This window comes from Bacillus sp. JJ675 (genome assembly GCF_036963165.1).
GTDB lineage: Bacteria > Bacillota > Bacilli > Bacillales > Bacillaceae > Bacillus > Bacillus glycinifermentans.
In genome coordinates, this window is record NZ_JBALMR010000064.1 from 1 (window position 1) to 56,446 (window position 56,446).

The window sequence follows — 56,446 nt, forward strand, 5'->3', positions numbered from 1 at the left end:
TTAGGGGAGCATATCATACCGCCTGTCCTTTTTATCCGTTTATGATCGTTCCCCCGTTGACATGGAGCACCTGCCCGGTCATGTAAGAGGAATCGTCGCTCGCCAGAAACAAATAGCTCGGCGCTACTTCGACAGGCTGTCCCGGACGCCCCATCGGCGTCGTCGAGCCGAACACCTCGACTTCCCTTTCGGTAAACGTCGACGGGATCAGCGGCGTCCAAATCGGTCCCGGCGCCACGCCGTTGACGCGGATACCCTGATCAACGAGCGATAAAGCAAGCGATCGCGTAAACGACGTAATCGCTCCCTTCGTCGATGAATAATCGATCAGCCTTTCATTGCCGGCATACGCCGTAATCGACGTCGTATTAATAATCGAGCTGCCTTTTTTCATATGGGGCAGAACTGCTTTTGTTAAGTAAAACATCGAAAAAATGTTGGTTTGAAACATCCTGAGCAGCTGATGGCTCGTGATCTTTTCGATTCCTTTCTGCGGATGCTGTTCAGCTGCATTATTGACAAGGATATCAATCGTCGGAAATGCTTCATTCGCCCGGCGGATCGCCTCATTGCAAAACGCTTCATCCCCGATGTCTCCGGCGATCAGCATGCAGCTTACGCCTTCTTTTTCGACATAAGCCTTCGTTTCTTCCGCATCGCGGTGCTCATTCAAATAAACGATGACGACGTTTGCCCCCTCCTTCGCAAACAAAACGGACACCGCCCGGCCGATCCCGCTGTCTCCCCCTGTAATAATCGCTGTTTTCCCGGCCAGTTTTTTCGCCTTTTTCGGCCTGTCAAAAACGGGACGGGGGTTCATCACATACTCCAATCCGGGCTGCTGGTTCTGGTGCTGGGGAGGCAGTATTTTTTTCGGCTGTTTACTCAAAGTGATTTCCTCCTTCACATCAATTAAACCTTACTATTTTATGGATAAATCAAATTTTTATGACAAGCCGTTTCCCGCGCATGAATATTTCTACATTGGAAAATGTAAGAACAAAACACATTTGGAGGGAACATTGTGACACACCATGAGCAAAAACTGCCTGACTCGCCTGAATCGTATTGGAGAGACAGCACTGACCTTCCTTCATTTCAGGAGCTTACGGAGGATGTGAAGACGGATGTCGCGATCATCGGAGGCGGCATGACCGGGATTACGACGGCATACATGTTGACGCAAAAAGGATATCGCGTCGTTTTGATTGAAGCAGGACGCATTCTGAACGGAACGACGGGGCATACGACCGCAAAAATTACCGCCCAGCATGACTTGATTTATGATGAACTGATCAACCATATCGGAATGTCTAAAGCGCGGGCTTATTATGAAGCGAATCTCCAGGCTCTTTCATTCATCAGAAATCTCGTTCATGAACAAAACATCTCCTGCGATTTTCAAGAACAGGACGCCTGTATTTATACAACGGAAGAAAAATCGGTCCAAAAGATCAGAAAAGAGCATGAAGCCTATCAGAAGCTCGGGATTGAAAGGGAGTTCATCAAGGACCTTCCCGTCCCGATCGATATTAAAGCCGGCCTCATAATGAAAAATCAGGCGCAGTTTCATCCGCTCCATTACTTGAAACATCTTGCCGGCGCCGTTCAAAAAGCGGGCGGAAAACTGTTCGAAAACACGGCCGCCAAGGAAATCAAAGAAGGAGATCATCCGAAGGTGCTGACGACAAACGGGCATATGATCATCAGCGATTATGTGGTGTGCTGTACGCACTTTCCGTTTCATGATAAAAAAGGCTTTTACTTTGCAAGGCTTGAACCGAGCCGGTCTTACGTACTTGCCGTCAAGCCAAAAAACCCTTACCCGGGCGGCATGTATTTAAGCATTGACCAGCCTTCCCGGTCGCTGCGTTCGGTCACGATCGGCGGCGAAAACATGGTGATTGTCGGCGGGGAAAGCCATAAAACCGGCCAGGGAAAAGATACGATAGAGTATTACAGAGCCCTTAAGTCGTTCGCAGAAAGTGTACTCGGCATCGAAGACATCCTCTATCGCTGGTCGACGCAGGATTTAATCACCCTTGATAAAATCCCTTATATCGGACCGATTTATCCGAAAGAAAAAAGGATCCTTGTCGCGACCGGATTCCGAAAATGGGGCATGACGTCGAGCACGCTCGCCGCTCAAATCATGACCGACCATATTACAAACGAAAGCAATCCGTATAAGGAAATCTTCGACCCTTCCCGCTTTCATCCTGATCCGAGCATCAAAAAAGCGATTTCCTTTAATACAGACGTCGCCCGACACCTTGTTGAAGGAAAGCTTGAACAGCCGCTCCGCACCCCTGATGAGCTTGCCCCAGGAGAGGGATCGGTCGTTTCAATCGGAGGAAAACGGGCCGGGGCATACCGCGATGAAAACGGGCGGCTCCATACCGTCGATACGACATGCACCCATATGGGCTGCGAGGTCGAATGGAATGACGGAGAAAAGACATGGGACTGCCCATGCCACGGTTCGAGATTTTCAATCGACGGCGAAGTGGTGGAAGGTCCTGCGGTCGCACCGTTAAATGATCCCAAAAGCTAGCATCCCCCGCTAAAAAAAAGAAAAGAACAGCCGATAAAAAAGATAAATGCTGGAAAATTTTAAAATCCGGCATTTTTATTATCGTTTACAGGGGGATACGGATTGTGTTATTCAAAAAGGATAGAAAGACAGAACGCTCGCTATTGGCTGAAAGGGGCAATGACAAAACAAACAGAATCAGGCTTTCGGATCATCCAGAATTTCAAAAGCAGCTCGCCATGGTCGGTTTGACGAATGAAGACCTCTGGGTGTTGAGCAAGCTGAAGCCTTTGGTTTCAGAGCATATCGAGACCATCGTCGCCCGGTTTTATCAAAACCTTGAGCATGAAAGCTCGCTGATGGACATCATCCATGACAACAGTACGGTCGACCGCTTGAAAAAGACGCTCTCCATCCATATAAGCGAAATGTTTTCCGGAATCATCGATGAAGCGTTTTTAGAAAAAAGAATCCGGATCGCCCACGTTCATTTGAAGATCGGGCTTCTGCCAAAGTGGTACTTGTGCGGCTTTCAAGACCTTCTTCTATCATTCCTGGCATTATTTGAAAGCGCCTTAACCGCCGGTGAATACATGCGGGCCGTCAAAGCGGTCACGAAAATCCTCAACATTGAACAGCAGATCGTTTTGGAAGCCTATGAAGAAGAGCATGCTAGAATCCGTACGCTTGAAGAAGAGCGGAAAGCCGAACTTCACAGGCAAATCAAGGATACGTCAGGCTCGCTTGCCGCATTGTTTGCAGAAACGACGGGCGCTGTTCAGGAGCTGGTCGACAAATCGGCAGACATCACCAAAAGATCGAGAGCTGGAACGAAGACGGCGAGTTCTGTCGAAGAAAAATCAATCGGCGGCAAAAAGGAACTCGAGGAACAGGAACAGCAGCTGAACAAGATGGGAAGCAGCATGACCGAGATCGAGCAGGAAATTAAAAAGCTGGAAGAAATCGCAGGCCAAATCGAAAAGATTTTCGGCATCGTAACGGGCATCGCCGAGCAGACGAACCTGCTGTCGCTCAACGCTTCGATTGAATCGGCGAGGGCCGGGGAACACGGAAAAGGCTTCGCCGTTGTCGCCAATGAAGTCAGAAAGCTTTCCGACGATACGAAAAAAACCGTCTCAACGGTCTCAGAGCTTGTCGATAACACAAACGCGCAGATCGGAATCGTGACCAGACACATTACAGGGGTAAATCAGCTTGTGGTCAAAAGCAAAGAAAAAATGGCAGAGATCAATCATTTATTCGATGACATCGTCGGCAGCATGAAGCTCAGCAAAAATCAAAGCGGCAAGATCGAAGAGGATCTGAAATCCTTTTTAAGCGGCCTTCAAGAGGTAAACGGAGCGGTATCACAAGTCGCTGCTTCTGTCGATTCGCTTGTCGAACTGACAGAAAAATAAGCTTGAAACAATCCACAGATCACCCTTATCTGTGGATTTATTTGACACTGAACCGTAATCCTGGCACGGGTCCGTTTGCTGGAAAAATTGCGGCGTTCGCCCAAGAACTTGGGTTTTTTTATCATAAACTGAATCTAAAGAGGAACTTTGGCGATCAGGGAACATCTTGAGACCGCGGCTTGGGAATGCCGGCCAAATTAGTGAGTACCCGTTTTGAATTTTAGTATAATGGTTGTATCATATAAAAAACGTGCACTCGTGTTTGAAAAGGAGATCTTTTTTAATGACTGCGATTTGCTTAATCCGGCACGGAGAAACCGACTGGAACGCTTTAGGAAAACTTCAGGGAAGAACCGATATCCCTTTGAATGAAACCGGAAGAAGACAGGCAAAAAAAACCGGAGAATATTTAAAAAACACATCCTGGGACGTCATCATTTCCAGCCCGTTAAAAAGAGCCAGGGAAACGGCAGACATCATCAACCAGTACCTCGGGCTTGATATTGTCGAAATGGATGATTTCATCGAACGAAATTACGGGGATGCAGAGGGTATGCCGTTTGAGGAAAGAATGAAGCTGTACCCAGATAAAAATTATCCGAACCAGGAATCAAAAGAGGCGTTGACAGAACGGATGATGGCCGGCATTCAAAAGGTCAGCGGGCAATACCGGAATCGAAAAGTGCTGATCGTCGCCCACGGAGCGGCGATTCACGCGCTCTTGTCCAGGATTTCAAACGGGGACGTCAACCTTGACAACACGAAACTCGTCAACGCCTGCCTGAGCAATATCCATTTCCAGGAAGATAAATGGCATGTCCAAGACTATAACCTTTCAGAGCATCTATCCGATTAACACATGCGGACGGCAGATTCGGCTGCCGTCCGCATGTTACGTTTTGCTGCGCTTCGCTTCACGCCGCAGCAAATAAATAAAATAAGGGCCTCCGATCACGGCTGCAATCAAACCGGCCGGGACTTCAACGGGCGGGATCAGCCCTCTCCCCGCCGCATCTGCCAGAAGCAGGATAATGGCGCCGACCATTCCTGAGACGGGGATCAGGATGCGGGATTCAACGCCTGCCAGCCTTTTCGCAATATGCGGCGCCATCAGCCCGATAAAACCGATCGTCCCTACAGCGGTTACGGAAGCAGCCGTCAAAATGACAGCCGCGGCAAGCAGCAAAAACCGCGTCCTTTCAAGCCGGACGCCAACGCTTGTGGCAATCGCGTCCCCGGATTTGATGATATCAAGCGGCTTTGCCGCAAGCCACACGGGCGGAATGAGCAGACAGCACCAGATGAACAGAGAAAGCACATCAGTCCAGCTTCTTCCCCATAAGCTTCCGTTCAGCCAGATTAAAGCGCTGTTAACATTCGGACTTCCCCCTGAAATCAAAAGCTGAATCCCTGAATGGCAGAAAGCGTTGACGGCAATCCCGACTAGTGCCAGCCGCAACGGTGAGATGCCGTTTCGATAAGCCAACACATAAACAAAAACGGCCGCAACGATGCTCCCGGAAAAAGCAGCTCCCGTAAATAAGATGGAACAATGCTCTGAAAACAGCACAGTGACAATGACCGCGCCGAGCCCCGCTCCCCCCGTTATCCCGAGCGTGTCAGGGGCGGCGAGCGGATTTCTCATCAGCGACTGGGCGACAACACCCGCAACAGCGAGGGCGCTGCCTGCAAGCACGGCCAGGATGACCCGCGGCATTCTGAACTCCATCACCATAAACCGAATTCCCGGATCGCCCTGCCCCGCCAAAGATTTGATCACATCTCCGAGCGGAAACTTCTCATCGCCGATCATTAAATTGGCCGCTACCAAAAGCAGCAGGAAAACCGGAAGAATGACAAGTACGGCTGCCGGCTTTCTGCGTTGCCTTTTTGTTATGTCTGTTTTGCTGTTCATGATGCCGATCCCTCTTTTCGTCTCCGCGCCAAATAAATAAAAAAGGGCGTTCCGATGAATGCCGTGACGACGCCGACCGGCGTCTGATACGGATAATAAACAAAGCGTGAAGCAAGATCCGCCGCAAGAAGCAGCAACGCGCCACAGATCGCCGAATATGGAATAACCGTCCGATAATCAGCCCCCATCATATAGCGGATCATATGAGGAACCATCAAACCGATGAACCCGATCGGGCCTGCTGCCGCTACGGAAACCCCGGCAAGCGCGATGACGGTGACGGCGATCAGCATCCTACTGATCCACACTTTTTGCCCCAGCCCTTGAGATATGTCATCGCCCAGGCTAAGAACGGAGGCCGTTCTTCCTAAGGCAATCGCAATCAGCAATCCAAGAAAGCTGACAGGAATCAAAAACCCAAGCTTTTCCCACGAACTCCCTGCTAATGACCCCGAAAGCCAAAACAAAATCGTCTCCGTCGACTCCTCATGAAAAATGAGGAGCATCTGCGTAACGGACGCAAGGATCGCCTGAATGACGACACCGACTAACGCAAAGCTGATATCCCGCTGATTTTCGCTGAAAACAGAAGCGATCGCATAAACGGTAACGGCGGCAACGGCTCCTCCTATAAACGCCGTCCCCATCGTCATCATCGGGACGGCGGCAGCCGGAAACACGACCGTCAAAAAAACGACAGCCGCCGAGGCCCCGGCATTAATGCCAAAAATGCTTGGTGACGCGAGGGAATTTCTCGTAACCGCCTGCATGAGCGCGCTCGCAGCTCCAAGGTTCGCGCCGATCAAAGCAGCTTCCAAAGCGCGCGGGATCCGAATGGATAAAATGATAGAATCCAATTTTGAATCGCCGTATGAAAAGATGGCCGACCATATATCAGAAAGCGCAATATTGGCAGAACCGACCGAAACGGAAAGCGTAAAACATACGAATAAAAGAATAATGAGAGCGATGCGGGTCAAAAGCACCTTTTTCATGAAAACAGATCACCTTCCTCGTAAAAAACAAGCGCATGCTTTGTTGAAAAAGCATGCACAGAAACCGCATTAAAAACAGCCGGTCATGTATCGATAGGCACCGGGGTCGGCGCCTAACATCCTAACATCAAAAATTCATTTCAGAATATCATTTTCGATTTGATCGATCACGGCATTTGCTCCGTCAATGCTGCGGCGAAGCGACCATGCGAACCTGTCGACTTTATACACTTTGTGATGCTTGACGGCGCTCAGCTTGTTCCAAAGCGGATCATTTTCAAGCGGCCGTTTTCCGTTTTGATCAACTTTATCCTTTTCTCCCGACATTAAAATGATGACGTCCGGGTCTTTCTCGAGAAGCTGTTCGACGGTCATTTTAATGTTGACGGACTCGCCGTTTTCAGCATTGCTTTTTTTGCTGTCGCCTACCGCGTATGTATAGCCGATATATGTCAACAGCTGGGAGGTGAAGAAGTTTTGGTCACGGACTGTGACAGCTTCATTCGTATTGCCGAGCAGAAGAACGCTTTGTTTTTTGTCAGAGAGCTTCTCTTTCAGCTGTCCCAGCTTTTTTTTATGTTCGGTGATTTTTTTCTCCATTTCGCTTTCCTTTCCCACCGCTTTTGCAATCGTAAGGGAAGCATCAATCGTATCCTGGTAGTCGGCATTTAAATTTTTCAGAGCAATCGTCGGCGCGATTTTCGACAGCTTGTCATATACACCGCTGTGTCTGCTTGAATCCGCGATAATCAGATCGGGCTTTAATGCCGCGATTTTTTCAAAGCTTGGCTGCGCCCGTGTCCCAACTGATGTATAGCCTTTGATTTCTTTTCTTACTTGTTCATTTATAAACTTCGGCTTTCCGTCATCTGCGACGCCGACCGGTTTCACGCCTGCATCCAACAGGGCGTCGATAAATCCGAGCTCAAGGACGACAACCTTTTTCGGATGTTTGGGCACTTTCGTTTCGCCCAGATCGTGTTTAACCGTTACGGTATCCCGGCCGGAATTTGAAGCGCTCCCTCCCGAACCTGAGCAGGCAGACAAAACAGTGATGAGAAAGACAAAAGATAGAATCGTAAAATATCTAAGCTTCATATGTATCTCCTTTTTTCTTTATGTAGACTGAAATTATTATAGCAACAGAACATCATAATGACAATGATAATCATTATCACTATGAAGAAAAAGAAAACAAACTCCTCTTTCCTAGCCGGGAGAAAGTCAAATGACCGTTATGATGATCATCGCCGTACCCGCCACATTGAAAGGAACATGCAGCCAGCTTAGGACAGCTTGTTTTTTCGGCGAGAGGAATGAAAGGCTTCCTATGTAAAAGCAAACGCGAGAGCCGTACCGAACAAAACGACAAACACAATGGCCGCCCAACCCCACGTTGCAGAGCTTCCCGAGATACCCCATAAAGGCGCACCGATCAGCACCATGAACATTCCTTTAGTAAGCCTGCATATTTGCATTTAATATTTTCACAAAATGAGAGGATGCATGACGCCTTGCAGCTATTGGGGATCACGACCTTTTTCACACGATCGGCCGGTATAAAAAATCGGCTAGTTTCATTCTTAAGACCTTTAGATTTTTTCTAAAATAGGAAAAGAAGCTCGAAAAATCAAATATATTTTTTCAAAAAAATAGGTCTACCATATATTTCATTTTTTCTATATAATAAATTAACAGAATAATTGGAATAGAAGATATTATCTACATATTTCAATTATTCTGAATAAAAATGGAGGAGAGTGATTAGTGGTGAAAAAGAGGAGTTTATGGCTTAGCGTGCTGACGGCCCTTTTGCTTGTTTTTACAATGGCTTTCAGCAATCCGGCTTCTGCTGAACAGCCGGCGAAAGATGTAGAAAAGGATTATATTGTCGGATTTAAGTCATCGGTAAAAACAGCAGCAGTCAAAAAAGATGTCATTAAAGAGAGCGGCGGAAAAGTGGACAAGCAATTCAAGATCATCAACGCCGCAAAAGCGACGCTTGATCAGGATGCGGTAAAAGAGCTGAAAAATGATCCAAGCGTTGCCTACGTGGAAGAGGATCACGTCGCTCATGCGCTGGCACAAACGGTTCCTTACGGCATTCCGCAAATCAAGGCTGACAAAGTACAGGCTCAAGGATATAAAGGAGCTAATGTGAAAGTCGGTGTCATCGATACGGGGATCGCTGCTTCTCATTCAGACTTAAATGTCGTCGGCGGAGCAAGCTTTGTCTCTGGTGAAAGCTACAATACTGACGGAAACGGGCACGGCACGCATGTTGCCGGAACAGTGGCGGCGCTTGACAATTCAATTGGCGTTTTGGGCGTTGCGCCAAATGTCTCCCTATACGCTATTAAAGTGTTGAATTCAAGCGGAAGCGGAACATACAGCGCGATCGTCAGCGGAATCGAGTGGGCCACGGCGAACAACTTGGATGTCATCAATATGAGCCTTGGCGGACCATCAGGCTCAACTGCGCTGAAACAGGCTGTTGACAAAGCATACGCAAGCGGCGTCGTCGTAGTGGCGGCAGCGGGAAACAGCGGAACATCAGGCAGCTCTAGTACGATCGGCTACCCTGCAAAATACGACTCTGTCATTGCTGTAGGTGCAGTTAACAGCAGCAACCAGAGAGCTTCGTTTTCAAGCGTCGGTCCAGAGCTTGATGTAGTGGCTCCGGGCGTCAGCATATACAGCACATACCCTTCCAACACTTACGCTACTTTGAACGGAACTTCAATGGCTTCGCCTCATGTAGCGGGAGCAGCAGCCTTGATCTTGTCTAAATACCCTACGCTTTCAGCTTCCCAAGTTCGCGACCGCCTCTCAAGCACCGCGACTAATTTGGGAGATTCTTTCTACTATGGCAAAGGGCTGATCAATGTGGAAGCTGCCGCTCAGTAACATATTTTAACAAATAACCCATGGAAAAAGCTAGTGTTTTCTAAACATTAGCTTTTTCTTCATTTGTCAGCCTTTTGTTCGACATTTTGAATCCGCTCCATGATGGTCGGATGCCCGTATTTAAAAATTTTGACGAGAAACGGCGGATTTGCCTCGCTTAAGCCCGCTTTTGACAACTCCTGAAAGGCGGTCACAGCGGCTTTTTTGTTTTTCGTCAATTCGACGGCATACTCGTCTGCGGCTTTTTCCTGATGCCTTGACACCGCGTTTGTAAACGGAGAGGCAGTAAAGGTGAGCACCCCTGTCAATAGCAGCAATAACGGCAGTGCGGCAAAGTCTGTGCTCCCTTTAATATGCAGACTGTTTCCATAGCGCCTGATGATCCATTTATAAAGCTTGGCAATGACATACAATCCGGCTAGTGATAAAAGCAGATATCCGGCAAGTCCTTTATATACGTGCTTCATGACATAGTGACCCATTTCGTGCGCCATGATGAATAAAATTTCCGGCTCATTGAGCTTGTTCAGCGTCGTGTCCCAAAGCACGATCCGTTTGTTAGCGCCAATCCCTGTCACATATGCGTTTAACGCATTCGTTTTTTTCGACATATCCACTTCATAGACGAGATTTGCGGGAATGTCAGCCTGATCGGCCAGCTTAAGGATGTCATGTTCAAGCTTTTTGTTTTTCAGCGGATAAAAATCGTTGTACAAAGGATCGATGACGACTGGCTGCAGAAAGAATAAAAACAGCGTAACCGGCACGGTCAAAAGCCACGCAAAGAGCCACCAGCGTTTTTCGCTCCTTTTCATCAGCCAATAGAACACCATCACAGCTGCTGCGGTTAATGGAAAGCTGATCCAAAAATCGATGACCTGGTCTTTGATCCAGCTTGCAGTCGACTGTGTTGAAATTCCGTAGTCGAGCGAATACTGATAACTGATCCAGTCGAGCGGCAAAGATGCGGCCGTCACGATCAGAAAGAGGACGAAAACGTATGCAGCGATTTGAACAGCCTTGAATCTTGACGTTTGCTCAGCCCAATGCGTCATCTTTCGCGATAAACCGGCGATCAAGAGAATAAAAAACAGAAACCACTCAAGCGGAATCCTGAGAAAAAAAATAAAATCTTTGATCTTCGAATAATCTTCTGTGAGAATCAGTTCTTTTTTGTTCATGAATGTCGCCGGATCTGCGCTTGTCCCCTTCAGCGCCTCGGGAACGGAAGAATCCCCGGTCTTGAAGAGATACCAGTAGAAAAAAAGTCCGTACAACACATAAAGCAGGCAGGCTCCCGCGATCCATTTCCGCATGGACGAATCACCCCTTCTCAAATAGCGGTTACTTCTATTGTAGGCTTTTTGCCGCAAAGTTAGAACCAAGCCCTATAGCGAAAGCATAAAACCTGCCGCGGCCAGCGCCGCAATCGTTCCGGACACGACAATGATGACGCTCATCCCCATGTACGACAATAAAAAAGCGATTACAGCGCCTGCGAGACCGTAAAAGGCACCGCTTTGCACCAAAAAAACTCCGGGAAAGATCAAGGCGCCCAATACTGCATATGGGACATTTTTAAGAACGCGCTCCAAAAATCGGGGAAGCTTAAGGCTTTCGAAAGCTACCAAAGGAATTACCCGCGGAAGGTATGTAACAGCGGCCATTCCGAGGATCATCCAGACAATGGGACTAAACATATTTTCTTTTCTCCTTCGACTTGGGATGATAAAGCCGTTCGATCAGGACTGCCGATAACAACGTAGCGATGACGATCGCCCAGCCCGCAGACAGCATGCCGCTCATTTGAAAAACGGTATTGAACAAAGCTCCGGCTCCAGCCAGAAACAGCACTTTCCTCTGCTTTTTCAAGGCAGGTACGAGGAGTCCGATAAACATCGCATAAAGGGCGATGCTCATGCTTTCCTGTAAAACGGACGGCATGCCGGCGCCTGCAACATGACCGGCGGCGCTCCAAAAAACCCAGCTTGCATAACCGGTGGACCCAAGCCCGATCATGTAGCGCGTCGTCAGCTTTTCTTTTCTTAAAGCAGCGACTGCAAACGACTCGTCTGTCACGGCAAAAAAAGCATAGAATGCTTTTTTCCAAGGAACATCGCGTTCAACAAGCTGATTTAAAGAAGCTGAAAATAAAAAATGCCTGATGTTGACGATAAAAGTCGTCATGATAATTTCGATGATGCCGGTATGGACGGCAAGCATGCTTAATGACATGTACTGGGACGCCCCGCCGAAAACGAGGGCGCTCATCAGGAACGTTTCAAACAGCGAGAGTCCTGTCGTTTTCGCCAAAAGCCCGAATGTCAAAGCAACGGGAATATATCCGGCTGCGAGCGGAATTCCCGAACGAAAGCCGTCCAAAAGTGTGAGCTGATGCTGATTTTCCATCGTGACACCTCTTACGGATAATAAATTAATGTGTAGCCTGTTGCGGTTTGTTCCGTTTTGTTTTCATACTTGTGAACGGTATTTGCGGTAAAGTGCATCGCATCCCCTTCGCGCAATTCACAGCTGTAATCCCCGCAGGAGACAGCCACCGTTCCTTTGCTGACGAGCACGTATTCCTCAATGCCGCCGTGATGGGGTTCTGATTCGTGTACACAGCCCGGCAGCAGTTCGATATAAAAAATTTCAAACTTTTTTTTCTGGTCGAAAGGAAAATGCGGAAACGCTGCATATCGGTCATCCCCGGCCGTCACGGGCGCCCTCTCACTCTTTCTGACGACCGTCGGCTCCCCTGCCGGCTTTTCAGCAAGCGATGTAAATGAGACTTGCAGTCCGTTTGCGATTTTCCAAAGCGTTGTGATCGTCGGGCTTGAAGCGCCTTTTTCGATTTGCGCCAGCATTCCCTTGCTCACGCCCGTCAACGCTGACAGCTGGTCAAGGCTGTAATTGCGGATTTTCCTGAGTCTTTTCATATTTTCGGCGACTTGCTGTTCAATAGAATTCATCGTTGCCTCCTAACAAATTGAACATTTGTATAATTTATTGAACATTATAGCATATTTTTTCCGGATGAAAAGCTCTTTGTTGGGATAAACTCCATACAAGAGGTGATTATTCTGAAAAAAATTATCGGCATCATACTCTTTTTCGGTATTTTATTACTCAGCTTTTTTTATATATTCAATCTCATGGCCGATCCTTTTGATGCAAGGAATGCCGAAGAAATCACAATCAGGCCGGCGGAAAAAAACGGCAGGCTGATCAGAATCGAAAAAAAGCAATATATCGACGGCATACTCAATACTTTCAATAAAGGAACAAAACTGAAGGAAAACAAGGCGCATGATTTGGCTTCCCCCGATTATCGCGGGAGCATCAAAATGAGCCCCACCGATCGCATGGCGTTCACCGTCTGGCTGAAAAAGGACGGAGCCGTTATTTTAAAAAATGAGGAAAAAACATACTATCATCTGAATCAAAAACAAAAAGCTGAGTTTTTAGAAAATGTAAAGAAAGGGACGTGAGCACGTCCCTTTCATGTGTTTGCCAAAATGTCTTTCAAAGCCCTGCGCAAAATTTTTCCGGTCGAGTTTTTCGGGATCTCCTCAAGGAAAATGATCGATGAAGGGCGCTTATATTTGGCGAGGTGCTGTTTGCAATGCGACGAGATGTCCTCTTCTGTCAGCGTTTTCGTCTTTGGAACGACATAGCATTGCACAGCTTCTCCCGCATTCGGGTCGGGAACGCCGATCACCACCGCCTCGGCGACCTCAGGATGCCTGTAGAGAATTTCCTCGACTTCCCGCGGATAAACATTGTAGCCGCCGACAATGATCATGTCTTTCTTTCTGTCGACGATATAAAAATACCCGTCTTCATCGCGCTTTGCAAGATCTCCTGTATAGAGCCATCCGTCTCTTATCGTATGGGCGGTTTCTTCGGGCATTTTATAGTACCCCTTCATAACGTTCGGCCCTTTTACGATCAGTTCCCCCACCTGGCCGGCCGGCAGTTCTTCTCCAAGCTCATTGACGACTTTGTTTTTGACATTGAGAATGTCGGTGCCGATGGAACCCGGTTTGCGGCCGGTGCTGAACGGGTTAAAACACGTGACTGGAGAAGCTTCGGATAAGCCATAGCCTTCCAACACGAGTACATTGAATCTTTCCTCAAATTTTTTCAGCAGCGCAACGGGCATCGCGGCGCCTCCTGATATACAAAGACGGATCGAAGCAAACCCTTGTTCATCGGCAGCCTCATGCTGGTACAGGTAATTGTACATCGTCGGTACCCCGGCAAAAATCGTCGCCTTATGCTTTTTCACAAGTTCAAAAACCTTTGCAGGACTGAATTTCGGGATGATTAAAATGGCGGCGCCGTTCATCAGCGGAGCATTCATGCAGACCGTTAGGCAAAACACATGGAACATCGGCAGGGCCGCGACGACAAGATCGGCTTCATTCATCGTCAAATAGCCGGCCGTATCATTCGCATTCGAAAAAAGATTTTGATGTGTCAGCATCGCGCCCTTCGGCTGTCCCGTCGTTCCTGACGTATAAAGAATCGCTGCTGTATCATCTTCTTTAAGCTCAGGAAAGCTCTGAGCAGCAGCCGGCTTCATCACCATTGCAAACGATTTCAATTTGACTTTCACATGCGGATCTTCCGGCTCGTAGAGCGGCCCTCCCGTTTCGCAGAATACAACATGCCCGACCTTCGGAAGTGATTCATGCATCTTTTCGTATAAAGGCAGGAGCCGGCCGTCGGCCACAATGACTTTGGCATCGCCATTCGTCAGCATATAGCCGATTTCTGTCGGCGTGTAGGCCGGATTAATCGGAATCGCGACCGCTCCCGCTTTTAACGTTCCGAAAAACGAAATGACAAAATGCGGCGTATTGCCGAGCAGCAATGCAACATGATCTCCTTTTTCAACCCCTAGTTCGCGCAGTCCTCCGGCAAAACAATCGATTTTTTGCTGCAATCCCCCGTAAGTTTCCGTCTGCTCCCCAAAAATATAAGCGATTCTATCAGGCTTTGCTTTTGCTGTTTCCTCCAATTTGGAAACTAAATTCATTCTCCCACCCCTTGAAAAATGAATGAATAACCATTCATTTTTTGAATAATAAAAAATCTATCCCCATTATAGTAAATGAATCGAAAACACTCAAGGTCTGATGGAAAATATCTTCCATTCCTCTCATAAGCAATCAAAAAGAGCCGCCCAATATGGGGGCTCCCTTTTATTAGTAAACGAGATCAAAAAACTCTTCTTTTTCAATGTTTCCGAAATAATGCCGAATATCAACGCCCTCGAGCGCCTCTTCAATCGCTTTTCTTTCATATTGGACGCCTGACAGCTTATCTTCGATGTCGCTGACATCGCCGACGCCGAAAAAGTCGCCGAAAATTTTGCATTCCTGAATGATGCCTTTATGAACCTCAAGGCGAATATCGATTGACCCGGCAGGAAACCGTTTTGAGTGCTGGAGGTTGAATTTCGGAGACTTTCCGTAATTCCAATCCCAGTTTTGATAGCGTTCTTTAGAGATTTGATTGATGATTTTCCAATCGTCATCAGTCAGCTTGTATTCTGGAATGTCTCCTTCGGTATCGAAAATATATTTGAGAAGCAGGCTGCGGAATTCCCCGGTCGTCATTTTTTGATCGAGAAATTCGCTGATGTTCGCCACACGGCTTCTAATCGACTTAATCCCTTTTGATTCGATTTTATCTTTTTTTACTTTCAATGCCGATACGACATGGTCGATTTCGGAATCAAACAGCAGCGTGCCGTGGCTGAACATCCGCCCTCTTGTCGAAAACTGGGCGTTCCCCGAAATTTTCCGGCCGTTCGCCATCAGATCATTCCGCCCGCTCAGCTCGGCGTCGATCCCGAGGCGCTTTAACGCGGCAACGACGGGTTCAGTAAACTTTTTAAAGTTATGAAAACTGTTGCCGTCATCTTTTGTAATAAAGCTGAAATTCAAGTTTCCGAGATCGTGGTAGACGGCTCCGCCTCCGGAAAGCCGGCGGACGACAATGATTCCGTTTTCATCGACATATTTCGTATTGATTTCTTCAATCGTATTTTGGTTTTTGCCGATGATGATCGACGGCTGGTTGATGTAAAACAGCAAATACGTCTGTTCAGGATCAAGGTGCTTCAAGCAGTACTCCTCGATCGCCAGGTTGATCCTCGGATCTGTAATGTTTTGATTATCGATAAACAGCATGTTCGTTCCTCCTTTTAGTCTCCCCACACATAACCCGTCTCCGCCAGGTCAACCGGGCCGCTATAAACGGTTTTCGCTTCTTCTATCAATTGCTGATGATCCCCGAAGTGCGGCAGGTGTGTCAAAAGAAGCCTTCCTGCTCCGGACTCTTCGGCGATTCTGCCCGCTTCATGGCTGTTCATATGCCCTGCCTTCGCTCCGTCTTGGCCTGCATAAAAATTGCACTCGCTCATCAGCAAATCGGCGCCTTCTGAAAAAGGGATGAACGATTCCTGAAAGCTTGAATCTGCCGTATAAACGGCTGTATGTTCGCCGTCTGTGATGCGCATCGCAAAACAGTCGACCGGATGAATGGTCTTTAAAAAAGTGAACGTAAACGGGCCGAGCTTAAGCGGCGCTTTCGGGTCATACGCGAACCCCGCGGTATGCGTTTTATATGTAAGCTTCGAAAATTGTTCTTCATCAAACGGATGTCCATAAATCGGAAGCGCGTCTGCCCCTTTTCCGAGATATGAACCGACAAGCTTGGCAAATTGCAAAGGGCCGACATCCGCAATATGGTCATGGTGATAATGGGATAAAACAACGGCATTCAGCTTCTCAACCGGCAAAAACTGCTGGAGTTTTGATAAAACTGCGCTGCCGCAGTCGACAAGCACCGAATAATCCCCGGATTGAAACAGGTATCCGGACGTCGCTTCATTCGCAGCCGGAAATCCGCCATAACAGCCTATTACAGTAATCTTCATCGTTTTCACCTCATGTGTGTGGCTATCGTCCCCCTATACAATATACCCATTTTTCTTAAAAATTGCATGTTTTATATTTTTGTCATAAAACAGACATTGACCTTTTCGTATCTGTTATAATACAATGTTAACAATTAAAGGAATGGGGGATGCGCGATGCTCGGAAAAATCACGGAATTTTTCAGGAACCTGCCTGCCAAAAAATGTACGGAATGCGGCCGCGAAATCGAAGAACAGCATGAATGCTACGGAAATACGTGCTGCAATTGCCTAAAGCTGAAAGATCTTTAAATTTTTTAAAAAAACGCTCCGGAGGAGATTTGAACTCCGGAGCGTTTTTTTGTCACAAAAGTTAGGCAAAAAGAGAGTCATTTTTGCCACATAGGATAATTTTGATTATAATGATCTAGACGAAATAGGTATAAAAACCCCGTTCCCGGCACTTCCAACTCCCTGTCAGCATGATCAATATACTATATCTGAAAATTCAGACAGAAGAAAACCAAATTTTTTTTATAGACGAGATCCTTTTTTTTCGGATATACTGGATGTAATCGTGTCATTATTTAATATTTTTATATAATGAAAAAACTTACGTTGGGAGGGCATCTATGAAGAAGAAATTTAAATTCGGATTAGCAGCTCAAATTTTCCTCGGGCTCATTTTAGGTGTCGCAGTCGGCGCCATCTGGTTTGGCAATCCTGCCATAGAAACCTATCTTAAGCCGGTGGGGGATTTATTTCTAAGATTAATTAAAATGATTGTGATTCCAATCGTCGTGTCAAGTCTAGTTGTCGGAGTCGCAGGAGCGGGGAGCGGCAAAAAAGTCGGCCGACTTGGATTTCGGACTATTCTCTATTTTGAGATTATTACAACTTTCGCGATTCTGCTCGGCCTTGTTCTGGCGAACGTTTTCCAACCCGGACACGGCGTTCATTATAGCAGCGGCGAAAAAACCGATATCAGCCAGTATGTCGAAACCGAAAAAGAGGCCAGCACCAAAACGGTCGCAGAAACGTTTCTTCATATTGTGCCAACAAACTTTTTCCAATCTCTAGCTGAAGGCGATTTACTTGCGATAATCTGCTTTACCGTATTTTTCGCACTTGGAATTTCAGCGATTGGCGAAAAAGGGAAACCTGTGCTTGCGTTTTTCGAAGCCACTTCACAGGCGATGTTCCATGTCGTCAACCTTGTCATGAAATTCGCTCCGTTCGGCGTTTTTGCCTTGATCGGGGTAACCGTTTCCAAATTTGGTTTTGGTTCACTGGTGTCATTAGGAAAACTTGTCATTTTGGTTTATGCCGCCCTTGCCGTTTTCCTGATCATCGTTTTCGGCATCGTCGGAAAAATGGCCGGCATCAATATATTTAAATTTTTAGCCTATATGAAAGATGAATTATTGCTAGCTTATAGTACATCAAGCTCAGAAACTGTTCTTCCCCGTGTCATGGAGAAGATGGAAAAGATCGGTTGTCCAAAGGGCATTGTCTCATTCGTCATCCCGATCGGCTATACCTTTAACCTCGACGGGTCTGTTCTGTATCAGGCGATTGCCGCTCTGTTTCTAGCTCAGGCCTCCGGAATCGATCTGTCAATTGGCCAGCAGATTACGCTGGTGCTCGTGCTGATGGTAACTTCAAAAGGAATGGCTGCGGTTCCTGGTACATCGTTTGTCGTGCTGCTTGCGACATTGGGCACGATCGGCGTGCCTGCTGAAGGACTAGCCTTCATCGCCGGGGTCGACCGGATTATGGACATGGCCCGCACAGTCGTCAACCTGACAGGAAACGCCCTTGCGGCTGTCGTCATGTCAAAATGGGAAGGCGAATACGATGCGCAAAAAGGCGATGCCGTATTGAACAATCGCGAACCGATCGATATGAAAATGTCCGGCTGACAGCCGAACAGCAAATAAAAGAAAAACGCACGTTGTCCGTTAGCGGAAAACGTGCGTTTTTTATAAAAATATACCGTTTGATCAATCAACCTGTCCAAGCAACCTCCCTCTGCCTGCCATACGATATATCGTAGCTACATTAAGATAGAAACAGGAGGGAAGTTCTATGTGTTATTACCATGATTACCACAAAAAAGATCATGACTGCAAAAAATACTACTACTATTACTACTACTACTATCCTTGCTATAAGAAGCATGATTATTACTATGATCATAAAAAGTATGATTACTACTACGATTGCAAGAAACATTATGATTATTGGTAAATAGAACATTCATTCAAAAATGAAAGCTTCCACATTTCTTGGCCCGAAAGGACTCCAGTTCCTTTCGGGTTTTTTTCATACGGAGCCACGGCGTCACGCCATATCAGACCGGACATATCGGTACAGAAGCTCGGCCGTATGCTCCAATGATGATTGGTGCGTTCTTTCAAATGCGTGTGAAGCGTCTATTCCCGGACCGATCAAGCCGTGGACGATATCATGCCCCGCTTTTATGGCCGCCGAGGCGTCAGACCCGTAATACGGGTAAATATCGAGCTTGTAGCGGATGCCGTGCTTTTCGCAAAGCTCGACAAGCCGTTTTCTGAGGCCGTAATGATAAGGGCCGCTCGAATCTTTCACACAGATCGATACCGTATATTCATCAGACGATTGCCCATCGCCAATCGCTCCCATGTCAACAGCCAAATATTCGACGGTTTCGGACGGAATATTCGAATTGCCTCCGTATCCGATTTCCTCATTATTGGAAATCAAAAAATGAGTCGTGTACGGAAGTCTGATTTCTTCCCTTTTGATCTGTTTGATCAGCTGGAGCAAAAGGGCTACGCTTGCTTTATCATCAAGGTGGCGCGATTTGATAAATCCGCTCGGCGTAATTTCGACCCGCGGATCAAAGGAAATGAAATCACCGACATTGATCCCGAGCGCCCTCGTATCCTCTGCATGATGAACCGGTTCATCGATGCGGACCTCCATGTTTTTCTGGCTGCGTTCGGCTTTTCCCGCGTCTTTATAGACGTGAACTGACGTTTGATGCATTAAAATCGTGCCCGTGTAAGTCTTGCCTGAGGACGTTTCGATCCGGCAATATTCGCCTTCGATTGAGTTGTACCGAAAACCGCCGATTAAATCGATTTTCAGCCTTCCGTCCGGTTTGATTTCCTTCACCATCGCGCCGAGTGTATCGACGTGGGCAGTCAACATCCTGTGCTTCGACTTGTCGCGCCCCGGAATCGTGGCGATCAGCCCTCCTTTACGATTGAGCCTTGTTTCGACTCCCTGCTCCTGCAGAAGCTGATGAATATGCTCTATGATCTGATATGTATTTCCGGTCGGGCTCGGAATTGAGACGAGCTCTTTAATAAGCTGCATCGTTTCCTGAACAGATGACATTTTCATTCCTCCCTTTACGTTATTTATATAGTATACATTACTCAATTAGAATAAAAAATTAGTACCAGATACTAATACTAGGTGTTATAATGTAAAAAAGGAGCGTGATCATCTTGAAAACTTTATCAAAAGCACGTATATCAGCCATCGGGGCTTATGTTCCGGAAAAGCGGCTGACAAATGAAGATTTAGAAAAAATCGTCGATACCTCTGACGAATGGATCGTTCAGCGGACAGGCATGAAAGAAAGACGGCTGACATCCGAGCAGGAATTTACTTCAGACCTTTGCATTAAAGCTGTAGAAAATTTACAAAACAGATACCCGGGCGCATTGGACGGCCTTGATATGATCATTGTTTCAACAACGACGGCAGACTATGCTTTTCCCAGCACAGCGTGCCAAATTCAGGATCATTTCGGATGGAGTGACATCGGAGCGTTCGATTTAAATGCGACATGCGCCGGATTAACATATGGCCTCCATGCGGCAAACGGCCTGATCACCTCAGGACTGCACCGGAAAATTCTCGTGGTTGCCGGGGAGTCGCTGTCGAAAGTGACGGATTATACAGACCGCACATCGTGTGTATTGTTTGGCGACGGGGCAGGCGCCTTGCTTGTCGAGCGCGAAGACTCATCCCCAAGCTTTATTACATTTGTCCAGGGCACAAAAGGAGACGGCGCCCGTCATTTGTACAGAACGGGTTTGCGAAGCGATTTAAAGGGGGAAGAGCTTGCCGGCGCCGGAAAAATGGTGCAAAACGGACGCGAAGTATATAAATGGGCGGCCAGGTCCATTCCCGAAGGAATTAAACTGCTGCTTGAACAGGCGCAAATGGAGCTCGAAGACATCGATTGGTTCGTCCCTCACAGCGCCAATATGAGAATGATCGAATCGATTTGTGAAAAAGCGGGAATTCCGGTCGAAAAAGCGCTGACAAGTGTCGAATGGTTCGGCAATACGTCATCGGCTTCGATCGTTCTCGCGCTCAATGAAGCCGTTAAACACGACAAGTTAAAAGAAGGAGATACACTGATTCTTTACGGCTTTGGCGGAGGTTTTACATATACGGGGCTGCTCATAAAATGGGGCGTTTCCGCTTCCTGAAAGTGAACCCTTTAAAAGAAAAACACCTTTATCGTCGATAAAGGTGTTTTTTCGATCAGGCAGGCTGCTCCTCTATTTTCTCTTTTCTCAGCAGCCTCCAGAAATAAAGGATAGTCAACGCCATCATGGCGACGGCTATTCCCCCGAGAATCGCCGCTTGCTCCCACATGAAAGCATAATCCCCGCTGGAAATAATCGCTCTGTAGCCTGCGATGCTGTACGTCATAGGCAGAGCGGAGTGGATGATTTGGAAGAACCTTGGCACAAGCGCCAGCGGGAACGTTCCTCCGCTTCCGCCGAGCTGAAGCACGAGCAGGATCACGGCGATGAAGCGGCCCGGATTACCCATTGTTGCCGCAAGGAACTGAATGAGCGCAAGACACGTGATGCTCATGATGATGCTGAACAGATAGAATCTCCAGACGCTTTGCACATCAAGGCCGATGCCGAAGAGAATGACCGTGCATGCGATCACAGCCTGAAGAATGCCGACCGGTAAGAGAATGCTGAATTTGCTAATGAACCAGCCGATTGCAGATTCAGGCCGGCTTGCCGGCTCTTTCACGTCAAACACAACGGTGATCATCAACGCGCCGACGAATAATCCGAGCGATAAAATGTACGGTGTTAAACCCGTTCCGTAATTTGAAACCTTTGTGATTTTTTCGCCTTTGACGTTGACAGGGTCTGAGAACATATTGTAATTTTGTTCACCTGCCTGTATGCCGCCCGTCTGATCAGCCGCGTCGGCCAGCTGGCTTGACAGCTTGCCGCTGCCCTCGGTAATCTTTCCTAAACCTTCATCAAGCGTTTTTGCCCCAGATGCCAGCTTGGAAGAAGCGTCTTTCAGCTTTCCTGAAGCATCCTGCAATTCGCCAAACTTCTCTTTCAATGTCTGGCTGCCTTCGGCGATTTTGGAAGAACCGCTTCTCGCTTCGGCGAATTTTTCGTTATAAGCCGCCTGTCCTTTCGCCAGACTGTCGAGTCCGGTTTGAATTTTTTCAGAGCCTTTATAAAGCTTATTGACCGAGCCGGGGAGCTGTTTTAAATCGTTAAGCTTCTGTTTGATGCCCGAAAGGTCAGGAAGCTTGCTCATATCCGGAATCTGGGCTTTGAGGCGGTCAAGTTCCGGCAGTTTGACTTCGTCCATCTTTTGATCAACCTGCTTTGACAGCGCCGCTTTTTGTTCATCCGTCAAAATGTTGCTGGATTCAATAATTTGCTTCACTTGACTGTTTTGATTTTTCAAGGCCCCTTCAAGCTTTGTAATGTCATCTGAAATCCTGCTGATTTCTTTTTTCGCCTGCTCTGCGTTTGTCAGCGCGGTTTCAAGCTGTGCAATTTTCTCCGATGAAATCGCGTCTTCAAATTTGCTAATCGCTTGGGCTTTTTCATTCATTTTCTCCAATCCCGCCACGATCTGCGGCATGCCCTGCTGCAGCTGGTAGGCTCCGTTGTAAAGCTGTCCCCCCTTTTCCTGGAATTGTCCGAGCGCAGAATCAAGGTCATGGATTTTTTCATTCAACGTATTGAATGCTGTGCCGAACCGGCCCATTCCGTTATCGAATGTGATTTGGCTTTTTGCCAATTTTTCAAGGTTCTCTTTGAGCTTCTTGCTTCCGCTTTTTGCATCTTTTAAGCTTTCATTCAGCTTTTCCGCGCCTGAGCTTGCTTTGCCGAGCCCTTTGGCGATTTTTCCGAAGTTGTCAAAGATCACTTCTGCATACTGTTCGCTGATTTCTGAGCCGATCGAATGCTGGAGCTGCTCAATCGCCTTATCGCTGATTTGGGCGCCGACGTAATTTCGTCCGGCATTTGTATGATAAATGAGATTCAGCTTTTTCGGATGCTTATTCATGACCGTGCTGGCATCTTTGGAAAAATCCCCGGGAATTTCAACGACCATGTAATATTCTTCGTTTTCCAGGCCTGTCAACGCCTTTTCTTTCGTCGTAAAATGCCAGTCGAATTTTTTGTTCTTCTTCAGCTCTTTAATAAGATCATCGCCGATGTGAAGATCCTTCCCTTCATACGTCGCTCCCTTGTCAGAATTGACAACGGCTACGGGAAGCTGGTCGACATGTCCGTAGGGGTCCCAGTATGCCGCCAAGAATACGCTGCTGTAAATCAGCGGAATAAAGAGAACACCGATCACGGAAATCAGCAGCTTTTTATTTGTTATCAGTTCTCTCCACTGGTGTCGTAGTACATTCATCGTTGATACGCCTCCTAATTGATGACCGCTTTCTCTATATTGGCCGCACCCCTAAAAAAAGAAAGAATGATCTATTGGGATAATCCTTTGACAATATACAGTTTCAGCGTTTCTGCTATTTCTTCTTTCTTTAATGGTTCATGGTGTTTTTCCCAATCAAAGATAAGCGCAATATACAGCTTAAAAATGACAAATGCATTCAGTTCAGGGTTACACGGTTTAATATCGCCATTTTTAATCGCTTCTTTAATTTTTTTCTCGATGTAGCTGATAATCATGTGCTCAAACTTTTCAATGACTTCCCTTACGGCATGTGTGCCCAGTTCTGCGCCTTCCTGAAAAATTTTGATCGTCAGCTGGTGCCTTTTTCTGTACTCCAATATGGCGATCAGCGCACGATGTGCATTTTCGTGGAATGGCAGGTCGGGATCAATCGCATTGTCAGCCGTTTGTTTCATTTCCATTAACAGCGAAGAAATGATTTCGTCGAATAATTCTTCTTTGTTTTTGAAAAAGGTATAAATCGTCCCTTTCCCGACATTTGCGAGCTTTGCCACAAGATCCATTGTCGTCGCTTTGTATCCGAATTGCGTAAACGATTTTGTAGCCGCATCGATGATCAGTGCTTTCCGGTCGATGGTCATGTTTTCTCACTCCAAAAATGACTATTTGAACATTTTGGTCATTAAGTACAGAATGTAATTTAACATATCCACATGTAAAATGCAATAATTTAAATTTTATTTTTTCCATTTTCAGACTCTGTTTATGTGGAGCCGCAATATAAGCCAAAATAAAAAAGCTGCCGTTTCACTTTCGGGCAGCTTTTTACATTATTTATTCAAATAAATGGGCAAGCACGTCTTTTACGGCCTGTTTGCCCTGGTCGATGCAATCCGGGATTCCGACGCCTTCGAAGGAAGCGCCCGTCACGAAAATGCCGGGGTATGACGTTTGAAGGCCTTCCCTTACCTTTTTGATTCGTTCTTTGTGGCCGACATGATACTGCGGCATAGCCTCGTTCCATCTCGTGATACAGGTCATTTCCGGCTCACCTTCGATTTTCATGATCCTCTTCAAATCTTCCAGCACAATCCTGACCATTTCATTGTCAGACTGCTCGACGACGGATTCATCCCCCGCTTTTCCGACGTAAGCCCTAAGCAGAACTTTGCCTTCCGGCGTCGTATGGGGCCATTTTTTGTTCGTCCACGTGCAGGCGGTAATGGAGAAATCGCTGTTTCTTGAGATCACAAAACCCGTGCCTTCATGCTCCATCTTTACGGCTTCCTCAGGAAAGCCGAGCGCTACATTGGCGACAGACGTTGAGACCATCTCCCGCATGCCTAAAAGCCAATCCTCGTCTGGAAACATCGCGGCAATCGCTTTATGAGGAGCAGCGATGACGGCAGCATCCGCATGAAGAACAATGCCGTTGTCAAGCTTGAAGCTGTAATGTTGTCCTCGTTCAATGCCGACGGCCTTGGTGCCTTTGTAGATTTTCGTCAGCTCGAGCTGCTTTTCCAGCTCTTCGACAATCGCCTGCAAGCCGGTTTTCAGCGTCTGAAACTGTCCTTTCTTTTTAACGGGCGCCGCTGCTTGCTTGCTTTTATTGCCGGCCGATTTTTTCATTCCGAGAATGAGGCTTCTGTACTTCTGCTCGGTTTGATAAAACTGCGGAAACGTCGACATCAGGCTGAGGCGGTCGATATCTCCGGCATAAATGCCTGACAGGAGCGGCTCAATCAGGTTTTCAACCACTTCGCCGCCGACGCGCCTTCTAAAAAACTCGCCGAGCGACTGATCGTCCTGCGGTTTGCTCGCTGGCAGCACCAAGTCCATCCCTGCCCTCAGTTTTCCCTGCAAAGAAAAAAGCCCTGTCGTCAAAAAAGGACCGACTTTTGTCGGAACGCCCATGACAGCCCCTTCGGGAATCGGATAGAGCGTTTCATTTACGAGAACATAAGACTGGCCTATCGCATTGTTCACAAGCAGATGCCCCAGCCCCAGATCCTTGACAAGCTGGGGAGCGCTCTGTTTTCGTTCCAAAAACGAGTCCGGTCCCTTTTCAACGATATAGCCGTCTTTATGAACGGTCTGGATCTTTCCGCCTAGTCTCGGGCTCGCTTCAACAAGCGTCACTTCGGCGGGGAGACCGTTCTTCTTGATTTCCCTCTCCAAGTAGAAGGCGGCGGCCAATCCGGTAATCCCGCCGCCGATAATGACAATCTGCTTACGTTCTCCACTCATATAAAATCGCCTTCTTTACTGTTCTTTCTCCAATCGTTTTAATACGACGGACGCCAAAGCATCGATAAACTGCGGTTTCGCATTCGGCATGTCCGGTCTGTAGTAGCTTGCTCCGATATCATCTGTTACGATCCGGCATTCATAGTCATTATCGTACAGCACTTCCAAATGGTCGGCTACGAAACCGACAGGAGCGTAGACAAAGGCTTTATAGCCTTTTTGTTCTGACAAGTCCCGCGTCAGATCCTGTACGTCGGGTCCCAGCCAAGGATCAGGCGTGTTCCCTTCGCTTTGCCAGCCGACGGCATACTCTTTTACCCCGGCTTTTTCGGCGATCAGCCTCGCTGATTCCTCAAGCTGCTCGGGATAAGGATCCCCCATGCTGACGATCTTTTCGGGAAGGCTGTGCGCCGAAACGATCAGCACGGCTTTTTCGCGCTCTTCCGGCGGCATCCCTGCATATATCTTTTTAATCTGATCAGCCCAATACGCAATAAATTTCGGCTCATCATACCAGCTGTTAATAGATGTGATCGCTAAGCCGGCTTTTTCTGCTTCCGCATTCGCCCGTTTGTTGTACGATTGAACGCTGAACGTCGAAAAGTGCGGCGCCAGCACAAGGCTGACCGCCTCCGTTATACCGTCGTTGTGCATCTGTTGGACGGCATCCTCAATAAAAGGCTCGATATGCTTCAGGCCGATGTATGCTTTAAAAGTAACGTCATCCTGCAGTTCGTTTAAACGCTTTTCGAGCTGCTCCGCCTGCTCCACGGTAATTTTAGCAAGAGGAGATATTCCGCCGATCGCTTTATAGCGGTCTTTTAAATCCTGGAGCATGTCAGGCTCCGGCTTTCTGCCTCTTCTGATATGCGTATAATACCGTTCGATATCCTCTTCCTTGTACGGCGTTCCGTACGCCATCACGAGAAGCCCCATTTTCTTTTTACCCAACATGAACACCTCTTTAAAGATCTAGATCTATACGTATTTTGACAGTTTATTTCGAAAAACACCAACTGAAATGCTCATGGAATCAGGCTCGATTTTTTTGAGGCGGAATACTCATGAACAAATGCCGTCAATTTTTTCAGCGTTTCAGGGCTGACTTCCGGAAAGATGCCGTGGCCGAGGTTAAAAATAAACCGGTCCGTCTGCATACCCTCATCAAGTATTTTTTTCGTCCTCTGCTCGATGACTTCCCAAGGAGCAAGCAATATTGACGGGTCGAGATTTCCCTGAAGGGTCTTGGTCAGGCCTTTTTCCCGGGCCTCCTTTATGCTCATGCGCCAGTCGAGTCCGACGACATCGAGGGAAAGATCATGCCAGTCGCGGGCGAGATGACTCGCGCCAACACCGAACATGATCAGCGGCACGCCTTCTTTTCTGAGCTCTGTAAACAGCCCGTCCATCGCCGGCTTGATATAGCGGCGGTAATCATCGGCGCTGAGCGCTCCGACCCATGAATCAAACACCTGGATCGCTTTTGCCCCGGCTTTGATTTGGGCTTTTACGTAGACTGCCGCCATCCGGGCAAGCTTCTCCATCAGCTTGCTCCATGCGTCAGGTTGGCTGTACATAAACGCTTTCGTTTTATTGTAGTTTTTCGACGGTCCGCCTTCTATCATATAGCTTGCCAATGTAAATGGAGCTCCTGTAAAACCGATCAGCGGCACGTTCAGCTGCTCCTCCGTCAGCAGCTTAATCGTCTCAAGCACATATGGAATGTGCTCTTCCGGCTCAAGTTCGCCGAGCGCTTCGACGTCTTTTGCCAAGGCGATCGGATTGTCGATGACAGGACCGATTCCGTTTTGGATTTCGACATTTACGCCAATTCCCGGAAGCGGTGTCATAATATCCTTATAAAGAATGGCCGCATCCACCCCGTACTGTTCGACGGGCAGCCTTGTCACATAAGCGCACAGTTCAGGCTGATGGGTAATTTCAAACAATCCGTATTTCTCCTTTAGCGCCCTGTACTCCGGCTGTGACCTGCCGGCCTGCCTCATGTACCATACAGGTACATGGGCGCTTTTTTCTCCGCGGCACGCTTTTAAAAACGCATCATTAAAAGCCTTGTCGTTTTTCACAATGATTTCCACCTTTCAGACTGCAACCATACGTTCGCAAAATTACTCCTTCAAATATACCGTTTTTTTTTGGAAACGGTATACTCATGAGACTTAATGTTCAAGAAATTGATGAATTTCGAGCAGCTAATGACCTGAAGGGAAGACTTTTGGCTCAATAAAGTCTGTTCCATTCCCCTCCTCTTTCGTCTGCGGATTGTACGGAACAATCCTGTAGGCCGCGTCAGAAAAGAGATTTGCATAAGGAATGTCACAGCTTCCTTTTCCCTTGACGGTGTCCACCAGCCTCTCTTTTCCGTTTTTCTTTTCATATATTCTGTATTCGGCCCGTTTATCCTCTTGCTCATGCCATTTTAGCGATACCGTAATCAAACCCATCGGCGTAAAGGAATAACCGGCCTCTGCGCTGTCCAAATCCTCGAGATGAATCGGCCTGTCCAGATCCTTGACTCCTTCAGGCTTTTTAAAGGCAGCAGGCTTTTGATTGGAACGCTTTAAAATATCTTTATAAAGCCTTGTCGGATACGAACTTCCTCCTGTTAAATAGTGCTTTTCATCGGTTTTATCATAGCCCATCCAGACGGCTCCGGTAACTTTAGGGGTATAGCCTGCAAACCATGCGTCATTTGTTGCTCCCTCTTTTCCGGTGTACGTCGTCGAGCCTGTCTTTCCGGCTATTTCTCCGGAAAATCCGCCCGCTTTGCCCGTTCCGCTCCTGACAACCTCTTGGAGCATTCTCGTCATATACCAGGCCGTTTGCCTGCTGAACACCCTTTCAGGCTTCTTTTTATGGCTGTATAAAACATTCCCGCTTTCATCACGAATCTTTTGGATGAAATAAGGCTTCTCATACTCTCCCATATTGGCGAACGTCCGATAGGCGCCTGCCACTTCAAGCGGTGACACGCCTTGTTGCAGCCCGCCGAGCCCGAGTGCGAGGCCTTCATCCGGGATGTTCATCCCCAAACGGCATAAATAAGGCTTGACGGTTTCAATGCCGACCTCTTGCAATGTCCATACAGCGGGCGCATTTTTGCTGTATGTCAAAGCATCGACCATCGACACCTTTCCCTCATATTGTCCGTCATAATTTTTAGGTGAATAGCCGTCATATGAAAGCTGCTTATCCTCAAGCAGCGAATAGGGCTTGAACAGCTTTTCTTCAAGAGCCGGCCCGTAGACGGCAAGCGGCTTAAACGTCGAACCGGGCTGCCTTGAAGCAACGGCTCTGTTATACCCTTTTGACACATAATCCCTGCCTCCGATCGCCGCGATCACGCCGCCTGTCTTGTTATCGATAAACACGGCGCTCCCTTCGGCTTTATCGTCCGTGCCCGGAAAATAGCCGTCCTGTTTCATCAAGGTGTAGGCGGCTTTTTGGATGGAAGGGTCAAGCGGAACAGTGATCGTATAACCGCCCCGGAGAAGCTGGTCGCCTGAAATCGAATATCGGTCTTCCGCTTCTTTTATGACAAGGTCGATATAGCTGGCAAGCCAGGGATGTTTTGACGTTTCTTTGACATGCAGCCCCAATGTGCTCCCTTGAGCCCTTACCGTTTCCTTCGAGCTGATATATCCCTGTTCGTTCATCATGCCGAGGATCACGTTGCGCCGCTCTCTCGATTTATCCGGATGGAGAATCGGAGAATACGTTGTCGGCGCTTTTGGAAGCGAAGCCAGCACCGCTCCCTCGCTGACCGTTAAATCCTTAACATCTTTATCGAAAAAATAATTGGCCGCTGCCTGAATCCCGTAGACGCCGTGTCCGAAGTAAAGCTGGTTCAGGTACATTTCCAGCAGCTTGTCCTTGCTGTAGTCCCGCTCCAAATTAATGGCGATAATGACTTCTTTTGTTTTTCTTAAAAATGTTTTGTCATGTGTCAAAAAGATGTTTTTGGCGAGCTGCTGGGTAATCGTGCTTCCCCCTTCGACTTTGCTTCCCGCTAAAATATCTCTGTACACAGCCCGGCTCACCGATTTTAAATCGATGCCGTGATGTTCATAGAAGCGCTTGTCTTCAACGGCAATAAACGCATGTTTGACATCGTCCGGCACTTCATCGATCGAGACGGGCCTCCGGTTTTCCGTATACAGGCTTGCAATTTCCTCCCCATTTTGGTCAACGATTTTTGAAGAAGCGTTGAAAATCAACTTTTTTTCGTCGATGACATAGTCGCCGAGAAATATAATCGCAATATATGCAAGTAAAGCAAAAAGAACAATTGCAACAACAATGATGATTGGAATGAAAAATCTCTTTCTCATCTATTCACCTCATTCCTTTCTATAGCTAGTATGGGAATTTTTTCTTCAAATTATGTTCCTCAAGGTTCGAGCATATGATCGATAGAATTTTAAATCGTCCTTTTGTTATACTATCAAAAAGGGGTGAGAAAAAGTGAATTTTTACATTACTTACGGAACGCTCGATTTTTTAAAAAAGATTGCCCGGCGGCATGATCTTGAAAACATGCTCTTTATGAAAGGACCGGATTCTGCGGTTCTTTTCCACGAAACTGACGGGAAAAGCGTCTTTCAGGCGCCGCACAGCTACGAGGTCATCGATCAGTCCGGAACATTGGAACAGACCGGTTTTGCCGTTCTTAACAATATCCCTGTCACGCAAGAAGGCCGGCCGCTGTTTGAAACCCGGTTTAAAAACAGAGCCGGAAAAATCGAAAGCCAGCCAGGCTTTAAAGCGCTGAGAGTGCTCAGGCCGAAGGACAGCGATACGTACATCGTCTTGACGCTCTGGGAATCAGAGCAGGCGTTTCAGGACTGGAAAAATTCAACATCATTCAAAGAGGCCCACGACAAACCGCAATCTTCCGCAGGAATCAACCAAAAAGGCACGATCTTTTCCCGTCCGTCCTATATTTCTTCCTATTATTCCGTCGAATGACTGCCTTATCGTCAAAAGCGGTCTAGTTTTAGGGAAGCCGAGCATCGCAGCCGACTTTCACAGGATGTGGCGACGGCGGCGTTCAGCATGACACCTGAGCAATTAGCCGCCATTCCTTGCTTAACATGAAAATCGGCGAGCAGGCCTGACAACGAGTGCGAGAGTTTGTCGACAGCCTTTATTTTCTATAATAAAGAGAAGGCGTAAAAAAAATCGAAACTGCTGATTATCTTGTCTAAAAGGAGTATCCGCTTCGTTAAATTGTTCTGTATATTGATATTTTTCACATTGAAAAAGTTAAATCAAAACATTGGTCAACCCTCGCTTGAACAGGCCGGTTTATTTCTATATGGCAGATAGCATCCGTTTAATAAAAATGTGGATTGCAGTTGTTTTTCTCTGATGGAATTTCCAAAAATAAAAAACTTGCAGAAAAAAACATATTTTTCTCTACAAGCTGAATTTGCTTCTCCTTAATTTAATCACCATATTTTATTTGTTCATATCCTCTAATACAATTTCGTTTAACCTGAAAAGAAATTCTTTATAATAATCCGGCTCATAATGTGCATAACTATTCCCAAATGGATGTTTATGATAACCAATATATTTTGTCTTTCTCATATCAATGATTCTCACATTTGGCAAATGGTATAAGAAGCAGTTCTCAAGCTTATCCCAAATATAATTGTTTCTTTTAATTTCCTTGTGGGGAAACTCAACAATTTTGTTATTAGCGTCTTTATACTTTGTAGTTAAACGCCCCCGGTTCAGGATGATTTTATCTTCAGGGATAATTGACAACAATTTTTCGATGAACTTTTCTAAGCTCTTTTCCCAAAGGTCGAAGTACTCATTAGCATCAGAACTAGAAATAAAGTAATATAAGAGCTATCATTAATCTCAATCACTTCTCTACACGCGTCTACATAAAGATCAATAATTAAGTAATCCGGTTTGGTGTCTTTTAAATTTTCGAAAAAGCTCTTCTCAAAGTCTGATTTCAAATAATTAATATCAGATTCTTTCAACTCACTTTGTATAAAATCATCCTTGTTAAACTCAACAGGATCAAAAACAAGGCTAATAATATTTGAGTGAAATTGAGTATAAGCACATTTATATAACTTTTTATATCCCGGATTGAAATAGTCCATTGTATTAAACGCATTTCTGCTATAACAAGTACCAAGAACCGCGATATTCGTAACATTTTCATTGAATTGTCTATTAACATTAACCCAAATTGAATAGTTGCCAAAACCGTTTGTAAACAAAGCTGCTTTACTGGATACAATTTTGTCTTTATTCTTTGCGAATAAAGGTAAATCTATTTTTTCACCTGCTGTATTTTCACATCTAATAAACAAATCCAAAATGTCCTTTTCTTTAGCAAATTTCAAAGGAAACAGTCACATCAAAAAGATTCCCGCTCATTCCTATTCTCTTTTCAAATACTGTATAGTGTTCAAAGGCTGTTCCAACTTCTCTGCGTTGTTTACTTACAATACTATAATTGGAAAAATCATCGAAAGGAACTGTCCCTTTAATATTCAAATGATTTTTTATTTCAATTACAGAAGTGGCGGCAGCTTTTAACTCTTTTTGTTTTAGATGTAATGTTAAAGTTTCTTTTTCATTTATTAGCGGTTTAATTTGATAAAAACCATCTTTATTAAAAGGAACAGTTGTTGAATCAAGCGGTAAACTTTTTATGGTTACCGGAATAAAAATGCTGCTGTGTTCATTTTCCACTTTCACAAAAAAACCCCATAACGCTTCCTCTAATTTATCAAGGAATACTTCATTGAGATCATGTTCAAATAAAAAAGAATTTATTTTTATATTGTCATCTATGGTCTCAATATAATGAAATATATCCTTGCACTCTCTTTTTCTGTAGCATAAAGTTAAATCAAATTTTCGGATATCTATATCGTTTGATTTTATTGCTATCTCTCCGCTTATCTTTTCTTCTTTAATAGACATAGATTCTAAGGAGCATTCAACACTTACAGGTCTTACATACAGAGCCAATGTTTTAGAACCTTTCGTAACGTATGGTACAATTTTGAATAAATTATTCAAATCAAAGAAATAATAGTGATATTGTCTTAATAGTGAGTTTGGAAAAGAAACACTAAGTTTTTCAACTCCTTCTGTTAAGAAACAGTCCCACATTATTTCATCTTTTTGGTCAAGATTTTCTGCATCGATAATGTCATTAATATTTAAGCGAATGTTGATTATCTTGTCATCCTTAACTAACTTAAAAAACTTTCCCTCATATAAGCTTAAACTGCTGCTATCCTGCCTTTTTGCCATAATAACTGTAAGTTTTCCGCACTGAAATCACTATAGATCTCCAATCCCATGTCACCGTTAGCTGCATTAAAAGAAAATGATGTTACTTCTGCTTTCATGTTTTGTTGACCACCCTCTCTATTTTTAATGACTAAGTACTTGTATAGAGGCTTAGAAATGACAATGGATTTTATATCATTCATATTAAGCTCTTTGATTTTTTGAAATTCATTTTATTCACTGAAAAATCCGCTTGGAATGCATACAAAAGAGCTGTAATATTTAGTTCAATCTCCTATCCTCTCTGACAATACTACTATTTTTTCACAAGCCGGGGTAGTTTTTTAAAATCAAATTTTAAATATATACTTTGAGATCTATAGAATATGAAAATCCTAGAGAAGTCATAATAGTGTCGAGTCAAATATAATCCTTTGTATCGTTTTAGATATTTAATTCATGTGGCGCTCATCCCTGTGGCGGCCATCTGCAAGGTCGACCCGTTTGAACTGGCCAGACTTAATATCATTCCCGTCGCAGCAGGGCTGACCGCAACAACGGTTATGGCTTTATTTCTCTTATAAAACCTTACAGACAAGTTGAAACAACGGCTTGAACTGTCATAAAATTTAAAAAATGGGATATCCCTTAGAGGAGGAATCAGTTTGAACGCAGACGCATTAAAGCAGACGATCTGTGAACAGCTTGACAAGCATTACGATGAGATGGTCGCACTGAGACGCCACTTTCACCAGCACCCTGAGCTTTCTTTCCAGGAAAAGGAGACAGCCGCGTATATCGCGGCTTATTATGAAACCCTCGGCGTTCCGATTCGCACGAATGTCGGCGGAGGCGGCATCCTCGCCTATATCGAAGGCAGACTGCCCGGCCCTGTCATCGCTTTAAGAGCAGATTTTGACGCCCTGCCCATCCAGGACGAAAAAGACGTTCCTTACCGGTCGACGGTTCCTGGCGTCATGCACGCCTGCGGCCATGACGGTCATACCGCAGCACTGCTCGTCCTTGCAAAAGTTTTCCATGAAAACAAAAACGATTTAAAAGGAAAGCTTGTCATGATTCATCAGCACGCCGAAGAGTATTCACCAGGCGGAGCAAAGCCGATGATTGAAGACGGCTGCCTCGACGGCGTCGACGTTATTTTCGGTACGCACTTGTGGGCAACAGAGCCCCTCGGTACGGTGCAATACAAAGCAGGTCCCATTATGGCGGCTTCTGACCGCTTTACGATTACGATCAACGGCAAAGGCGGCCACGGCGCTCAGCCTCATAAAACAAAGGATGCGGTATTGATCGGTTCGCAGATCGTCTCGGCCCTTCAGCACATCGTCAGCCGCAGGCTTGATCCGATACAGCCTGCCGTTGTCTCGACCGGATCATTTGTCGCAGAGAATTCCTTTAATGTCATTGCGGATAAAGCCGTGTTAAGCGGCACAGCCCGTTCCTTCAGCGAAGACGTGCGGACGCTTATTGAAAAAGAAATCGAACAGGTCGTCAGCGGGATTTGCGCCATGCACGGAGCAGGCTTTGACTACTCGTATGAAAGGGGCTATCCGGCAGTCTGCAATCATTCCGAGGAAACTGGCTTTTTAGCAGACATCGCCCGGAATACGCAAGGCGTCGAAAAGGTGACAGAAAGCGAACCGCAGATGGGCGGAGAAGATTTCGCCTATTATCTCCAGCATGTAAAAGGCACCTTTTTCTTTACGGGAGCGCGTCCCGAAAATCCGAACCATGCCTTTCCCCACCACCATCCGAAATTCGACATCGATGAAAAAGCAATGCTTATCGCCGCCAAGGTAATGGCAAACGCCGCGGTTTCTTATCAGGAACAAGGAAAAGCTTCCCCGGCAGCGGCCGAGGTTTGAACTAAAAAACAAAAACCGGGGTTAATCCCCCGGTTTAGATGCAGCAGCCGTTCTTTCCTAAACGTGTACATCGAAATGTAAACCAAAGCCTGGATTAATACCCGGCAGTCTCCTTGATCCATCGCAAGTGAAAGACATGTCTCGCCGTTTCTCCGAGATGTCCGAGCAATTTATAATTGGCCGTTCCGCCGACGATGGCGCCCAGCCCTGGGACAAGCTGAAACAATTTGACGAGATCAATATGGTCACGGTACTCCTGCTGGAATGTATGCCAATCGATGTCCCGTTTTTCCGTTTCCCAATTTTCGATGATGCGGAAAATCTCTTTTCGATGCTCTTCCCCCGAAAAGGCAAGCTGGAAGATGTAGAGAAGAAACAGCCGCTCTTCTTTCTGTTTGATGTCATAGCCGTAAATCGACGCCAATTCGAACAGGCATTTCATTTTAATGCCGAGCAGCAGCGGAAAATCCGCCAGCCCGAGAAAGATCCCCCCAGCTCCCGTGCCGATGCCTGATGCAGCCGCGGCCTTTTGGTATTGGGCAACCGCTTTTTGGGCAAGCCCGTCTTTTTCCTTTAAAGAAAGCGGACCCGTTTCCTTTTGGGCCGTCGTCAAATTTGACCCGACTAACGTAGCCTCGACCATTTTTTTTATGCCCTCGGTGACCGCTTTGTGCACCTTGCCGGGAATGCGGGCGTTAATCTTAGCCTGCACGCCTTTTGACATTCGTTCTGCCATAGATGACTTTCGCAAAAACCTCATTTTCCAGCGGTAGGCCTCATCCAAATACAGCTGATTTTCGTTCATGTCCTTCACCTCTTCTTTATACATACTGACGGCAAAGGAAAAGGATTCATCTGCGTGTATGTTTCTTCAGCCTGCTTGTGAAATAAGGCTTCATGACGGCAAAAATGAGCAGCGCGGCGCCGAGAAGACCTGCAAGCATCCCTGTCCAGTGCATGCCGATGCCCGCTGCCAGTGACAATAATAGCGACTGAATGCTGAGAACGGTCTGGAGCAGCCCGAAGAAGCTTTTTCGTCTCTCCTCCTGTCTGACGGGATAGAGCTCCTGCAATGACAAATGCGAAAAATGATCAAACAACGGCGTCAGCTGGATGCCCGTGATAAAAACGGTAAAGACGACGAGGACCGCTGACACCCAGTCATTCGTTGAGAAATAAGCGATGATCAGTCCAAAAATGACAGTCAGCCTGAGAACGATCCCGAAATAATCGTTTGACCTGATAAAGGCCCTCGCATACATGTACGCATACGTCTTTTTCTGTTCATACGGGATCAATCCAAGAATCCAGTCAAGATACGCCCTCCTCTTCGCCTGCTTTCTGAGGTGCGGGACATCCGTAAACAGGTTGGCCAGCCTGTAAAACCGCTGCTTCCTTCTGATTTCGTCTTCGATATGCAGCTCCCATTTAAACGATTTTTTCTTTTCAACAGCCGAAAAATACACGACGAGCGCAAGCATGATCGCGTATACGGCAAGCGCAAAACCGTAAGACGCTTCTAACGCAAAATACAAGGCAAGCGCATTCAGCAGAAAGCGGACGATTTGATCCGTGATCCGCACGTTTTTTTCGCCGAAATACGTCATCCGCCATTGCATCGCCATGTTCCACGCTTTTAATATAAGCAATTGAACCAAAATTAGCGCATAAGCTGCAAATGTCCTTCCGCTTGCTTCGAAGTACAGCGGCGCCAAAACTAGCGCTGCCGCAATGAGCGGAAACAGCTGCGTCATAAAACTGAACCTGAAGGCTTGTTTTAAATAAGGACCCATTTTTGCTTCAAGCGGCAGCAAAAACACAAGGTCCGCTTCTTTGATCAGCGTCCTGACATAGGAACTTGTCAGAACGAGCGAAAACAAGACGGCCATCACCCAGTATGCGGGAAATCCTTCCGGCATCTCTTTCAGCCATTTGCTGTACCAGCTTGCTGCACCGGCGATAAAAAAAATCATGACGATGACGAGATGGTCGTTCAGCATATATTTCAAGTAAGATCTTGTCTCTTTTATATACTCCTCAATTCTCGCCTTCCAAATACTTTGAATGCTATTCATAGCTCTCTTCCTTCGTCAGCTCAAGATACAGATCGTCAAGGCTTGCATCTTTCATGGAAAACTGCTCTCTGAGCTCTTCAAGCGTTCCCTTTGCCCGCACTTGGCCGTTGTGCAAAATAATAAATGAATCGCAATACCGTTCAGCGGTTGCCAAAATGTGCGTCGACATCAAGACGGCAGCACCGTTATTCTTCGCTTCGTTCATCCTCTCAAGCAAGGCGTTAATGGCGAGCGGGTCCAGTCCGAGAAAAGGCTCGTCGATGATATAAAGCTCAGGCTCGACTAAAAAAGCGCACATGATCATGACCTTCTGCTTCATTCCCTTTGAAAAATGAGCCGGGAACCATTTCAGCCTCTTTTCCATTCTGAACTCTTTTAACAGGGGAGAAAGCCGTTTTTCAAACGTTTCTTTTGACAGCCCGTACGCCATCGCGGTCAGTTCCAAATGCTCCTTGAGCGTCAGCTCTTCATATAAAATCGGCGTTTCCGGAATAAACGTAAACTGTGAACGATAGCTTTCCGGATCCTCGATAAATGTTTTCCCGTTTAGCTCAACGGATCCTTTGTGAGGCTCCATCAGGCCGATAATATGGCGAATCGTCGTGCTTTTTCCGGCTCCGTTCAAGCCGATCAAGCCGACGATCTGCTTTCGGTCGATCTCAAATGATACATCCCTGAGCACAGGGTTTCTTGTATACCCGCCGGTCAGATCTTTTACAGAGAGTAGTGACATACGTTCGTTCCTTTCTTGCATTTTTCTTAATAGTACCAAAAATAAGGAGGTATTTGAAACGTTTTCCCTTCCGTTCTTCGCGCATAAACGAAAACGATCCGGGACAATCTAATGGATGAAGAAGGGGAAGCTGATCATCTGGCGAATGAGGTGTTTGTCAAAGACAGGATCTTCGAAAGTCAGTTTGAAAAGAATTTGAAGCATGTCAAGGCTTAGAAGTTTCTTACATTCACCGAATTGAGAAAGCATCCGCTTTATATGGCATTGACATATAAAAAAGGTGTGATGATCAAATGAGGTGTTTGGGACAGGAAATGTATAGGCGTTTCAAGTCTTCATTTTAATGAAAATGGGGTGCTTGCAAAAGGCATTGTGTAACATTTCTTATTAAAGCCAACCTTCTTCCGGCAGGGTGAACGCGGGAGCCGTTCATCCTGTTTTCGTGTTTCCGTCATAATTGTGGTAATATTATGCTTATACATAACCTTTCCAAAGCGGAAAAAGGAGGAAAAGTATGAGCGATTGCATTTTTTGTAAAATCATTAACGGGGAAATACCTTGCGCAAAAGTGTTTGAAAATGAGCACGTCATGGCTTTTCTCGATATCAGCCAGGTTACAAAAGGACATACCCTTGTTATTCCAAAGGTCCACAAAACGAACATATACGAAATGACCCCTGATGTTTCAAGAGATTTTTTTGAAGCGGTTCCGAAAATCGCCCAGGCCATTAAAGAAGAGTATGAGCCGATCGGTTTAAACCTTCTGAATAACAACGGCGAAAAAGCGGGACAGTCGGTTTTCCATTATCACATGCACATCATCCCCCGCTACGGGAAGGGCGACGGCTTCGGAGCCGTCTGGAAAACGCATGCGGACGACTATACCCCGGAAGATCTGCAAACGATCGCTTCTTCCATCGGCAAACATCTATAATATTGAAAAGGGCACCGGCTTAAGCGCAGGTGCCCTTTTGCTGTAACGCTGCGTCAAAAAAAATTCACATTTACAGCAGCCCCTTTTCCCCCGAGAATCAGCGCCTGTCCCGCTTTTCGCACTATTCAAATTTTTGTGTATCATGAGATTCTTTTATGATAGGATTGTTTTATATTTTTATTCATAAACAGGGAGCGATTGTGATGATACGTACAACAAACTTTAATGCAGGACCCGCAGCACTGCCCTTAGAGGTGTTACAAAAGGCGCAAAACGAATTTCTTGATTTCAAAGGGGCGGGAATGTCCGTTATGGAGCTGTCCCACCGCAGCAAAGAATACGACGCCGTTCATCAACATGCAAAATCTCTTTTAAAGGAGCTTATGGAAATACCCGACGATTATGAGATCCTGTTTCTTCAAGGCGGTGCAAGCCTTCAGTTTTCAATGATTCCGATGAACTTCCTTTCCAAGGAGAAAACGGCTTATTTCGCCATGACAGGCGCATGGTCCGAAAAAGCGCTTGCTGAAGCAAAGCTTTTCGGAAACACTTCGATTATTGCGTCAAGCGAAGCTGACACATACAACCACATTCCTGACGTATCAAACATTCCGGCTGACGGAGTTTATCTCCACCTGACGTCAAACAACACGATTTTCGGGACGCAGTGGAGAGAGTTCCCAGACTCCCCTATTCCGGTTGTTGCCGATATGTCGAGCGATATTTTAAGCAGAAAAATCGACGTTTCAAAGTTTGACATCATCTATGCCGGCGCACAAAAAAACCTTGGCCCTTCAGGGGTTACCGTCGTGATCATCAAAAAAGAGTGGCTCACAAAGGAAAACGAACAGGTGCCGAAGATCTTAAAATATTCAACGCATGCAAAAGCGAATTCGCTCTACAACACGCCGCCGACTTTCGCGATTTACATGTTGTCCCTTGTGCTTGAATGGCTGAAAGAAAAAGGCGGGCTTGAAGCCATCGAAAAGCGCAACAGCGAGAAAGCCCGGATTTTGTACAGCGCGATCGACGAAAGCAACGGATTTTACCGCGGGCATGCAAAACCGGACAGCCGTTCCAACATGAATGTCACCTTTACGCTGAAAAATGATGAGCTGACGAAGTCGTTTATCGAACAAGCGAAGGAGGAAAAAATGTCCGGACTCGGCGGACACCGTTCAGTCGGCGGCTGCCGCGCGTCGATCTACAACGCGGTTTCTATTGAAGATTGCGAAAAGCTCGCCGCCTTTATGAAAAAGTTCCGGGAAGCTCATTAAACTGCACGATCCTGTTTTTGGAAGATAAAAAACACTATCACCTTCATTCAGAAGTTTGATATACTACTATAAAGCTTTCGCAATAAATGACGAGCATATTATTGGAAAGCGGGTACTTTTAGCCTGAGACGAGGAGAGAATAGATATGAAAACAAAAGAATTGGTTGCACTGGCCCTTTTTGTCGCCATCGGAGCGGCTCTGCACGCAGTGATTCCGCCGTTTTTTTACGGTATGAAGCCCGATATGATGCTGATTATGATGTTTATGGGAATCCTTTTGTTTCCAAAGCTGCAAAACGTACTTGTCATCGGAATTGTGACCGGCATCATTTCCGCTTTAACCACTGCGTTTCCGGGAGGACAGCTGCCAAATATTATCGATAAACCGATTACGTCTCTAATCTTCTTCGGCGCTTTTCTCGCTGTAAGAAAACTGGGCAGCAGAACGCTGACAGCCGCCGGTTTGACTGCCGTGGGAACGCTCATTTCGGGAACGGTTTTCCTGACGTCGGCCCTCTTGATCGTCGGCCTTCCGGGAAATCAGGGATTGATGACACTGTTCTTCGCCGTCGTTTTGCCGACGGCCGTGATCAGCACGATCGCCATGTTCGTGATCTATCCGATCGTACAGGCGATCCTGAAGCGGTCAAGGCTGACCGAAGAAGTAAAATAATGCAAAAAACCTCTTTAAAAAAGGATTGTTTCTTTTTTGAAGAGGTTTTTTTCGCATATATGGTCAAAAAAAGGAGGATACGCCCGATATTTTATATAAGAAGCTTGATCAAAAAAAGGAACAGGAGCAACAAGCCCGCGGCTCCGGCGCAAAAATAAGCTTTTTGTTTCAGTACGCGTTTCGGCGGATAAGATGCACGAAATCCGAGAAGCCTGAGATAATAAAAGGAGCCGGCGGAAAAAACGGCGGTTAAAATCGTTAAAAAAGCGATGATGACAGACAACCCTCTCCCTCCTTTTTTAAAAAGTATGCTAAAATAAAGCAAGCTATGCAGAAGTTTTCCCGGGATTATCCCTCGCGGAAAGCCCCTAAGCAATCATTATCAAACGATGAAAAGGCTGTCCAAAGCCTGATCGTTCAAAAATATAACCGGGGTGATGTATATGTCAAAAGGACGATCTTTAGCAGCAGGACTGATTGTAGGCGGAGTTATCGGAGGCGTTGCGGCACTGCTTTCCGCGCCTACTTCAGGAAAAGAATTAAGAAGGCAGCTTAAAGCGAACTGCGGAAAATTCGAAGACACGGTAAAAAGACTGAAACTTGACGGAATCGCTTTAAAAGAGCAAGTCGTCAAAACAGCGCGGGAAAGTGCAGAGATCATCAAGGATGTCGGCAGTGAGCTGCAATCGTCCATTAAGGAATGGAGAGAGGAAATCAAGCCCCATCAGCAGGATCTCAAAAAAGAACTCGCTGATATTGAAGAGAAGATTCAACAGCTGGAGAAAACCTTACAAAACTAATATATTCAGCGAAAAAAAATAAGCCTTTAAAAAGGGGTGTGAATAATCATTTTCACGCTCTTTTTTCATTAAAATGCTGATTTCACACTGAAAAAAGCGATTTTTTAAAAATTTCGTAAATTTACATCTTTATTAATCTTTATTTTATTGGCATAATAGAATTATAAGATAAAGAGAAGCAGGTGAAGTGAATGAATCGATCGGAAGAGCCCTATACGGTGAAAGAAGCCCTTTTATTCAGCCAAAGAATGGCACAGCTGAGCAAGGCGCTTTGGAAATCGATAGAAAAGGATTGGCAGCAATGGATTAAACCTTATGACTTGAACATTAATGAGCATCATATTTTGTGGATCGCCTACCAGCTGAACGGCGCTTCGATTTCTGAAATCGCCAAGTTTGGCGTAATGCACGTATCCACGGCGTTTAACTTTTCAAAAAAGCTTGAGGAAAGAGGCTACCTCGAGTTCTCAAAAAAATTAAACGATAAACGCAACACATACATTCAGCTGACTCCGAAAGGCGAGGAGGTTTTCCTTAAAATCCTCGAGTCCTATGATCCCTCCCGGAACGCTGTGTTAAAAGGCGCCCAGCCTCTTCATCAGCTGTATGGGAAATTCCCTGAGATCGTCGAAATGATGTCGATCATCCGCCACATTTACGGCGATGATTTCATGGAGATTTTCGAAAGATCATTTTCCAATATCGAAAATCAGTTTACCAGTGACAACGGCAAAATGAAGAAAAAAGATGAAGCAACAGAAAACGGTGAATTGCCGGAGATGGACAAACAGCTTGAGCCCGTTAAAAACTAATCCAGGCCGTACTGCTTCATGATGCCGATAAATTCGCTCATCAGCGGTTTATAAAGACCTTGTTTGTGAAGGGCGAAAATCGTTTCGTGCACTTCGAGTTTTTCATTTAACTGTCCTGCAAAAAGCGCGAGAAGATTGTCGAACATGACAAATCCTTGCGCTTTTTGCGCTTCAAGCTCTTCTGCCAGTTCTTCGCACAGCTTCTCCGTTTCTTTTGCTTCCTCCTCTGATAATCCCCGTTCAATCAGCATTTTATAGTACGGGTATTGATCCATATCCGCATTGTTCAGCAAAAGCTTTATGTAATATTCCAATCGTTCAAGACGATGCTCCATTGAATCCATATTTGTCACTTCTCTCCTTTATTTTATTTTAGCCGATTATCCTTTTTGATGAAAGTTCAACATCGTGATTTCCCTCCTCTCATTTCTTTTGAAAATGACGATTTTTTTTTCGAAAAGGGATTGATTTTTCTCCGGCGGAGGAGTAAATTATTCTGAGGATTTCATATAACAGTTTTAAAAACGGAGGATGCCACACATGAGTTGCTGGAAAACCATCAATCTGTTAAAAGATTATGGAGGCATGCGGATCGCACTCACCGCAGTCAGTTTAATGATTTTGTTTTTTATTCCCGAATATTTGGCCATGCAGCTGATTCATCCTCAAACCGTTCAAAGAGGCGACCATGCGCTTTTGTTCGCAGGCGTTTTAGCTCTTGCGATTATCGCTCATAAAATCCTTCATATCTTCCCGATCGTGGGCAAGAAAAAACTAGAAAAGAAGATATATTGGCTGAAAATGAGAACATGGAGAGAGATCCCGAAAAACACGATGCTTGTCTCCCTTCTCTGCCCGTTTTTGGTTATCACGCCGGTTCTTTTTTATGCAGGGGCCGTCATGCCAAGCTTTTCCCACTATTTTTGCATCATTTCCAGCATTCATTTCGGCTACTGCCTGCCCGATTTTTTGTTCGCCTGGAAATTGATCAAAGCGCCAAAAAATTGCTTTGTCGATCAGGAAGCCGACGATTTTGATATTTTGATACAAAAATAGGCGGCAGGCGGTTGGAAAAACCTTTTTTTCAGTCTATTTTCTATCTTTTTTAATAAATATTTGGTAATGTAATATGGAGCAGAAACAGAGAGGGGGATCTCCTATTATCCTTTTTTATTTCATCCTGTTTGCGATATTTACTGTGTTTAACATAAACAAGCTTACAAATTCTTTATGCCTTGTCAGAGAGATTCCTGAAGAACGGCAGGATAAGGTATTCAGAATGATTAACGTGCTGATTTTGATATTATTGATCTCATCATTCATCGAGATTTCCTTTACGGCATAAAGAAAAAGGATAGCTGCCCGATCAAATCGATCCGGCAGCTATCCTTTTGTTTATTAGCATATCCAAGAAGCACCAATAATAATTAATAAAATGAACAGCACCACCAGCAGCGCAAAGCCGCCAGCAAAACCTCCAACGTAACCGTCGCCCATATTGACACCTCCTCTGCCCCAGTCGTTACGATAGTGTATGCACGAATGTCATGAAACGATTAGGCTCTCCTCACAAAAGAAAAGAACCGCCTGAAAAAAAGCGGTTCTTTTCCTATTTTCCACGATTTTAGTACAGATAAGCTGCACCAACGATGATTAACAAAATAAATAACACGACCAACAAAGCAAAACCGCTTGAGTATCCTCCGCTCATGTTATTGACCTCCTTTTCTTGATCACTACATGTGTATGATCCCAAAGAAAATTTGACTAGACGGATGCCCTCCCCTTGAAAATCTTTTTACAGCATGTCAGAATATGATATGATACAATTCAAAGGAAAGTTTAAACTGTTATGATTAGGAGTGTTTTCATTTATGAAAAAGATTGCTATTGCGGCGATTACGGCGACAAGCGTTCTTGCTTTAAGCGCGTGCAGCAGCGGAGACTCTCAAGTTGTCGCTGAAACGAAGGCCGGAAACGTAACGAAAGAAGAGCTTTATCAAACACTAAAAGAAAATGCTGGAGCAGATGCGCTCAACATGCTTGTTCAGCAAAAAGTGCTCGATAAAAAGTACAAGGTTACTGACAAAGAAATCGACAAAAAGCTGAATGAGTATAAAAAAACCGCGAGCGACCAAATTGACGCGCTCATTAAGCAAAAAGGCGAAGACTACGTCAAAAAACAGATCAAATATGAACTTCTTATGCAAAAAGCCGCAAAAGATAACATAAAAGTAACAGACAAGGAAGTAAAAGAGTATTATGACGGCTTGAAAGGCAAAGTCCATGTAAGCCACATTGTCGTCAAAGAAAAGAAAACGGCTGAAGAAGTTGAGAAAAAGCTGAAAAAAGGCGAAAAATTTGAAGACCTTGCAAAAGAATACTCAACTGACGGAACGGCTGAAAAAGGCGGCGACCTCGGCTGGATCGGCAAAAACGACAATATGGACAAAACGTTCACCAAAGCAGCTTTTGCTTTGAAAACCGGCGAAGTCAGCGGACCTGTGAAAACGCAATTCGGCTATCACATCATTAAGAAAACAGAAGAACGCGGCAAATACGATGACATGAAAAAAGATCTGAAAAAAGAGCTTCTGGCACAAAAAGAAAGCGATACGACCGAACTTCAGACAGTCATGAACAAACTTGTCAAAGATGCCAACATGAAGGTAAAAGACAAAGAGCTGAAAAAACAAGTCGAACAGAATCAGGCGGCAACTACAAGCGGCAACAGCTGATTCAAAAAAAGCTGTCCTCCCCTTTTCGGGGCCGGACAGCTTTTTTATGCGATCGAGTGGTTGTTTTCCGTTTCATGCTGTTCTTGCTTTTTCGAAGACTGCTTCATCCGCCTTTCCCTTTCCTTCTCCATTCGTTCGATGTAAATCCTGCCTTCCTTTTCTATAAAAGCCTGATCGATCTTTTCTTCTTCCTTTGCCGTTGACATCAGCTTATAGGCGCTGAAAACAATGCCGACGATACAAAGGTAGACCCACCACGGAAATAACAGCACGGCTTATCCCCCTTTTTCAAGAACGTGATATACCTGAAATGTATGCAAAAGGGAGACAAGTTATGACGTTATTTATGAAAAACGGGCTTGTAAAAGGAACGATTATCCAAGGCAAAGACGCGTTCTGTATACTCTCCCGGCTTGACCCTTTCAAGCGCCCTGTCCATCATATTGATCTTCGCGTCGAGATTGTCGATGTAGTGGAGAATTTCAGCTTCTTTGACCATCGGCGGCTTCGGGCTTCCCCATTCCGGTTTGCCGTGGTGGCTCAGAATTAAATGCTGAAGAATGAGAATCTCCTCAGAGTCGATTTGCAGCTCTTCTGCAGCCTTTGAAATTTCGGTCACCATGATCGAAATGTGGCCGAGCAGATTCCCTTCAACCGTATATGTCGTTGACACCGGGCCTGAGAGCTCTTTTACCTTCCCGAGATCGTGCAGGATGACGCCTGCATACAGGAGATCGCGGTCAAGAGTCGGATATAAATCGGCGACCGCTTTGGCGAGATTGAGCATTGACACGACATGATAAGCCAGTCCAGACACAAATTCGTGGTGATTTTTGGTCGCCGCCGGAAAATCGATGAATTCCTTTCCGTATTTTTTGACAAGGTGCCTCGTGATCCGCTGGATATTCGGATTTTTCATTTCAAAAATATATTGGGTGATCGTCTCCATCATTTCATTTTTCGGAATCGGCGCGGTTTCCAGAAAATCATCGATCTTCACATTTTCATGCTCTGCCGCAGGTCTAATATTTCTCAGCTTGAGCTGGTTGCGCCCGCGATAATGATGAATGTCGCCGACCACTTTAACGATCGTCTGCGGTCCATAGATCGTTTCGTCATGTTGCTTGGCGTCCCAAAGTTTAGCTTCGATATCGCCTGACTGATCCTGCAGCATCAGTGTTAAAAACGGTTTTCCGTTGCTTGCGATTCCTTTTGTTGACGACTTGATGAGCAAATAACAGTCAACCTGCTCGCCAACCTCGTGCAGCATGATACCTTTTGCCATTCTAAAGCTCCCTCCGTTTTCCTACATAAAATTATTATAGCATAATCCTTTAATTGCTAGTTGCTTCCTTTTCCGCCAAGGAAGAAAGCATCATCACTTCCTCTTCCCGAAATGCATCCTTCACATGCTCATGGCACGTAAAATAGAATATTTGCTGTTCTTTTCCCGAAAGCTGCTTTAACATGTCAATCACCTTCTTGAGCCTTTCTTGATCAAAATGGACAAAACTGTCATCAAGCTGAAACGGAAGATTGATGTCATTTTGATGGGACAAAGCGAGAGCGAATCGTATCGCTAAATAGAGCTGCTCACAGGTCGCCTGTGACAGTTCGTGCGCGTGAAACACGGCTCCGTCCGTTCTCACTACCATCATCGAATCGGGGTTTTCGGAAAAATAAATTTTTTCATAACGTTCGCCTGTTAACGGCTTCAGAAAGGCCTCGGCCGTTTCCAGGAGTTTCGGAAGACGGATCTTTTTATGATCATCCATCCTGTTTTTGACGGCCTGCCTGACGAGCTTGATCGAAGCCCACTTTTTGGCGAGTGCGGCGACCCGCTCTTTTTGCAGCTCCACCTCGTGCGTCAGTTCGGAAACGGTTCCCGATTCTTCCAGCCTCCGCTGCTCTGCAAGAAGCAGCGCAGCTTTTTCTCTCTCTTCTTTGAGCCGCTGTTCTGTCAGGGTTTTTGTTTCTTTCGCCGCTGCAAGCTGATTTTCCAGATCTGCGAGCGTATGGCCGGAGGCAATCCGGACAACATTTTCGTCTTTTTTGCCCAGCTCCGCCTCGATGGATGCCAGCTTTGCTTTTAATTCCTTTTTTTCCTGATCCAGTTTGGCAAGCTCTAAAAATGAGTCCCTATCATTTGCCCCGGCCTTTTGAAACAGCTCGGCGATCCGCGATTTGAAGTATTCCGCTTCCCCTGCCAATTCTTTCATCTGCTCAAGCGTATGCTGAAGCGACAAATCGATTTCCTGCTTTTGGCGCAGGTTTTCTTTTTGCAAATCGAGCTCGTGTTTCAGCCTGAAAATCGATTCCTGCACGCTTCCTTCGGAATGGCCGAGCGATGAGGCAAGATTGTTGAGCCGTTTTTCAAAAGATGCCCTCTTTTCCTCAAAGCGGGCGAGCTCCCTTTCCATTTCCCGCTTTTTCGCGATTTCTTCTTTGAGCTCCTTGATTAAGGCATATGCATCAGACAAAAACGACGGGTCTATCGACAGATTAAGCTCTTTTAAAAAGCGGTCGGTTTGTTCCTGATAAGGAAACATCTCCTTTTCCCATTCTTCAAATTGTTGAATCGCCCGTTCGTAGTCCGCTTCCTTCTGCCTCAGCTCTGCCTGTTTTGCGACGAGAAAGCGCCTGTTTTGATCGTCCCGCCACAGCTCTTCTCTCAAGGATGTCAGCTCCGGAGCATGATCCGAAGCGTCCCCTTCGAGTCCTTCAAGCTGCTCGCGGATGAATGCTGACGCTGAAGAAGGACCGGCCTTTTTCAAAGAAAAGAGGAACAGAACGGCAGCTACAACGATAAAGCCGCCAAGGAGCCACTGCTGAAAAAACAGAGCCGCCAGACAAGCAGCAAAGGCTGTGAAAACGGCCGAGAATGCTGCCAGTTTCCTCCTCTTCTCCCGCTCTTTTTCTTCCCTCTTAAGCAGGGACAGCTGTCTGATGAGATCCTCCCACTTCTCCGCCTTTCCTCCCGCAGCTTCCAAACGGCTGACGGTTTTTTCTTTTTGCTTGCGGACATCGTCAGGCATCACTTCTTCCGAGAGTTCAGCATATGCCTGCTCGGCTTCCTCAAGATCGGCCCTCGCCTGTTCAAAGCGATCGTCTAGAACCCGTTTCTGTTCGCGCAATTGAAGGTAAGCGCGGATCGCCTCCTGCAGCTTCCACTCATAATCGTACGTTGTGTCGATGTTAAGGATTTGCGACTCGTCTTCGATTGAAAGGCGAGCCGTTCCTGCCTTCACCCGTTCGTCAGCCTGCTTGAGCTGTTCTGTCAGCGCCGTGATGTTTTCCTTGTAAGATTGGTAAACCGGGTATTCTGACAGAATCTCTTCGATTTGCCCCTCGTGCCGGACATAGGCTTTTAAAGGGAGAAGGGCTGACGACTGCTTTTCCAAGTCGCGTTTCTTTTCTTCCAGCGCCTTCAGCTGGGCCTCTTTTGGATGCAGGTGGGATTCATACTTTTCAAGCTCGAAAAGGCCTGACTTGGGAAAGCGGTCTTCCCCTTCGCCGGCTGCTTCAAGCTGCCCTTTCAGCCGGCGTTCTTCCTTTGTAAGCGGATGAATCTCGATCGCCTGCTCGCATATGGCGATGTTCCGCACAGCATCTTCCAGCAGCTGCTCGTTTTCCTTGATCGCCGCTTCTGCCGTCCTTTTTCCGTTCAGGATGAGATGGTATTCGCCTTCACGCGCCTTCGCTTTTTTCAGTTCCTCTGAAAGCCGTTTTAAATGATCGAGCTCCCGGTTGAGCTCAGGCTTCCGTCCATTCGGCTTAAACAGCTCTTCCTGTGCTTTCGTAAGGCTTGCATCCATGTTTGCAATCGCGTCCGAGCCGAATAAACTTGAAAAAAGCAAAAAGCGGCCGATTTTGTCGCGGTTGAATTTATGAATTTCCTGAAGCCCGAACACATCGAATGAGTAGATCGCTTTATACAGACGCCTGTCCATGTTCGATAACAGGTTCTTTAGAAAGTCCTCCGAGCGGATGCTGCCGTCTTCCAAAAACACGTTGACCCGGTCTGGCTTGCCAGCCGTCCGTTCGATGCGGATATTGCCGAAGGCCGGATGCAACGCTTCAAGCATTCCTCCGTACACGCCGCCTGCTTTCGGTTCATACCGCTTTGTTTTCGGAAAGCCGAACAGCATGCTTTCAATAAAAGACATTAGCGTCGTTTTTCCGGATTCATTCAGCCCGTAGATTAAGTGAAGGTTAGCAGGCGGGAGGCGAAATGTCTGATTGGTAAATTTGCCGTATCCGTATATATGCAGCGTATGAATATTCACCCCGTATCCTCCCTTATCTTTTCATGCTCTTTAGTTCATCGAGCAGCACTTTTTTCGCCTCTTCGCGAATTCCGCAGAGGTCCTCTTCATGAAAACGCGCTCCGTACCTTCTAAAGACGGGGTGCCTCTCCAAATCGCCAAGAACCTGTCCAAAGTCTTGAAAATCATCGATCTCGCGGGTGAGCTCCTGAAAAAACGCATCGCTTTCGATCGCGCTCACACTCCCCACGGTGCGGTCTTCGACAGCGGCAAGCCAGATGAACGACTCACCGTCTTCCTCCTCGCCGCGAAAGACGTCAAGCAGCTCGTCGATGATGCCGGCCGGCCTTTCCGCCAAATAAGGCGGTGTTTCTCCCGTCAGCACCGCTTTGATGCAAACTGCCGTCCCCTTGCTTCTGAAGGGCTGGAGGGCATCCTCCATGCTGCTGATCAAATCCGTCAAATGCCGTGTCTCTGACACGTCGATGGGAAGTGCTTCCCAGAGGACGTCTGACGTCGCTTTAAATTCAAAAGACACCCCGCTCTCGTCCGCCCTGACGAGATAGCAGCCTTTTTCGCCTGTTTCCTTCATATGGCGGGACTGGGTGTTCCCCGGATAAATTACCGCCGGATGTTCGGCGGAAACGACCTGCCGTTTATGTATGTGGCCGAGCGCCCAATAATCCATCTGCCCGTTTTTTAAATCCTGAAGAGAAAAAGGACAGTACGGATCATGGCCGCTTTCTCCTGAAAGCGTGCCGTGGATCATGCCGATATGAAAAGGGGCGCCGTTCGATGATCTTTTCATTTCGGCGGCTTTGTTCGCAAAAACAGATCGCTCCGGATAGCTGTAGCCGTAGATGGTTGCGGCAAGCCTGCCGTTTTTATAAAACGATTTTTCTTCAATGCGGGCCGATGAGAACACGTGAACATTGTCAGGCCACTCGATCGGCGTCCACTCGCCGCCCATGTGATCGTGATTTCCGAAAATTACATAAACCTGAATGCCGCTTTCCTCAAGCTTTAAAAACTGTTTGCGCAAAAAGAGCTGAGCTTTTAAGCTGCGGTTGGCTTCATCGAAGAGATCACCGGCAAGCAGCACGAAATCGGCCTGTTCTCTGACGGCGAGCTTAAACATATTCGCGGCGCTTTCAAATGTGCTGTTTCTAATCCGCCTGTAAACCGGCTCCGGAAGCCCGCTGATGCCGCGAAACGGGCTGTCCAGATGCAGGTCGGCCGCATGAATGAACGTAAGGTTTGTCAATCTTTTGCTCCTTTTCAAAACGTTTCTGCCCCCATTCTATCACGGCTTTCAGGCGAATGCACGTTCTACTGCTCCGCCCGAAAAAGCAGCTTTTCTTGAAAGCTGCTTTTCTCGTTTTCTCATTATTGGTCTTTTGAGAGCCGAAGCGCCTGTTTGATATTTTTCAGTCCGCCTCCGCTTCCGTACATCAAAACTCCGCCTTTATAGACCCTTGCCCCGACAATCGCAAGGATGACGATCGTTGCGGCGGTGATCCCGATGCCCAACGCCGCTTCCCAAAACGGAATATCGAGCATTCCGACTCTGAGGAACATGATCATCGGCGCAAAGAACGGAATAAACGACGTCACCATAATAAACGTCGAATCAGGTGCACTTAATCCAAACATTGCGATCATAAACCCGGCGACAACAAGCAGGATCATCGGTGAAATCGTCTGCTGAACATCTTCGATCCTGCTGACGACGCTTCCGAGAAACGCTGCAAGCGTCGCATACAGGAAATAGCCGAGCGCCAGGAAAATCACGCCGTACACAAGCGTTGATACAGGAACGCCTGACACGTCCAAAAAGCCTTTAATCAGCTCAGACGCTCCGCCTGCTGCCTCCTGGTTCCCCTTGAGGGAAAGATATCCCGCAAGAAACAAAGCGGCAAGCTGTGTAAGCCCGAGCAAAGCGATGCCGAACAGTTTGGCGAACATCTGCTGGACGGGCGGGACGCTTGAAATTAAGATTTCCATGACGCGGGACGATTTTTCCGTCGCCACTTCAGTCGCAATCATTGAAGCGTACATCACCACGGACATATAAATGACGAACAGCACGATGTAGACAAGGCCTGACGCCTTTTGAAGCTCTTCTTCTGTTTTGGCCCCTTCTTTCAAGGCGACGCTTTTTACTTTAACCGGTGTGAACAGCTTATTCAGCTTGTCAGACGGTACGTTCAGCTCAGCCGTACCGACGGCGATCTTCGTTTGGGAGAGCGCCTGTTCCATCGTGGAAACGGCAGATGAATCGGCGATATCGAGCGCTTTGTACGTTCCCGTCAGTTCGCCTTTTTGATCTTTTGACAAAATCAAAATGCCGGCAAGCTCATCGCCTCTGACGTCTTTTTCCAGCTCTTTTTCCGGCTTATCCGCTTTTACAAGCTCAAGCTCATCGTCTTTGTCAGCGATTTTAAGCTGCTGGGAAAACGTCTCATACAGTTGATTCGATTGATCAATGACGGCAATTTTATCCGGTTCGCCGCCGTCTTTGTCAAACATCGAAATAATATTGCCCAGGTTGGTGACAACCAGGACGAGCGCAAGCGTAATCGCAGTCGAGATGATAAACGATTTCGTTTTCAGCTTGCTTGTATATGTATGAAACAGTACAATCCAAAACTTATTCATATCGGGCACCAACCTTTTCTATGAAAATATCATGCAAAGAAGGTTCTTCAAGTTCAAATTTCCTGATAAACCCGCGCCCTTGGAGCATTGAAAACAGCTTTTGGGAAACTCCCTCATTTTCAACCTGGAGCCTCACGCCTTCAGAAGTCTCCCTCCATTTTGTAATCCCGTCCGCTTCTTTCAAAAAGGTCAAATCATCGTCCGAATGGATCGTGACGTTCTTTTTGCCGAAGGAACGCTTAATTTCTTTCAGTTTTCCTTGAACGACCGGTTTGCCGCGCTGCAAAATGCAGACGTGCTCGCAAAGCTCTTCGACATGCTCCATTCTGTGGCTCGAAAACACAATCGATGTGCCGCCGTTTTTCAGGGAGATGACGGCATCCTTCAAGAGCTCCACATTGACGGGATCCAGTCCGCTGAACGGCTCATCAAGAATCAACAGTTCAGGCTTGTGGAGCACGGCCGTAATAAACTGGATTTTTTGCTGGTTTCCTTTTGAAAGCTCTTCAACCCGTTTATCCGCATATTCTGTAATGTGGAAGCGCTCGAGCCATTTCTCCATCTCCTTGGGCGCTGCCTGCTTTGTCATACCTTTGAGGCGGCCAAGATATACGAGCTGGTCTTTTACTTTAAGCTTCGGATACAGCCCGCGTTCCTCCGGCAAATAGCCGATTCCGTTGCTGATGCCGTATGTAATCGGTTTTCCTTTCCAGGTAACGGTGCCCTCTGATGCATTCAATAGGCCCAATATCATCCGGAACGTCGTCGTTTTGCCCGCTCCGTTTGCACCGAGCAGTCCGAACATTTGCTTTTCCGGGATATCAAGCGTCAGATCGTCAACAGCTGTAAACGAGCCGAACCTTTTTGTCACATGATCGATTTTAAGCATAGAAAAACTCCTCCTTCCAATTTACAATCATACGTTAGTCATATCACTTTAAAAAGGATTTTTTTGATTTTTATATAAATTTAAGAAAAGCAAACAAATTTTACGAAAGGAGAAACAGAATGGAAGTCTATTATGTAACCGTATTTGCAACTACCGGGGAAACGCTTTTGAACGAACGTTTTGAAGCGGAAAATGAAGAGGAGGCAAAACAAAAAGGAAAAGATCTGCTGAAGGAAAAGCGGTTTTTGGATCATACGCACCGCGTAGTCCATTCGTCCGGTAAAATGATCGTCTTTCACAGCTGACAAAAAAACGGGCGGCAGCATTTGAGGAAAGGGCCCAGATGTTGCCGCCGGAAATGTTTCCTGTAATACGTGATCTCCAAGGTTGACCGCTCCAAGTAAAAAAGACGCATAAGCGATCCGTTTCTGCCGAGCAGCTTCATAAAAAAACACGCTGGACATGCCCGCTGTGAAAAGTATCGTGTTTTTCAGCTGGTCACGCTTTCTGAACGGCAGGTGCCGCGGACGGCCCGTCATAATTCGTAATCATTTTGTCAGCATACAGCCGGGCGGAATGCCCTTCCCCCAAAAAGCCCGCAGAAGTCAGCACAGCAGCCAGCGACAATGTGACGGACAACAGCTTAGCTTTCATACAATGCATCTCCCCTTTGAATTTTTCGTCTTGCCTGAGCGCTCTTTTCATAATAAAAAATGGAATCTTTTAGTCGCTCAATTTGATTATAATATTGGGCGGCATCCAAAGCCAGCTCTTCAACGGCCGCGTAGAGACGTTTTGACTCCAAATAATCAAACCCCTTTTGGACGGCGCCGCGGTCCCCGCCGTCTAAATACAGGCCGCGCAAAATGTTGAGCTTTGCCTCGTGCTCTTCATCGTGAAGGGATGCCGCGCTTTTGATGCCTTTTTCATAGCACTCGGCCGCTTCAGCGTGCCTTGACTGCTTTAAACGGACGTACATCAAGTTATACAATACCTTAGGCACGTATGACGACGTTTCTTTTTCAAATATGGATAAAGCGTTTTCCATATGTTCTGAGGCTTGCTGATACGCTTTAAGATAAAAGTAACAATTCCCCAGATTAAAATGGGCGGATGCCGTCAAATGGCTGTTTCCGATTGTCTCGGCATCCTCAAGCGCATGTTTAAGATTTGTGAGCGCATCGTTGTATTTCATCGATTCGACCAAATTTCCGGCGATGATAAAATCACAATAAATCTTTTTCTCCTTTAATGTTTCATAAGATTGAAAAATATCGGAAGCCATCGTCGCGTAGTTGATGGAAAGGTACCTCTGATTGATATAGTAATAAATTTCGGCGAGCTTATAATAAAATTCGGCTTTTTCAACCTTGTCCTCTAATGCGTTCACTTTTTGTTCGGCCATTTTATAACAGCTGATCGCTTTGACGAATTCCCTTTTCTTAAACTCGTACATTCCTTTAAAAAACCAAAAATAATAATTTAACAGACCTGTCATCTGGTCCTCTTTTTCCTCTAAATCACGAAGATTTTTTTCGATGTTTTCGCTTTTTTTCGGCTTCAGATAGCTGAGCATCAGCTTGTGCCTGAATTCAAGCAGAGAGTAATAAAGCAGCACATCCTGATTTTCTTCCATGTCCTCGAAGTCGCGCAATATTTCGGCTTTCAGCAACTCGCTGGCGGCAACCTGATTTTTCCGAATGGCGCTGTACCAGTCATTCAGCTTTGCTGCAACGTATTCAGATGGAATCTTTTGTTTCAATTTCCTCCCGCCCCCTCGGCTCGAACATCTCGATGTCTAGATTAACTTCATAAATTGATTTTCGCAGCTCACATCCAAGACTAAAAGACTAATATATTTAGAGATGTCAAACATTATACCATACAAATGGCGCGTTTTTTCGCGATTTAAAAATAGGAGGGACGGCTTTCTTCATGCATGCTGATTAAAGTGCGGTTTCCGCTTCTCCAAAAATGCGCGGATCCCTTCCTGATGATCTTTTGTCATCCTCATTCTGAGCTGTGCTGCTTTTTCAAGCGCGAGCGTTTGCTCAAGGCGTCCGGCGTTCAAGGTTCGGTATATTTTTTTCGTCTCGATCATCGCACAAAGCGGCGACTCAAGAAGCTTTTCGAGATGCGCGCCGGCATGCCTGTCAAGATCGCCGCTGAACACGGCATCAACAAGGCGGAGCTTCTGGGCTTCGTCCGCCGTCAATTTTTTGCCGCTCCAAATCAGTTCCTTTGCCGCCGTTTCGCCGACTCTCCGCTCCAAGAAAAAATGGCCCCCGCCGTCCGGGATCAGTCCGATGCCGATAAAATTCATCGCCAGCTTTGCTTCTTTTTCAGCGAGCACATGGTCACAGCCGAGCGCCAGACTCATGCCGAGCCCGGCTGCCGCTCCGTGGACGGCCGCTACCGTGATCTTCGGCATATTGTAGAGCATCATCACAATGTCGTTAATCGTATCGATAACCTCTTCTGCCAAGTTCTCATCCGCGGAAGACAGCATCATCTTAATATCGCCGCCTGCTGAAAACCCTTTTCCGCTTCCTTTGATCAGCATGATCCTGGACGTGCTTTCCTCCGCCAGTATGAAAGTCTCTTTCAGCTCCTTGAGCATGTTTTCGTTCAGGGAATTATACGCCTCAGGCCGATTCAGCACCACCTCAAATACTTCGCCGCTGTCCTTCCATTTAATCAATTCCATGAGACCACCTCCATTGAATGCGTTTCCATCAGGGGATTGCTTAACTATTCCACTTTTTATTTTCAAAACCTTTTTTTCAAGGCAGAATCGGCTGATTTATTCCATTTCAAGATCAACTGATACTGAAATAAGCCTTTTTAGTTGAATGATGGTCTTCATTTTTATATCATGATGGTAGAGAGCATGCGAAGAAAGGAGGGGGAAAGTGATCAAAACCATTTTGACGTTTTTGTTAAGTTTATCCATCTTAACGGTGTCATTCTTCGTTCAGGACGAGATCACCGGCTTCGATCCTGAAGCAAGCAGCCATACGTCTCTCAATTCCTCAAACCCTGAGACCCATGTTTTAAAGCCCCCTCCTTTGGCAAAAAGCTTTCTGAATCAAACAGGGAAGAATGCAAATGTTTTTTCTTCTGCACAAGCCGAAAGCGCAACCCGTTTCAACCCTCAGCTTGAGGTTCGGCACGGTGATTTGCTTTTGGAAAAAACGTGCGCCATCCCTGTGAAATACCAGTCGAATTACCTCTCCTGACTTTTCCTGTTTTGTCTGTATAATGATCAGATCAAAAGGAAAAAGTTATTTTGGAGGGATACGATTGAATATTAAAGAAAATGATCTGCCGGGCATCGGCAAAAAATTTGAAATAGAGACGAGAAATCATGAAAAAATGACGATTGTCGTTCATGACGACGGAAGAAGGGAAATCTACCGTTTTGACGACGAAGATCCCGATGAAATCGTGACCAACATTTCTCTTGATGACGGCGAGGCGAGGCAACTCGCCGCCATCCTCGGCGGAATGGTCTATAAGCCGCAGGCGCTTGAATCGATTGAGATGGCGTTTAACGACCTGATCATCGAATGGTTCAAAGTCGAAAAAGGGGCAAATGCCGTCGGCAAAACCCTCGGTGAAATCGACGTCAGGCAAAACTACGGCGTGACCGTCATCGCAATTATTAAAAAGAATCAGGAAAAATTGTTGAATCCTGGAGCAGACTCTGTTCTTGAAGAAAACGACACGCTCGTCCTGTCCGGTGAAAGAAAAAAC

Annotated in this window: 60 protein-coding genes and 2 pseudogenes (1 of these 62 cut by a window edge); 24 read left to right on the forward strand and 38 right to left on the reverse strand. The window is 46.2% G+C overall.

The genetic code is table 11. From position 1 onward, the window contains the following. Positions 1–31 precede the first annotated feature (31 nt). Positions 32–889 (reverse strand): SDR family oxidoreductase, encoded by an 858-nt coding sequence (locus tag V7126_RS16700; protein ID WP_046128882.1) that lies wholly within the window; start codon positions 887–889, stop codon positions 32–34. Positions 890–1,024: 135 nt separating this feature from the next. On the opposite strand from V7126_RS16700, the gene V7126_RS16705 reads away from it, so the two are divergent. The 4 genes and pseudogenes from V7126_RS16705 (at position 1,025) to V7126_RS16715 (ending at position 4,807) form a co-directional block, all read left to right on the forward strand. Then, on the forward strand, positions 1,025–2,554 hold the full coding sequence (locus tag V7126_RS16705) for an FAD-dependent oxidoreductase (RefSeq protein ID WP_046128883.1): 1,530 nt from the start codon (positions 1,025–1,027) through the stop codon (positions 2,552–2,554). Positions 2,555–2,658: 104 nt separating this feature from the next. After that, a pseudogene (locus tag V7126_RS24115) lies at positions 2,659–3,192 on the forward strand (protoglobin family protein); the annotation flags it as partial. A gap of 264 nt (positions 3,193–3,456) precedes the next feature. Further along, the gene (locus V7126_RS24120; protein ID WP_396335478.1) at positions 3,457–3,951 is read left to right on the forward strand and encodes a methyl-accepting chemotaxis protein; all 495 of its coding nucleotides are present in this window, start codon (positions 3,457–3,459) and stop codon (positions 3,949–3,951) included. A 283-nt stretch (positions 3,952–4,234) separates the two neighbouring features. Beyond that, positions 4,235–4,807 (forward strand): histidine phosphatase family protein, encoded by a 573-nt coding sequence (locus tag V7126_RS16715; RefSeq protein ID WP_046128885.1) that lies wholly within the window; start codon positions 4,235–4,237, stop codon positions 4,805–4,807. Positions 4,808–4,843: 36 nt separating this feature from the next. Here the strand turns inward: V7126_RS16715 and V7126_RS16720 are convergent, their stop codons facing one another. The 3 genes from V7126_RS16720 to V7126_RS16730 all read right to left on the reverse strand — a co-directional run bounded on the left by V7126_RS16720 (position 4,844) and on the right by V7126_RS16730 (position 7,959). Beyond that, complete coding sequence (locus V7126_RS16720; RefSeq protein WP_046128886.1) at positions 4,844–5,866, reverse strand: FecCD family ABC transporter permease; 1,023 nt, start codon at positions 5,864–5,866, stop codon at positions 4,844–4,846. Then, a complete protein-coding gene (locus V7126_RS16725; RefSeq protein ID WP_046128887.1) occupies positions 5,863–6,861 on the reverse strand; it encodes a FecCD family ABC transporter permease in 999 nt (332 codons plus the stop codon). Before V7126_RS16725 ends, V7126_RS16720 begins: the two co-directional genes overlap by 4 nt. 135 nt (positions 6,862–6,996) lie before the next feature. After that, positions 6,997–7,959 (reverse strand): ABC transporter substrate-binding protein, encoded by a 963-nt coding sequence (locus V7126_RS16730; RefSeq protein ID WP_046128888.1) that lies wholly within the window; start codon positions 7,957–7,959, stop codon positions 6,997–6,999. 729 nt (positions 7,960–8,688) lie between these two features. Here V7126_RS16730 and V7126_RS16735 point away from each other — a divergent pair. Next, positions 8,689–9,768 carry a S8 family serine peptidase gene (locus V7126_RS16735; protein WP_438823806.1) on the forward strand — a complete coding sequence of 360 codons (1,080 nt, stop codon included), beginning with the start codon at positions 8,689–8,691 and terminating at the stop codon, positions 9,766–9,768. 59 nt (positions 9,769–9,827) lie between these two features. Here the strand turns inward: V7126_RS16735 and V7126_RS16740 are convergent, their stop codons facing one another. The 4 genes from V7126_RS16740 to V7126_RS16755 form a co-directional block, all read right to left on the reverse strand. Continuing rightward, positions 9,828–11,084, reverse strand: a complete 1,257-nt coding sequence (locus V7126_RS16740) for a M48 family metallopeptidase (protein WP_335497808.1) — start codon at positions 11,082–11,084, stop codon at positions 9,828–9,830. A 72-nt stretch (positions 11,085–11,156) separates the two neighbouring features. Further along, entirely contained in the window at positions 11,157–11,468 is a 312-nt protein-coding gene (locus V7126_RS16745) for an AzlD domain-containing protein (RefSeq protein WP_046128890.1), read from the reverse strand. Next, positions 11,461–12,177: an AzlC family ABC transporter permease gene (locus V7126_RS16750; RefSeq protein WP_046128891.1), complete on the reverse strand. Its 717-nt coding sequence runs from the start codon at positions 12,175–12,177 to the stop codon at positions 11,461–11,463. Before V7126_RS16750 ends, V7126_RS16745 begins: the two co-directional genes overlap by 8 nt. An 11-nt stretch (positions 12,178–12,188) precedes the next feature. Further along, positions 12,189–12,740: a helix-turn-helix domain-containing protein gene (locus V7126_RS16755; RefSeq protein WP_046128892.1), complete on the reverse strand. Its 552-nt coding sequence runs from the start codon at positions 12,738–12,740 to the stop codon at positions 12,189–12,191. A gap of 183 nt (positions 12,741–12,923) precedes the next feature. On the opposite strand from V7126_RS16755, the gene V7126_RS16760 reads away from it, so the two are divergent. Continuing rightward, positions 12,924–13,259, forward strand: coding sequence for a hypothetical protein (locus V7126_RS16760; protein ID WP_254416574.1), 336 nt, complete (start codon positions 12,924–12,926; stop codon positions 13,257–13,259). 11 nt (positions 13,260–13,270) lie between these two features. On the opposite strand, the gene V7126_RS16765 is transcribed toward V7126_RS16760, so the two are convergent. From V7126_RS16765 to V7126_RS16775, 3 genes are all read right to left on the reverse strand, one after another. Further along, entirely contained in the window at positions 13,271–14,812 is a 1,542-nt protein-coding gene (locus V7126_RS16765; protein ID WP_046128893.1) for a fatty acid--CoA ligase family protein, read from the reverse strand. A 169-nt stretch (positions 14,813–14,981) separates the two neighbouring features. Then, positions 14,982–15,971 (reverse strand): lipoate--protein ligase LplJ, encoded by a 990-nt coding sequence (gene lplJ, locus V7126_RS16770; RefSeq protein ID WP_046128894.1) that lies wholly within the window; start codon positions 15,969–15,971, stop codon positions 14,982–14,984. 14 nt (positions 15,972–15,985) lie between these two features. Beyond that, a complete protein-coding gene (locus V7126_RS16775; RefSeq protein WP_046128895.1) occupies positions 15,986–16,720 on the reverse strand; it encodes an MBL fold metallo-hydrolase in 735 nt (244 codons plus the stop codon). A gap of 156 nt (positions 16,721–16,876) precedes the next feature. Between V7126_RS16775 and yhfH the strand changes: the two genes are divergently transcribed. From yhfH to V7126_RS16790, 3 genes are all read left to right on the forward strand, one after another. Next, entirely contained in the window at positions 16,877–17,011 is a 135-nt protein-coding gene (gene yhfH, locus V7126_RS16780; protein WP_065894221.1) for a protein YhfH, read from the forward strand. 320 nt (positions 17,012–17,331) lie between these two features. Next, positions 17,332–18,621 (forward strand): cation:dicarboxylate symporter family transporter, encoded by a 1,290-nt coding sequence (locus V7126_RS16785; protein WP_046128896.1) that lies wholly within the window; start codon positions 17,332–17,334, stop codon positions 18,619–18,621. Positions 18,622–18,787: 166 nt separating this feature from the next. Continuing rightward, positions 18,788–18,949, forward strand: a complete 162-nt coding sequence (locus V7126_RS16790) for a hypothetical protein (protein WP_164918139.1) — start codon at positions 18,788–18,790, stop codon at positions 18,947–18,949. A 93-nt stretch (positions 18,950–19,042) separates the two neighbouring features. On the opposite strand, the gene V7126_RS16795 is transcribed toward V7126_RS16790, so the two are convergent. After that, positions 19,043–20,083, reverse strand: a complete 1,041-nt coding sequence (locus V7126_RS16795) for a M42 family metallopeptidase (protein ID WP_046128897.1) — start codon at positions 20,081–20,083, stop codon at positions 19,043–19,045. 113 nt (positions 20,084–20,196) lie between these two features. On the opposite strand from V7126_RS16795, the gene V7126_RS16800 reads away from it, so the two are divergent. Continuing rightward, positions 20,197–21,192 carry a ketoacyl-ACP synthase III gene (locus V7126_RS16800; protein ID WP_046128898.1) on the forward strand — a complete coding sequence of 332 codons (996 nt, stop codon included), beginning with the start codon at positions 20,197–20,199 and terminating at the stop codon, positions 21,190–21,192. Between the two features lie 55 nt (positions 21,193–21,247). On the opposite strand, the gene V7126_RS16805 is transcribed toward V7126_RS16800, so the two are convergent. The 6 genes from V7126_RS16805 to V7126_RS16830 all read right to left on the reverse strand — a co-directional run bounded on the left by V7126_RS16805 (position 21,248) and on the right by V7126_RS16830 (position 30,009). Further along, positions 21,248–23,407, reverse strand: a complete 2,160-nt coding sequence (locus tag V7126_RS16805) for a YhgE/Pip domain-containing protein (RefSeq protein ID WP_046128899.1) — start codon at positions 23,405–23,407, stop codon at positions 21,248–21,250. Positions 23,408–23,478: 71 nt separating this feature from the next. After that, positions 23,479–24,051 carry a TetR/AcrR family transcriptional regulator gene (locus tag V7126_RS16810; protein WP_046128900.1) on the reverse strand — a complete coding sequence of 191 codons (573 nt, stop codon included), beginning with the start codon at positions 24,049–24,051 and terminating at the stop codon, positions 23,479–23,481. A gap of 193 nt (positions 24,052–24,244) precedes the next feature. Beyond that, on the reverse strand, positions 24,245–25,657 hold the full coding sequence (hemY, locus tag V7126_RS16815) for a protoporphyrinogen oxidase (protein ID WP_175077160.1): 1,413 nt from the start codon (positions 25,655–25,657) through the stop codon (positions 24,245–24,247). A gap of 15 nt (positions 25,658–25,672) precedes the next feature. After that, positions 25,673–26,608 carry a ferrochelatase gene (hemH, locus tag V7126_RS16820; RefSeq protein WP_335497820.1) on the reverse strand — a complete coding sequence of 312 codons (936 nt, stop codon included), beginning with the start codon at positions 26,606–26,608 and terminating at the stop codon, positions 25,673–25,675. A gap of 74 nt (positions 26,609–26,682) precedes the next feature. Beyond that, positions 26,683–27,744, reverse strand: a complete 1,062-nt coding sequence (gene hemE, locus V7126_RS16825) for a uroporphyrinogen decarboxylase (RefSeq protein WP_335497822.1) — start codon at positions 27,742–27,744, stop codon at positions 26,683–26,685. A gap of 126 nt (positions 27,745–27,870) precedes the next feature. Next, positions 27,871–30,009 carry a transglycosylase domain-containing protein gene (locus V7126_RS16830; RefSeq protein WP_335497824.1) on the reverse strand — a complete coding sequence of 713 codons (2,139 nt, stop codon included), beginning with the start codon at positions 30,007–30,009 and terminating at the stop codon, positions 27,871–27,873. 133 nt (positions 30,010–30,142) lie between these two features. Between V7126_RS16830 and V7126_RS16835 the strand changes: the two genes are divergently transcribed. Then, positions 30,143–30,646: an antibiotic biosynthesis monooxygenase family protein gene (locus tag V7126_RS16835; protein WP_175077156.1), complete on the forward strand. Its 504-nt coding sequence runs from the start codon at positions 30,143–30,145 to the stop codon at positions 30,644–30,646. A gap of 492 nt (positions 30,647–31,138) precedes the next feature. On the opposite strand, the gene V7126_RS24125 is transcribed toward V7126_RS16835, so the two are convergent. From V7126_RS24125 to V7126_RS16850, 4 genes are read right to left on the reverse strand one after another with little or no spacing between them, the layout of a single operon-like run. Further along, entirely contained in the window at positions 31,139–31,453 is a 315-nt protein-coding gene (locus tag V7126_RS24125; protein ID WP_438823805.1) for a DUF6270 domain-containing protein, read from the reverse strand. Positions 31,454–31,470: 17 nt separating this feature from the next. Then, complete coding sequence (locus V7126_RS16840) at positions 31,471–32,049, reverse strand: DUF6270 domain-containing protein (protein WP_335497828.1); 579 nt, start codon at positions 32,047–32,049, stop codon at positions 31,471–31,473. Continuing rightward, positions 32,036–32,971 (reverse strand): hypothetical protein, encoded by a 936-nt coding sequence (locus V7126_RS16845; protein ID WP_335497830.1) that lies wholly within the window; start codon positions 32,969–32,971, stop codon positions 32,036–32,038. Before V7126_RS16845 ends, V7126_RS16840 begins: the two co-directional genes overlap by 14 nt. Continuing rightward, entirely contained in the window at positions 32,941–33,153 is a 213-nt protein-coding gene (locus V7126_RS16850; RefSeq protein WP_335497832.1) for a hypothetical protein, read from the reverse strand. Before V7126_RS16850 ends, V7126_RS16845 begins: the two co-directional genes overlap by 31 nt. A gap of 249 nt (positions 33,154–33,402) precedes the next feature. Between V7126_RS16850 and V7126_RS16855 the strand changes: the two are divergent. Further along, positions 33,403–33,534, forward strand: a pseudogene (locus V7126_RS16855) (MFS transporter); the annotation flags it as partial. A 141-nt stretch (positions 33,535–33,675) separates the two neighbouring features. Continuing rightward, complete coding sequence (locus V7126_RS16860; RefSeq protein ID WP_438823807.1) at positions 33,676–34,836, forward strand: M20 family metallopeptidase; 1,161 nt, start codon at positions 33,676–33,678, stop codon at positions 34,834–34,836. A 94-nt stretch (positions 34,837–34,930) separates the two neighbouring features. Here the strand turns inward: V7126_RS16860 and V7126_RS16865 are convergent, their stop codons facing one another. The 3 genes from V7126_RS16865 to V7126_RS16875 are packed head-to-tail and all read right to left on the reverse strand — an operon-like array spanning position 34,931 to position 37,644. Continuing rightward, positions 34,931–35,641, reverse strand: a complete 711-nt coding sequence (locus V7126_RS16865) for an EcsC family protein (RefSeq protein ID WP_175077152.1) — start codon at positions 35,639–35,641, stop codon at positions 34,931–34,933. 46 nt (positions 35,642–35,687) lie between these two features. Next, positions 35,688–36,911 carry an ABC transporter permease gene (locus V7126_RS16870; protein ID WP_335497836.1) on the reverse strand — a complete coding sequence of 408 codons (1,224 nt, stop codon included), beginning with the start codon at positions 36,909–36,911 and terminating at the stop codon, positions 35,688–35,690. After that, positions 36,904–37,644: an ABC transporter ATP-binding protein gene (locus tag V7126_RS16875; protein ID WP_046130842.1), complete on the reverse strand. Its 741-nt coding sequence runs from the start codon at positions 37,642–37,644 to the stop codon at positions 36,904–36,906. Before V7126_RS16875 ends, V7126_RS16870 begins: the two co-directional genes overlap by 8 nt. Before the next feature lie 514 nt (positions 37,645–38,158). Here V7126_RS16875 and V7126_RS16880 point away from each other — a divergent pair. From V7126_RS16880 to V7126_RS16890, 3 genes are all read left to right on the forward strand, one after another. Next, entirely contained in the window at positions 38,159–38,578 is a 420-nt protein-coding gene (locus tag V7126_RS16880; protein WP_046130843.1) for an HIT family protein, read from the forward strand. Positions 38,579–38,781: 203 nt separating this feature from the next. Further along, entirely contained in the window at positions 38,782–39,855 is a 1,074-nt protein-coding gene (serC, locus tag V7126_RS16885; RefSeq protein WP_046130854.1) for a 3-phosphoserine/phosphohydroxythreonine transaminase, read from the forward strand. A gap of 145 nt (positions 39,856–40,000) precedes the next feature. Further along, the gene (locus tag V7126_RS16890; protein ID WP_046130844.1) at positions 40,001–40,528 is read left to right on the forward strand and encodes a tryptophan transporter; all 528 of its coding nucleotides are present in this window, start codon (positions 40,001–40,003) and stop codon (positions 40,526–40,528) included. A gap of 91 nt (positions 40,529–40,619) precedes the next feature. Here V7126_RS16890 and V7126_RS16895 read toward each other — a convergent pair whose 3' ends face one another. Beyond that, positions 40,620–40,811, reverse strand: a complete 192-nt coding sequence (locus V7126_RS16895; protein ID WP_046130845.1) for a hypothetical protein — start codon at positions 40,809–40,811, stop codon at positions 40,620–40,622. A gap of 160 nt (positions 40,812–40,971) precedes the next feature. Here V7126_RS16895 and V7126_RS16900 point away from each other — a divergent pair, with 160 nt between their 5' ends. Together V7126_RS16900 and V7126_RS16905 are read left to right on the forward strand one after the other, a co-directional pair. Continuing rightward, positions 40,972–41,328, forward strand: a complete 357-nt coding sequence (locus V7126_RS16900) for a YtxH domain-containing protein (RefSeq protein ID WP_046130846.1) — start codon at positions 40,972–40,974, stop codon at positions 41,326–41,328. 191 nt (positions 41,329–41,519) lie between these two features. Next, complete coding sequence (locus V7126_RS16905; RefSeq protein WP_046130847.1) at positions 41,520–42,140, forward strand: HTH-type transcriptional regulator Hpr; 621 nt, start codon at positions 41,520–41,522, stop codon at positions 42,138–42,140. Here the strand turns inward: V7126_RS16905 and V7126_RS16910 are convergent. Beyond that, positions 42,137–42,484 carry a YhaI family protein gene (locus V7126_RS16910; protein WP_046130848.1) on the reverse strand — a complete coding sequence of 116 codons (348 nt, stop codon included), beginning with the start codon at positions 42,482–42,484 and terminating at the stop codon, positions 42,137–42,139. The two genes, V7126_RS16905 and V7126_RS16910, sit on opposite strands and share 4 nt — an antisense overlap. 196 nt (positions 42,485–42,680) lie before the next feature. Here V7126_RS16910 and V7126_RS16915 point away from each other — a divergent pair, with 196 nt between their 5' ends. Both V7126_RS16915 and V7126_RS16920 read left to right on the forward strand, forming a co-directional pair. Next, complete coding sequence (locus V7126_RS16915; RefSeq protein WP_046130849.1) at positions 42,681–43,196, forward strand: DUF3267 domain-containing protein; 516 nt, start codon at positions 42,681–42,683, stop codon at positions 43,194–43,196. A 73-nt stretch (positions 43,197–43,269) separates the two neighbouring features. Further along, positions 43,270–43,485, forward strand: a complete 216-nt coding sequence (locus tag V7126_RS16920) for a hypothetical protein (protein ID WP_046130850.1) — start codon at positions 43,270–43,272, stop codon at positions 43,483–43,485. 53 nt (positions 43,486–43,538) lie between these two features. Here the strand turns inward: V7126_RS16920 and V7126_RS16925 are convergent, their stop codons facing one another. Continuing rightward, entirely contained in the window at positions 43,539–43,637 is a 99-nt protein-coding gene (locus tag V7126_RS16925; protein ID WP_081605348.1) for a YjcZ family sporulation protein, read from the reverse strand. Between the two features lie 127 nt (positions 43,638–43,764). Then, the gene (locus tag V7126_RS16930; protein ID WP_003180245.1) at positions 43,765–43,851 is read right to left on the reverse strand and encodes a YjcZ family sporulation protein; all 87 of its coding nucleotides are present in this window, start codon (positions 43,849–43,851) and stop codon (positions 43,765–43,767) included. 163 nt (positions 43,852–44,014) lie between these two features. Here V7126_RS16930 and V7126_RS16935 point away from each other — a divergent pair, with 163 nt between their 5' ends. Further along, the gene (locus tag V7126_RS16935) at positions 44,015–44,878 is read left to right on the forward strand and encodes a peptidylprolyl isomerase (RefSeq protein WP_046129511.1); all 864 of its coding nucleotides are present in this window, start codon (positions 44,015–44,017) and stop codon (positions 44,876–44,878) included. 44 nt (positions 44,879–44,922) lie between these two features. On the opposite strand, the gene V7126_RS16940 is transcribed toward V7126_RS16935, so the two are convergent. From V7126_RS16940 to V7126_RS16965, 6 genes are all read right to left on the reverse strand, one after another. Further along, entirely contained in the window at positions 44,923–45,150 is a 228-nt protein-coding gene (locus V7126_RS16940) for a sporulation YhaL family protein (protein ID WP_046129510.1), read from the reverse strand. Between the two features lie 68 nt (positions 45,151–45,218). Then, positions 45,219–46,163, reverse strand: a complete 945-nt coding sequence (gene yhaM / locus V7126_RS16945) for a 3'-5' exoribonuclease YhaM (protein ID WP_046129509.1) — start codon at positions 46,161–46,163, stop codon at positions 45,219–45,221. A gap of 49 nt (positions 46,164–46,212) precedes the next feature. Continuing rightward, positions 46,213–49,164 carry an ATP-binding protein gene (locus V7126_RS16950; RefSeq protein ID WP_335497846.1) on the reverse strand — a complete coding sequence of 984 codons (2,952 nt, stop codon included), beginning with the start codon at positions 49,162–49,164 and terminating at the stop codon, positions 46,213–46,215. 13 nt (positions 49,165–49,177) lie between these two features. Beyond that, a complete protein-coding gene (locus tag V7126_RS16955; protein ID WP_335497848.1) occupies positions 49,178–50,407 on the reverse strand; it encodes a metallophosphoesterase family protein in 1,230 nt (409 codons plus the stop codon). A gap of 122 nt (positions 50,408–50,529) precedes the next feature. After that, positions 50,530–51,801: an ABC transporter permease gene (locus V7126_RS16960; RefSeq protein ID WP_335497850.1), complete on the reverse strand. Its 1,272-nt coding sequence runs from the start codon at positions 51,799–51,801 to the stop codon at positions 50,530–50,532. Next, positions 51,794–52,690, reverse strand: coding sequence for an ABC transporter ATP-binding protein (locus V7126_RS16965; protein ID WP_335497852.1), 897 nt, complete (start codon positions 52,688–52,690; stop codon positions 51,794–51,796). The genes V7126_RS16960 and V7126_RS16965 overlap by 8 nt, the downstream gene beginning before the upstream one ends. A 119-nt stretch (positions 52,691–52,809) precedes the next feature. On the opposite strand from V7126_RS16965, the gene V7126_RS16970 reads away from it, so the two are divergent. Next, positions 52,810–52,995: a YhzD family protein gene (locus tag V7126_RS16970; RefSeq protein WP_046129505.1), complete on the forward strand. Its 186-nt coding sequence runs from the start codon at positions 52,810–52,812 to the stop codon at positions 52,993–52,995. A gap of 193 nt (positions 52,996–53,188) precedes the next feature. Here the strand turns inward: V7126_RS16970 and V7126_RS16975 are convergent, their stop codons facing one another. The 3 genes from V7126_RS16975 to V7126_RS16985 form a co-directional block, all read right to left on the reverse strand. After that, complete coding sequence (locus V7126_RS16975; RefSeq protein WP_157759327.1) at positions 53,189–53,344, reverse strand: hypothetical protein; 156 nt, start codon at positions 53,342–53,344, stop codon at positions 53,189–53,191. Further along, on the reverse strand, positions 53,334–54,452 hold the full coding sequence (locus V7126_RS16980) for a Rap family tetratricopeptide repeat protein (protein ID WP_046129504.1): 1,119 nt from the start codon (positions 54,450–54,452) through the stop codon (positions 53,334–53,336). Before V7126_RS16980 ends, V7126_RS16975 begins: the two co-directional genes overlap by 11 nt. Before the next feature lie 171 nt (positions 54,453–54,623). Continuing rightward, positions 54,624–55,397, reverse strand: a complete 774-nt coding sequence (locus V7126_RS16985; protein WP_046129503.1) for an enoyl-CoA hydratase — start codon at positions 55,395–55,397, stop codon at positions 54,624–54,626. Between the two features lie 205 nt (positions 55,398–55,602). Here V7126_RS16985 and V7126_RS16990 point away from each other — a divergent pair, with 205 nt between their 5' ends. Continuing rightward, positions 55,603–55,929 carry a hypothetical protein gene (locus V7126_RS16990; RefSeq protein ID WP_046129502.1) on the forward strand — a complete coding sequence of 109 codons (327 nt, stop codon included), beginning with the start codon at positions 55,603–55,605 and terminating at the stop codon, positions 55,927–55,929. A gap of 64 nt (positions 55,930–55,993) precedes the next feature. After that, positions 55,994–56,446 carry the 5' portion of a cation:proton antiporter regulatory subunit gene (locus V7126_RS16995; RefSeq protein WP_046129501.1) on the forward strand. The gene runs 45 nt beyond the window's last position, so the window shows 453 of its 498 coding nt (coding positions 1–453); the start codon lies at positions 55,994–55,996; the stop codon falls past the right edge of the window.

Excerpts from the sequence above, each read along its gene's own strand:
- V7126_RS16715 (WP_046128885.1), top strand. The coding sequence starts at position 4,235 with ATGACTGCGATTTGCTTAATCCGGCACGGAGAAACCGACTGGAACGCT.
- V7126_RS16860 (WP_438823807.1), top strand. The coding sequence starts at position 33,676 with ATGGTCGCACTGAGACGCCACTTTCACCAGCACCCTGAGCTTTCTTTC.
- V7126_RS16735 (WP_438823806.1), top strand. The coding sequence starts at position 8,689 with ATGGCTTTCAGCAATCCGGCTTCTGCTGAACAGCCGGCGAAAGATGTA.
- V7126_RS16785 (WP_046128896.1), top strand. The coding sequence starts at position 17,332 with ATGAAGAAGAAATTTAAATTCGGATTAGCAGCTCAAATTTTCCTCGGG.
- V7126_RS16875 (WP_046130842.1), bottom strand. The coding sequence starts at position 37,644 with ATGTCACTACTCTCTGTAAAAGATCTGACCGGCGGGTATACAAGAAAC.
- V7126_RS16970 (WP_046129505.1), top strand. The coding sequence starts at position 52,810 with ATGGAAGTCTATTATGTAACCGTATTTGCAACTACCGGGGAAACGCTT.
- V7126_RS16740 (WP_335497808.1), bottom strand. The coding sequence starts at position 11,084 with ATGCGGAAATGGATCGCGGGAGCCTGCCTGCTTTATGTGTTGTACGGA.
- V7126_RS16720 (WP_046128886.1), bottom strand. The coding sequence starts at position 5,866 with ATGAACAGCAAAACAGACATAACAAAAAGGCAACGCAGAAAGCCGGCA.
- V7126_RS16900 (WP_046130846.1), top strand. The coding sequence starts at position 40,972 with ATGTCAAAAGGACGATCTTTAGCAGCAGGACTGATTGTAGGCGGAGTT.
- V7126_RS16845 (WP_335497830.1), bottom strand. The coding sequence starts at position 32,971 with ATGGCAAAAAGGCAGGATAGCAGCAGTTTAAGCTTATATGAGGGAAAG.
- V7126_RS16975 (WP_157759327.1), bottom strand. The coding sequence starts at position 53,344 with ATGAAAGCTAAGCTGTTGTCCGTCACATTGTCGCTGGCTGCTGTGCTG.
- V7126_RS16935 (WP_046129511.1), top strand. The coding sequence starts at position 44,015 with ATGAAAAAGATTGCTATTGCGGCGATTACGGCGACAAGCGTTCTTGCT.
- V7126_RS16850 (WP_335497832.1), bottom strand. The coding sequence starts at position 33,153 with ATGAATGATATAAAATCCATTGTCATTTCTAAGCCTCTATACAAGTAC.
- V7126_RS16985 (WP_046129503.1), bottom strand. The coding sequence starts at position 55,397 with ATGGAATTGATTAAATGGAAGGACAGCGGCGAAGTATTTGAGGTGGTG.
- V7126_RS16795 (WP_046128897.1), bottom strand. The coding sequence starts at position 20,083 with ATGTCATCTGTTCAGGAAACGATGCAGCTTATTAAAGAGCTCGTCTCA.
- V7126_RS16755 (WP_046128892.1), bottom strand. The coding sequence starts at position 12,740 with ATGAATTCTATTGAACAGCAAGTCGCCGAAAATATGAAAAGACTCAGG.
- V7126_RS16880 (WP_046130843.1), top strand. The coding sequence starts at position 38,159 with ATGAGCGATTGCATTTTTTGTAAAATCATTAACGGGGAAATACCTTGC.
- V7126_RS24120 (WP_396335478.1), top strand. The coding sequence starts at position 3,457 with ATGACCGAGATCGAGCAGGAAATTAAAAAGCTGGAAGAAATCGCAGGC.
- V7126_RS16750 (WP_046128891.1), bottom strand. The coding sequence starts at position 12,177 with ATGGAAAATCAGCATCAGCTCACACTTTTGGACGGCTTTCGTTCGGGA.
- yhfH (WP_065894221.1), top strand. The coding sequence starts at position 16,877 with ATGCTCGGAAAAATCACGGAATTTTTCAGGAACCTGCCTGCCAAAAAA.
- V7126_RS16910 (WP_046130848.1), bottom strand. The coding sequence starts at position 42,484 with ATGGATTCAATGGAGCATCGTCTTGAACGATTGGAATATTACATAAAG.
- V7126_RS16890 (WP_046130844.1), top strand. The coding sequence starts at position 40,001 with ATGAAAACAAAAGAATTGGTTGCACTGGCCCTTTTTGTCGCCATCGGA.
- V7126_RS16930 (WP_003180245.1), bottom strand. The coding sequence starts at position 43,851 with ATGAGCGGAGGATACTCAAGCGGTTTTGCTTTGTTGGTCGTGTTATTT.
- V7126_RS16865 (WP_175077152.1), bottom strand. The coding sequence starts at position 35,641 with ATGAACGAAAATCAGCTGTATTTGGATGAGGCCTACCGCTGGAAAATG.
- V7126_RS16730 (WP_046128888.1), bottom strand. The coding sequence starts at position 7,959 with ATGAAGCTTAGATATTTTACGATTCTATCTTTTGTCTTTCTCATCACT.
- serC (WP_046130854.1), top strand. The coding sequence starts at position 38,782 with ATGATACGTACAACAAACTTTAATGCAGGACCCGCAGCACTGCCCTTA.
- V7126_RS16915 (WP_046130849.1), top strand. The coding sequence starts at position 42,681 with ATGAGTTGCTGGAAAACCATCAATCTGTTAAAAGATTATGGAGGCATG.
- V7126_RS16830 (WP_335497824.1), bottom strand. The coding sequence starts at position 30,009 with ATGAGAAAGAGATTTTTCATTCCAATCATCATTGTTGTTGCAATTGTT.
- V7126_RS16775 (WP_046128895.1), bottom strand. The coding sequence starts at position 16,720 with ATGAAGATTACTGTAATAGGCTGTTATGGCGGATTTCCGGCTGCGAAT.
- V7126_RS16905 (WP_046130847.1), top strand. The coding sequence starts at position 41,520 with ATGAATCGATCGGAAGAGCCCTATACGGTGAAAGAAGCCCTTTTATTC.
- V7126_RS16745 (WP_046128890.1), bottom strand. The coding sequence starts at position 11,468 with ATGTTTAGTCCCATTGTCTGGATGATCCTCGGAATGGCCGCTGTTACA.
- V7126_RS16920 (WP_046130850.1), top strand. The coding sequence starts at position 43,270 with ATGGAGCAGAAACAGAGAGGGGGATCTCCTATTATCCTTTTTTATTTC.
- yhaM (WP_046129509.1), bottom strand. The coding sequence starts at position 46,163 with ATGGCAAAAGGTATCATGCTGCACGAGGTTGGCGAGCAGGTTGACTGT.
- V7126_RS16870 (WP_335497836.1), bottom strand. The coding sequence starts at position 36,911 with ATGAATAGCATTCAAAGTATTTGGAAGGCGAGAATTGAGGAGTATATA.
- hemY (WP_175077160.1), bottom strand. The coding sequence starts at position 25,657 with ATGAGTGGAGAACGTAAGCAGATTGTCATTATCGGCGGCGGGATTACC.
- V7126_RS16805 (WP_046128899.1), bottom strand. The coding sequence starts at position 23,407 with ATGAATGTACTACGACACCAGTGGAGAGAACTGATAACAAATAAAAAG.
- V7126_RS16925 (WP_081605348.1), bottom strand. The coding sequence starts at position 43,637 with ATGGGCGACGGTTACGTTGGAGGTTTTGCTGGCGGCTTTGCGCTGCTG.
- V7126_RS16965 (WP_335497852.1), bottom strand. The coding sequence starts at position 52,690 with ATGCTTAAAATCGATCATGTGACAAAAAGGTTCGGCTCGTTTACAGCT.
- V7126_RS16760 (WP_254416574.1), top strand. The coding sequence starts at position 12,924 with ATGGCCGATCCTTTTGATGCAAGGAATGCCGAAGAAATCACAATCAGG.
- V7126_RS16790 (WP_164918139.1), top strand. The coding sequence starts at position 18,788 with ATGTGTTATTACCATGATTACCACAAAAAAGATCATGACTGCAAAAAA.
- V7126_RS16725 (WP_046128887.1), bottom strand. The coding sequence starts at position 6,861 with ATGAAAAAGGTGCTTTTGACCCGCATCGCTCTCATTATTCTTTTATTC.
- V7126_RS16810 (WP_046128900.1), bottom strand. The coding sequence starts at position 24,051 with ATGACCATCGACCGGAAAGCACTGATCATCGATGCGGCTACAAAATCG.
- V7126_RS16765 (WP_046128893.1), bottom strand. The coding sequence starts at position 14,812 with ATGAATTTAGTTTCCAAATTGGAGGAAACAGCAAAAGCAAAGCCTGAT.
- lplJ (WP_046128894.1), bottom strand. The coding sequence starts at position 15,971 with ATGCTGTTTATCGATAATCAAAACATTACAGATCCGAGGATCAACCTG.
- V7126_RS16960 (WP_335497850.1), bottom strand. The coding sequence starts at position 51,801 with ATGAATAAGTTTTGGATTGTACTGTTTCATACATATACAAGCAAGCTG.